49 protein-coding genes (2 of these 49 running past the window's edge) are annotated in these 57,671 nt (G+C 60.3%); 34 read left to right on the top strand and 15 right to left on the bottom strand.

Features of this window, described 5'->3' with window-relative positions; genetic code table 11:
* Nucleotides 1–2,035, top strand: the 3' portion of a protein-coding gene (gene ppdK, locus MAFF_RS30685) for a pyruvate, phosphate dikinase (protein ID WP_010914919.1). It extends 644 nt beyond the left edge of the window; only the last 2,035 of its 2,679 coding nucleotides appear in the window; the start codon falls outside the window, past its left edge; the stop codon is at nucleotides 2,033–2,035.
* Nucleotides 2,036–2,242: 207 nt separating this feature from the next.
* A complete protein-coding gene (locus MAFF_RS30690) occupies nucleotides 2,243–2,983 on the top strand; it encodes a polysaccharide deacetylase family protein (protein WP_032933198.1) in 741 nt (246 codons plus the stop codon).
* A 157-nt stretch (nucleotides 2,984–3,140) separates the two neighbouring features.
* Here MAFF_RS30690 and MAFF_RS30695 read toward each other — a convergent pair whose 3' ends face one another.
* Nucleotides 3,141–3,530, bottom strand: coding sequence for a DUF427 domain-containing protein (locus tag MAFF_RS30695; RefSeq protein WP_010914921.1), 390 nt, complete (start codon nucleotides 3,528–3,530; stop codon nucleotides 3,141–3,143).
* Between the two features lie 132 nt (nucleotides 3,531–3,662).
* Nucleotides 3,663–4,019 carry a hypothetical protein gene (locus MAFF_RS30700; protein ID WP_010914922.1) on the bottom strand — a complete coding sequence of 119 codons (357 nt, stop codon included), beginning with the start codon at nucleotides 4,017–4,019 and terminating at the stop codon, nucleotides 3,663–3,665.
* A gap of 317 nt (nucleotides 4,020–4,336) precedes the next feature.
* Here MAFF_RS30700 and MAFF_RS30705 point away from each other — a divergent pair, with 317 nt between their 5' ends.
* Both MAFF_RS30705 and MAFF_RS30710 read left to right on the top strand, forming a co-directional pair.
* Entirely contained in the window at nucleotides 4,337–5,965 is a 1,629-nt protein-coding gene (locus MAFF_RS30705; protein WP_010914923.1) for a fatty-acid--CoA ligase, read from the top strand.
* Between the two features lie 80 nt (nucleotides 5,966–6,045).
* Nucleotides 6,046–6,831 (top strand): DUF1499 domain-containing protein, encoded by a 786-nt coding sequence (locus MAFF_RS30710; RefSeq protein ID WP_010914924.1) that lies wholly within the window; start codon nucleotides 6,046–6,048, stop codon nucleotides 6,829–6,831.
* A gap of 71 nt (nucleotides 6,832–6,902) precedes the next feature.
* Here the strand turns inward: MAFF_RS30710 and MAFF_RS30715 are convergent, their stop codons facing one another.
* Entirely contained in the window at nucleotides 6,903–7,901 is a 999-nt protein-coding gene (locus tag MAFF_RS30715; protein WP_010914925.1) for a LacI family DNA-binding transcriptional regulator, read from the bottom strand.
* Between the two features lie 214 nt (nucleotides 7,902–8,115).
* Between MAFF_RS30715 and MAFF_RS30720 the strand changes: the two genes are divergently transcribed.
* The 5 genes from MAFF_RS30720 to MAFF_RS30740 are packed head-to-tail and all read left to right on the top strand — an operon-like array spanning nucleotide 8,116 to nucleotide 12,837.
* The gene (locus MAFF_RS30720; RefSeq protein ID WP_010914926.1) at nucleotides 8,116–9,159 is read left to right on the top strand and encodes an ABC transporter substrate-binding protein; all 1,044 of its coding nucleotides are present in this window, start codon (nucleotides 8,116–8,118) and stop codon (nucleotides 9,157–9,159) included.
* Between the two features lie 37 nt (nucleotides 9,160–9,196).
* Nucleotides 9,197–10,234 carry an ABC transporter ATP-binding protein gene (locus MAFF_RS30725; RefSeq protein WP_010914927.1) on the top strand — a complete coding sequence of 346 codons (1,038 nt, stop codon included), beginning with the start codon at nucleotides 9,197–9,199 and terminating at the stop codon, nucleotides 10,232–10,234.
* Nucleotides 10,231–11,118, top strand: a complete 888-nt coding sequence (locus MAFF_RS30730; protein ID WP_010914928.1) for an ABC transporter permease — start codon at nucleotides 10,231–10,233, stop codon at nucleotides 11,116–11,118. Before MAFF_RS30725 ends, MAFF_RS30730 begins: the two co-directional genes overlap by 4 nt.
* Nucleotides 11,111–11,902 carry an ABC transporter permease gene (locus tag MAFF_RS30735; RefSeq protein WP_010914929.1) on the top strand — a complete coding sequence of 264 codons (792 nt, stop codon included), beginning with the start codon at nucleotides 11,111–11,113 and terminating at the stop codon, nucleotides 11,900–11,902. Before MAFF_RS30730 ends, MAFF_RS30735 begins: the two co-directional genes overlap by 8 nt.
* 14 nt (nucleotides 11,903–11,916) lie before the next feature.
* On the top strand, nucleotides 11,917–12,837 hold the full coding sequence (locus MAFF_RS30740) for a 5'-methylthioadenosine phosphorylase (protein WP_010914930.1): 921 nt from the start codon (nucleotides 11,917–11,919) through the stop codon (nucleotides 12,835–12,837).
* A 36-nt stretch (nucleotides 12,838–12,873) separates the two neighbouring features.
* Here MAFF_RS30740 and MAFF_RS30745 read toward each other — a convergent pair whose 3' ends face one another.
* The gene (locus MAFF_RS30745; RefSeq protein ID WP_010914931.1) at nucleotides 12,874–13,782 is read right to left on the bottom strand and encodes an MBL fold metallo-hydrolase; all 909 of its coding nucleotides are present in this window, start codon (nucleotides 13,780–13,782) and stop codon (nucleotides 12,874–12,876) included.
* A 114-nt stretch (nucleotides 13,783–13,896) separates the two neighbouring features.
* On the opposite strand from MAFF_RS30745, the gene MAFF_RS30750 reads away from it, so the two are divergent.
* The 14 genes from MAFF_RS30750 to MAFF_RS30815 all read left to right on the top strand — a co-directional run bounded on the left by MAFF_RS30750 (nucleotide 13,897) and on the right by MAFF_RS30815 (nucleotide 31,287).
* The gene (locus tag MAFF_RS30750) at nucleotides 13,897–14,487 is read left to right on the top strand and encodes a biotin transporter BioY (RefSeq protein ID WP_044549767.1); all 591 of its coding nucleotides are present in this window, start codon (nucleotides 13,897–13,899) and stop codon (nucleotides 14,485–14,487) included.
* Between the two features lie 64 nt (nucleotides 14,488–14,551).
* The gene (locus MAFF_RS30755; RefSeq protein WP_010914933.1) at nucleotides 14,552–15,580 is read left to right on the top strand and encodes an NAD-dependent epimerase; all 1,029 of its coding nucleotides are present in this window, start codon (nucleotides 14,552–14,554) and stop codon (nucleotides 15,578–15,580) included.
* Between the two features lie 123 nt (nucleotides 15,581–15,703).
* A complete protein-coding gene (rfbA, locus tag MAFF_RS30760) occupies nucleotides 15,704–16,585 on the top strand; it encodes a glucose-1-phosphate thymidylyltransferase RfbA (RefSeq protein ID WP_010914934.1) in 882 nt (293 codons plus the stop codon).
* Nucleotides 16,586–16,588: 3 nt separating this feature from the next.
* On the top strand, nucleotides 16,589–17,140 hold the full coding sequence (gene rfbC / locus MAFF_RS30765) for a dTDP-4-dehydrorhamnose 3,5-epimerase (protein WP_010914935.1): 552 nt from the start codon (nucleotides 16,589–16,591) through the stop codon (nucleotides 17,138–17,140).
* Between the two features lie 19 nt (nucleotides 17,141–17,159).
* Nucleotides 17,160–18,230, top strand: a complete 1,071-nt coding sequence (gene rfbB, locus MAFF_RS30770; protein ID WP_010914936.1) for a dTDP-glucose 4,6-dehydratase — start codon at nucleotides 17,160–17,162, stop codon at nucleotides 18,228–18,230.
* Nucleotides 18,227–19,105, top strand: a complete 879-nt coding sequence (gene rfbD, locus MAFF_RS30775) for a dTDP-4-dehydrorhamnose reductase (protein WP_010914937.1) — start codon at nucleotides 18,227–18,229, stop codon at nucleotides 19,103–19,105. The genes rfbB and rfbD overlap by 4 nt, the downstream gene beginning before the upstream one ends.
* Nucleotides 19,106–19,579: 474 nt before the next feature.
* Nucleotides 19,580–21,307, top strand: a complete 1,728-nt coding sequence (locus tag MAFF_RS30780; protein ID WP_010914938.1) for a hypothetical protein — start codon at nucleotides 19,580–19,582, stop codon at nucleotides 21,305–21,307.
* A complete protein-coding gene (locus tag MAFF_RS30785) occupies nucleotides 21,304–22,002 on the top strand; it encodes a class I SAM-dependent methyltransferase (protein WP_106406537.1) in 699 nt (232 codons plus the stop codon). Before MAFF_RS30780 ends, MAFF_RS30785 begins: the two co-directional genes overlap by 4 nt.
* Nucleotide 22,003: 1 nt before the next feature.
* Nucleotides 22,004–22,984, top strand: coding sequence for a glycosyltransferase family 2 protein (locus MAFF_RS30790; protein WP_010914940.1), 981 nt, complete (start codon nucleotides 22,004–22,006; stop codon nucleotides 22,982–22,984).
* Nucleotides 22,965–23,891, top strand: a complete 927-nt coding sequence (locus tag MAFF_RS30795) for a lysylphosphatidylglycerol synthase transmembrane domain-containing protein (RefSeq protein ID WP_010914941.1) — start codon at nucleotides 22,965–22,967, stop codon at nucleotides 23,889–23,891. The genes MAFF_RS30790 and MAFF_RS30795 overlap by 20 nt, the downstream gene beginning before the upstream one ends.
* Nucleotides 23,892–24,061: 170 nt before the next feature.
* Complete coding sequence (locus MAFF_RS30800; protein ID WP_010914942.1) at nucleotides 24,062–25,120, top strand: NAD-dependent epimerase/dehydratase family protein; 1,059 nt, start codon at nucleotides 24,062–24,064, stop codon at nucleotides 25,118–25,120.
* A gap of 101 nt (nucleotides 25,121–25,221) precedes the next feature.
* The gene (locus MAFF_RS30805; protein WP_010914943.1) at nucleotides 25,222–27,156 is read left to right on the top strand and encodes a rhamnan synthesis F family protein; all 1,935 of its coding nucleotides are present in this window, start codon (nucleotides 25,222–25,224) and stop codon (nucleotides 27,154–27,156) included.
* A gap of 50 nt (nucleotides 27,157–27,206) precedes the next feature.
* Complete coding sequence (locus MAFF_RS30810) at nucleotides 27,207–29,120, top strand: rhamnan synthesis F family protein (protein ID WP_010914944.1); 1,914 nt, start codon at nucleotides 27,207–27,209, stop codon at nucleotides 29,118–29,120.
* A 337-nt stretch (nucleotides 29,121–29,457) separates the two neighbouring features.
* Nucleotides 29,458–31,287, top strand: coding sequence for a rhamnan synthesis F family protein (locus MAFF_RS30815; RefSeq protein WP_010914945.1), 1,830 nt, complete (start codon nucleotides 29,458–29,460; stop codon nucleotides 31,285–31,287).
* 98 nt (nucleotides 31,288–31,385) lie between these two features.
* Here the strand turns inward: MAFF_RS30815 and MAFF_RS30820 are convergent, their stop codons facing one another.
* The 3 genes from MAFF_RS30820 to MAFF_RS30830 form a co-directional block, all read right to left on the bottom strand.
* Nucleotides 31,386–32,612, bottom strand: coding sequence for a sulfotransferase family protein (locus MAFF_RS30820; protein ID WP_010914946.1), 1,227 nt, complete (start codon nucleotides 32,610–32,612; stop codon nucleotides 31,386–31,388).
* Between the two features lie 251 nt (nucleotides 32,613–32,863).
* On the bottom strand, nucleotides 32,864–33,511 hold the full coding sequence (locus MAFF_RS30825; RefSeq protein ID WP_244420655.1) for an ABC transporter ATP-binding protein: 648 nt from the start codon (nucleotides 33,509–33,511) through the stop codon (nucleotides 32,864–32,866).
* A gap of 59 nt (nucleotides 33,512–33,570) precedes the next feature.
* Nucleotides 33,571–34,458 (bottom strand): ABC transporter permease, encoded by an 888-nt coding sequence (locus MAFF_RS30830; protein ID WP_244420656.1) that lies wholly within the window; start codon nucleotides 34,456–34,458, stop codon nucleotides 33,571–33,573.
* 402 nt (nucleotides 34,459–34,860) lie between these two features.
* Between MAFF_RS30830 and MAFF_RS30835 the strand changes: the two genes are divergently transcribed.
* Nucleotides 34,861–35,793, top strand: a complete 933-nt coding sequence (locus MAFF_RS30835) for a glycosyltransferase family 2 protein (protein ID WP_010914949.1) — start codon at nucleotides 34,861–34,863, stop codon at nucleotides 35,791–35,793.
* 89 nt (nucleotides 35,794–35,882) lie between these two features.
* Here the strand turns inward: MAFF_RS30835 and MAFF_RS30840 are convergent, their stop codons facing one another.
* Entirely contained in the window at nucleotides 35,883–37,334 is a 1,452-nt protein-coding gene (locus tag MAFF_RS30840) for a phosphomannomutase (RefSeq protein ID WP_010914950.1), read from the bottom strand.
* A gap of 394 nt (nucleotides 37,335–37,728) precedes the next feature.
* Here MAFF_RS30840 and MAFF_RS30845 point away from each other — a divergent pair, with 394 nt between their 5' ends.
* Nucleotides 37,729–39,717: a UDP-N-acetylglucosamine 4,6-dehydratase gene (locus MAFF_RS30845; protein ID WP_010914951.1), complete on the top strand. Its 1,989-nt coding sequence runs from the start codon at nucleotides 37,729–37,731 to the stop codon at nucleotides 39,715–39,717.
* 154 nt (nucleotides 39,718–39,871) lie between these two features.
* Entirely contained in the window at nucleotides 39,872–40,426 is a 555-nt protein-coding gene (locus MAFF_RS30850; protein WP_010914952.1) for a sugar transferase, read from the top strand.
* Here the strand turns inward: MAFF_RS30850 and MAFF_RS30855 are convergent.
* The 3 genes from MAFF_RS30855 to MAFF_RS39490 form a co-directional block, all read right to left on the bottom strand.
* Nucleotides 40,405–41,358 (bottom strand): UDP-glucose 4-epimerase family protein, encoded by a 954-nt coding sequence (locus tag MAFF_RS30855; RefSeq protein ID WP_010914953.1) that lies wholly within the window; start codon nucleotides 41,356–41,358, stop codon nucleotides 40,405–40,407. The two genes, MAFF_RS30850 and MAFF_RS30855, sit on opposite strands and share 22 nt — an antisense overlap.
* An 18-nt stretch (nucleotides 41,359–41,376) precedes the next feature.
* A complete protein-coding gene (locus MAFF_RS30860; RefSeq protein ID WP_010914954.1) occupies nucleotides 41,377–42,630 on the bottom strand; it encodes an O-antigen ligase family protein in 1,254 nt (417 codons plus the stop codon).
* Between the two features lie 307 nt (nucleotides 42,631–42,937).
* Complete coding sequence (locus MAFF_RS39490) at nucleotides 42,938–43,084, bottom strand: hypothetical protein (RefSeq protein ID WP_157866107.1); 147 nt, start codon at nucleotides 43,082–43,084, stop codon at nucleotides 42,938–42,940.
* 137 nt (nucleotides 43,085–43,221) lie between these two features.
* On the opposite strand from MAFF_RS39490, the gene cysD reads away from it, so the two are divergent.
* Genes cysD through cysQ form a run of 3 tightly spaced genes read left to right on the top strand, consistent with a single transcriptional unit; the run spans nucleotide 43,222 to nucleotide 46,869 of the window.
* Nucleotides 43,222–44,127, top strand: a complete 906-nt coding sequence (cysD, locus tag MAFF_RS30865) for a sulfate adenylyltransferase subunit CysD (protein ID WP_010914955.1) — start codon at nucleotides 43,222–43,224, stop codon at nucleotides 44,125–44,127.
* Nucleotides 44,128–44,129: 2 nt separating this feature from the next.
* Nucleotides 44,130–46,067, top strand: coding sequence for a sulfate adenylyltransferase subunit CysN (gene cysN / locus MAFF_RS30870; RefSeq protein ID WP_010914956.1), 1,938 nt, complete (start codon nucleotides 44,130–44,132; stop codon nucleotides 46,065–46,067).
* A 10-nt stretch (nucleotides 46,068–46,077) separates the two neighbouring features.
* Nucleotides 46,078–46,869 carry a 3'(2'),5'-bisphosphate nucleotidase CysQ gene (gene cysQ / locus MAFF_RS30875; RefSeq protein ID WP_044551549.1) on the top strand — a complete coding sequence of 264 codons (792 nt, stop codon included), beginning with the start codon at nucleotides 46,078–46,080 and terminating at the stop codon, nucleotides 46,867–46,869.
* A gap of 13 nt (nucleotides 46,870–46,882) precedes the next feature.
* Here the strand turns inward: cysQ and MAFF_RS30880 are convergent, their stop codons facing one another.
* From MAFF_RS30880 to MAFF_RS30895, 4 genes are all read right to left on the bottom strand, one after another.
* Nucleotides 46,883–48,025 (bottom strand): DegT/DnrJ/EryC1/StrS family aminotransferase, encoded by a 1,143-nt coding sequence (locus MAFF_RS30880; RefSeq protein WP_010914958.1) that lies wholly within the window; start codon nucleotides 48,023–48,025, stop codon nucleotides 46,883–46,885.
* Nucleotides 48,026–48,288: 263 nt separating this feature from the next.
* On the bottom strand, nucleotides 48,289–49,212 hold the full coding sequence (locus tag MAFF_RS30885; RefSeq protein ID WP_010914959.1) for a carbohydrate kinase family protein: 924 nt from the start codon (nucleotides 49,210–49,212) through the stop codon (nucleotides 48,289–48,291).
* Nucleotides 49,209–49,655: an RbsD/FucU family protein gene (locus tag MAFF_RS30890; RefSeq protein WP_010914960.1), complete on the bottom strand. Its 447-nt coding sequence runs from the start codon at nucleotides 49,653–49,655 to the stop codon at nucleotides 49,209–49,211. Before MAFF_RS30890 ends, MAFF_RS30885 begins: the two co-directional genes overlap by 4 nt.
* Nucleotides 49,656–50,882, bottom strand: coding sequence for an ROK family transcriptional regulator (locus tag MAFF_RS30895; RefSeq protein ID WP_044549779.1), 1,227 nt, complete (start codon nucleotides 50,880–50,882; stop codon nucleotides 49,656–49,658).
* A 267-nt stretch (nucleotides 50,883–51,149) separates the two neighbouring features.
* Between MAFF_RS30895 and MAFF_RS30900 the strand changes: the two genes are divergently transcribed.
* From MAFF_RS30900 to glgB, 5 genes are all read left to right on the top strand, one after another.
* Nucleotides 51,150–52,127, top strand: coding sequence for a sugar ABC transporter substrate-binding protein (locus MAFF_RS30900; RefSeq protein ID WP_156315062.1), 978 nt, complete (start codon nucleotides 51,150–51,152; stop codon nucleotides 52,125–52,127).
* A gap of 160 nt (nucleotides 52,128–52,287) precedes the next feature.
* A complete protein-coding gene (locus MAFF_RS30905; protein WP_010914963.1) occupies nucleotides 52,288–53,349 on the top strand; it encodes an ABC transporter permease in 1,062 nt (353 codons plus the stop codon).
* A complete protein-coding gene (locus tag MAFF_RS30910) occupies nucleotides 53,325–54,128 on the top strand; it encodes an ATP-binding cassette domain-containing protein (RefSeq protein ID WP_020628808.1) in 804 nt (267 codons plus the stop codon). The genes MAFF_RS30905 and MAFF_RS30910 overlap by 25 nt, the downstream gene beginning before the upstream one ends.
* Nucleotides 54,129–54,260: 132 nt before the next feature.
* Nucleotides 54,261–56,729 (top strand): glycogen/starch/alpha-glucan phosphorylase, encoded by a 2,469-nt coding sequence (locus MAFF_RS30915; protein WP_044551553.1) that lies wholly within the window; start codon nucleotides 54,261–54,263, stop codon nucleotides 56,727–56,729.
* Nucleotides 56,730–56,835: 106 nt separating this feature from the next.
* Nucleotides 56,836–57,671: the beginning of a 1,4-alpha-glucan branching protein GlgB gene (glgB, locus tag MAFF_RS30920; RefSeq protein ID WP_010914966.1), read on the top strand. The gene runs 1,378 nt beyond the window's last position; the window shows 836 of its 2,214 coding nt (coding positions 1–836); the start codon lies at nucleotides 56,836–56,838; its stop codon lies off the right edge, out of view.

The raw sequence follows: 57,671 nt of genomic DNA on the forward strand, positions 1-57,671 counted from the left end.
CTCGAGCTGGATGAACAACCGCGCCATCACCTACCGGCGCCTGCACGACATCCCCGAAAGCTGGGGCACGGCGGTCAACGTCCAGGCCATGGTGTTCGGCAATATGGGCGAGACCTCGGCCACCGGCGTTGCCTTCACCCGCAACCCATCGACCGGCGAAAAGCAGCTCTATGGCGAGTTCCTGGTGAACGCACAGGGCGAGGATGTCGTCGCCGGCATCCGCACGCCGCAGAACATCACCGAGGCCGCCCGCATCGCCGCCGGCTCCGACAAGCCGTCGCTGCAGAAGCTGATGCCCGATGCCTTCCAATCCTTCGTCAGCATCTCCGACAGCCTGGAAAAGCACTATCGCGACATGCAGGACCTCGAATTCACCATCGAGCGCGGCAAGTTGTGGATGTTGCAGACCCGCTCGGGCAAGCGCACCGCCAAGGCGGCGCTCAAGATTGCCGTGGAAATGGCAAGGGACGGCCTGATCACGAAGGAGGAAGCCGTCGCTCGCATCGACCCGGCCTCGCTCGACCAATTGCTGCACCCGACCATCGACCCGAAGGCCGCGCGCGACGTCATCGGCGTCGGCCTGCCGGCATCGCCTGGCGCTGCCACTGGCGAGATCGTCTTTTCCTCCGGCGATGCCGAGGATCTCAAGGCCCAGGGCCGCAAGGCGATCCTGGTGCGCATCGAGACCAGCCCGGAGGATATCCACGGCATGCATGCGGCCGAGGGCATCCTGACCACGCGCGGCGGGATGACCAGCCATGCCGCCGTCGTCGCGCGCGGCATGGGCAAGCCTTGCGTGTCCGGCGCCGGCTCACTGCGCGTCGACTACAAGGCCGGCACGCTGCTCTCGATGGGGCAGACCTTCCGCAAGGGCGACATCATCACCATCGACGGCGGCAACGGCCAGGTGCTGAAGGGCGCCGTGGCGATGCTGCAGCCTGAACTTTCCGGCGATTTTGCCGCTATCATGGAATGGGCGGACGCGGTGCGGCGCATGAAGGTGCGCACAAACGCCGAAACCCCGCTCGATGCCCGCATGGCACGCTCTTTCGGCGCCGAGGGCATCGGTCTTTGCCGCACCGAGCACATGTTCTTCGACGGCGCCCGCATCGTCGCCATGCGCGAGATGATCCTGGCCGATACCGAAAAGGATCGGCGCATCGCCCTTGCCAAGCTTCTGCCCATGCAGCGCTCGGATTTCCTGGAATTGTTCGAGATCATGGCAGGCCTGCCGGTGACGATCCGCCTGCTCGATCCGCCGTTGCATGAATTCCTGCCCAAGACCGAGGCCGAAATCGCCGAGGTCGCGGCCGTCATGGATGTATCGCCCGACAAGCTCAGGCAGCGCACCGAGGCCTTGCACGAATTCAATCCGATGCTTGGCCATCGCGGCTGCCGGCTGGCCGTCTCCTATCCCGAAATCGCCGAGATGCAGGCACGCGCCATTTTCGAGGCCGCCGTCGAGGCAGGCCAGAAGGCTGGCGCGCTGGTCGTCCCCGAAATCATGGTGCCGCTGGTCGGCCTGGTGAAGGAGCTCGACTATGTGAAGGCGCGCATCGATGCGGTCGCCAAGAGCGTCATGGAAGAGAGCGGCGTCAAGATCGATTATCTCACCGGTACGATGATCGAACTGCCGCGCGCGGCGATCCGTGCCCATGTCATCGCCGCAACAGCCGAGTTCTTCTCCTTCGGTACCAACGACCTCACCCAGACCACGTTCGGCATCTCGCGCGACGATGCGGCCTCGTTCCTGGAGACCTACCGCCAGAAAGGCATCATCGAGCAGGATCCATTCGTCTCGCTCGACGTCGATGGCGTCGGCGAACTGGTGCGCATGGCCGCGCAAAAGGGCAGGGCGACACGCCCCGACATCAAGCTCGGCATCTGCGGCGAACATGGCGGCGACCCGGCATCGATCCGCTTCTGCGAGGAGGTCGGGCTCGACTATGTCTCGTGCTCACCCTATCGCGTGCCGATCGCCAGGCTGGCGGCCGCGCAGGCCGCGGTACAAGTGTCAAAAGCGGGGCGCGGGTAGGGAGATCAAGGCATTGCGCAATCGCACCGCGGTGAAACGGGAACGCGCTGTCTGAAGGGCGACTGATCGTCAGGCTGGCGAATGGTGCGTGCGCCAGGGCAGTCAAATTGCCGCGCCAGGCATTTTTCTGCTATCCATCGTCCGATTTCCGCCTTCATGCGGGTCTTTGGATGCCGGCTTGAAATCGCCAGTCAGGAATTCGGTTTGATGCGTCTGCTGCAAAGACATCTCTGCATGATCGCCATGTCGTTGGTGGCTGTGCCCAGCGCCCATGCCGCCACGCTGGTCGAACCCACGCTGCACATCAAGCCCGCGGCAAGCGGAGCGGGCCGCGTTGCGCTTACGCTCGACGCCTGCGACGGACAGACCGACACGCGCATTCTCTCGGCGCTGGTGGAAAACAAGATCCCCGCCACCATTTTCGTCACCGGAATCTGGCTGAAGCGCAATGCCGCGGCCGTCGAGATCATGCGGGCGCATCCGGACCTTTTCGAATTGGAAAATCACGGTGGTCGCCACATTCCGGCGGTCGACACGCCGCAAAAGATCTACGGCATAAAGAGCGCCGGCAGCCCGGATGCCGTGCTGGCAGAAGTCGAGTCGGGGGCCGCGGCGCTTGCCAGGACCGGCGAGCCGGCGCCGAAATGGTTCCGCGGCGCCACCGCCGAATACAGCCCCTCGGCGATCGCGATGATCCGCAAGCTCGGTTTCAAGATTGCCGGCTTCTCGATCAATGGCGATGGCGGCTCGCTGCTTGGCGCCAAGGAAACCACCAGGCGCATCGCCGCGGCCAAGGACGGCGACGTCATCATCTCACACATCAACCAGCCGACCCACGCCGCCGGCGAGGGCGTCGTGCAGGGCCTGTTGGCGCTGAAAGCCAAAGGCATGACCTTCGTGCGCCTCGACGATGCCGACGGCACGGGCAATCACGGCACCACAGACTGAGGGTATTCAGGTGATGCCGGCCTGCAAATGACTGACACCTGCGCTTTCGGTGCTCACGTACGAAAAGTACGCTCCGCTCCGGTTCTCGGTATCAGCCATTTTCGACTCGGCCTGACCTGAATCTCAATGCACCCTGAATGCATTCAAGTCGAAGGGCTCAACCCGGCTTGGCTTCGATCGTAACCTTGCTGGCGTAGAACGCACCGTGGTCGCGGATTTCGGTCATTTCGTCGAAAGGCCGCTCGTAAGCCCACATCGCGTTCTGACCGGCCTCACCGGCAGGCAGCACGCTCCAATAGCTGGCGTCGCCCTTGTAGGGGCAATGGGTCGAGTGCTGCGTGCTGCTGAGCTTGTCGAAATCGATGTCGGCGAACGGAATGTAGAAGGCAGGGGGATAGGGCGCTTCGCCCAGCACCTTGGCCTTGGTGGACGATGCGATGACCGTATCGCCAGCGCGCACCGTGACGGTGCCGGCATAGGGTTCGATGGTGATGATCTTGTCGGGGTTGCGCTGGAAGCCGGGTGCCGGGTTGGCGATCTTGTCCATGCTGGTTCTCCTTGCGTGGCCCCTTAAAGTGTGGCGGGCACAGCTGTTGCGCAAGGTGGGTTCGCATCACGAAAACAGGCGCGCCAAATCCCCAAGGCGTGGCGCTGCAGCGCTTCGAGTGGCAACCGTGGCTCAGGCGGCGGTCTTGAATGCGTCCATCAGTCCGGCATAGGCGGCCGCGATGCCCGCAACCGGGTTGCTGCTCCTGGAAACGGTCTCGACTTTCAGCGAGCCGCCGCCGGTCGGCAAGGTGAGCAGCAGGAACTGGCGATTGCCTCCAGCGCCGACGGATGCGGCCGCGACGTGCTGGCCTTCCCCCTCGTTCTGGACGCACATCTTGAACAGGAGCGTGCCGCCGACCGCTTCGAGCGCGCCGCCGACAACTTCAACAAATTCGTCTTCGGAAACAGTCTTTTCGTCCGGCACCAGATCGGCCAGGCTTTCGGCAAGTGTGCTCTCAAGGGCTTTGTCGTCGAGCTGCGTGTCCATGCGAACCTCTTTCAGTCGCCAATCGCCCCCTTTACCCGTTAACGAAGCTTAACGCCGACGATGGCCGGATTGTGGCGGATTTCCCAGTCACGGGATAGGACACCGTCGCGCCTTTAGTGTTTTTGACCCTCCTGCCATCGCGGTGGCACGAATGCCCAGCAGTCCAAAATCCAAAACATGCCAAAATTCAAGCGCTTGCCGTTGCGGCACGGACCCTGAAATTCGCATCCCGCGCGAGCGGGCGACTGGACAATCCGCCGGTTCGCTTCACAATGCGCCAAAGCTACGACGCAAAATGCGCGAGGGAGGAGGAACCGATGCTGGGGCTGATGCAGGAATGGCCGCTGCTGTGCCACAAGCTTATCGACAACGCCGAACGGCAGCATGGGGTGCGCGAGATCGTGTCGCGCTCGATCGAGGGGCCGATCGTGCGGACCACCTATGCCGACATCCATCGTCGTTCTCTCAAGGTCGCCCAGCGGCTGGAGCGGGACGGCTATGGGTTGGGCGACCGCATCGCCACGCTGGCCTGGAACACGGCGCGCCACCTCGAGGCCTGGTACGGCATCATGGGCGTCGGCGCCATCTATCACACGCTCAATCCGCGCCTGTTTCCCGAGCAGATCGTCTGGATCATGAACCATGCCGAGGACAAGGCGGTCTTCGTCGACCTCACGTTCATTCCGCTGCTGGAGAAGATCGCCGGTGCCGTCAAATCGCTGAAAAAGGTGATCGTGCTGACCGACAAGGCGCACATGCCGCAGACGACCTTGCCCAATGCCGTCGCCTATGAGGAGTGGCTTGACGAGGTCGATGGCGACTTCGCCTGGAAGACTTTCGACGAAGGCACCGCAGCCGGCATGTGCTATACATCGGGCACCACGGGCGATCCCAAGGGCGTCGTCTACAGCCACCGCTCGAACGTGCTGCACGCCATGATCGCCGCCATGCCCGACGCGATGGGCCTGTCGTCGCGCGACACGGTCCTGCCGGTTGTGCCGATGTTCCATGCCAATGCCTGGGGCCTCGGCCAGAGCGGTCCGATGGTCGGCGCCAACCTGGTCATGCCCGGCTGCAAGATGGACGGCGCCTCGATCTATGAATTGCTCGACACCGAGAAGGTAACCTTCAGCGCCGCCGTGCCGACCGTCTGGATGATGCTGCTGCAATATCTGGAGGAGACCGGCAAGAAGCTTCCCTATCTCAACAAGGTCGTCATCGGCGGCTCGTCCTGCCCGCGCGCGATCATGACGAAATTCCAGGACAATTACGACGTCCAGGTCATCCATGCCTGGGGCATGACCGAAATGTCGCCGCTCGGCACGTTGTGCACCCTGAAGCCGGAATATGCCGGTCTCCAGGGCGAGGCCCGGCTCGATGTCAAGCAGAAGCAGGGCTACCCGCCCTTCGGCGTTGAAATGAAGGTGACCGATGACGAGAACAATGCGCAACCCTGGGATGGCAAGACCTTTGGCCGCCTGAAAGTGCGTGGTCCGGCCGTCGCACGCGCTTATTACGGCGGCGCCGGGGCGGAGCAATTCGATGCGGACGGCTGGTTCGATACCGGCGATGTCGCTCACATCGACGCCGGCGGCTACATGCAGATCACAGATCGGGCCAAGGACGTCATCAAGTCCGGCGGCGAATGGATTTCGACCATCGACCTCGAGAATCTGGCCGTCGGCCACCCGGACGTGGCGGAAGCGGCGGCCATCGGCGTCCATCATTCGAAATGGGGCGAGCGGCCCTTGCTGGTTGTCGTTGCCAAGCCAGGTAAGGAGCCGACCAAGGCGGATATTCTCGGTTTCATGGATGGCAAGGTGGCCAAGTGGTGGATGCCCGACGATGTCGCTTTCGTCGGCGAAATACCGCACACCGCCACCGGCAAGATCCAGAAGACAACCTTGCGCCAGCAGTTCAGGGACTACCGCTTGCCGACGGATTGAGGGGATGTTGCGTGTTTCGGCTTCAAGCCGCCGCGAAAAGGCACTAAACCTCCGTCCGGGTTGGGGCAACGCAGAGAACCATGGTTAGCATTCCCGAACGGCGAACGTCGAAGGCAGCCGGCTGGTCGCGGCGCACGGCCGCATTTTCAGCGGTGCTTTTGCTGACCGACTTCGTCGGCCACCGCTTCGATCTCGTCGAAACGCCGGTGTTCCTGTGGGTGCTCGGCATCGTTGCGCTGCTCGCGGCGCTGGCGCTGCTGTTCGCCGCCTTTGCCTTTTCGAGACTATGGAAATTCGGTGACCGTGGCGGCCGCGACCTGACCGTCGGCGCCTTGCTGGCACTGCTGGTGCTGGTTCCCTATGGCGTTGCCGCCTACTGGGCGACGATCTATCCGCCGCTCAGGGACATTTCGACCGATTTCGACGAGCCGCCCGCGCTCGACGTCAGCGAGCGGACAAAGGACATGAATGTGCTGTCCCCATCGACGCCAGGCGAACAACGGCTGCAGGCCGACAGCTATCCGCTGGTCACCGCGCGCAGCTACGATCTGCCATTCGAGACCATAGTCAATGCCGTCGAAACCGTTCTCGACCGGCGCAGTTGGGATCTCTCCGAACCCTATCCCGACCTTACCGGGCAAAGCGACGTAACCATTACCGCAGTCGCCAAGGGCTTCGTGCTCGGACTTCCTGCCGATGTGGCGATCCGCGTGACGGACGATGGCGATAGCGTGATCGTCGACATGCGGTCGGCTTCGCGTTACGGCCGCTACGACCTTGGCGACAATGCCGCGCGCATCACCGATTTCCTGGCGGAACTGGATCAGGAAGTCGCCGGCCAGGTCGGGGCGGCGCCCGCCGAGTGAAGTCCAGAACATCCTGCGGCCAGGTGGATTTGCGCCGTGCCGCACAAACGTGGCTTCAGTCTGCGAACGGACTATTCGGCCGGCTCGAACCTGCCTTGCAGCAAGATCGTCGCGACCGGACCAAGCGGATTGGCGATCCGGCTCTCGAGGACCTCGATAAGTTTGTGCCCGACATCTGCCATGTCCACGGAATGAACGCCAATGTTCGCCGGCAGGAAACGCGCCAGACGAGTATTGTCACGGGTGACGATGTGAACGTCACGGCCCGGCACCAGACCCCGTCTGCCGAGAGCGTGCAACGCGCCAAGAAGGCCCAGTTCGTTGGCGCATGCCAGGCCCGTTGGACGATCTGACGACGCCAGCAGGCGATCGAACCAGGCCGCGCTCGATTCCATTGTGAACGTGCCGTCACCGATCAGGGACTGGTCGATCGGGATGCCGGCCTCGGCCATCGCCCTTCGATAGCCGGCGAGACGTGTGGCGCTCGCCTGATCCTTCTGCACGAGAAGTTGTAGAGCAATGCGTCGACAGCCCTTGTCCATGAGCCGCCGGGTCGCCTCATAGGCGATCTGTTCATTGTCGATATCGACATAGGGATAGGCGATGCCCAGGTCGGTTCTTCCAAACGCGACGAACGGTATGCCCTGATCCAACAGCAGCCTGACGCGCGGATCGCCCGAGACCATGCGCGTGATGATCAGACCGTCGGCGCTGTGCGCCTGAAGCAGCCGCTGCACGCTTTCGACGGGATCGTCGTCGGGCGTGGTGGAATAGATTGACAGACTATAGCCCGCTTGCCGCGCCGCTAGCGTCATGCCTTCGATCAAGGGAAGCTTCGCCAGATCCGACAGGTAGTCGCGTGTTTCCATCGGCAGCACGGCCGTCAGCGTCAGGGTCTGTCCGGTTTTCAGCGCCCGGCCGTGATGGTTCGGGACATAGCCGACCCGCTTGGCCACTTCCTTGACGCGCGCCACGGTAGAGGGATGCACCTCCGGCCCGTCCTTCAGAGCGCGCGATACCGTGGTCACCGAAAGGGAAAGTTCCGCCGCGATCTGTTTTAGATTGGCCATGTCGCCCGACTTGATTTGCGAAAGCGCCGGCTGATTTTGCTGAGCATCGTAACGTTACCGGATTCGACCCGAGGGTCAAATCCAGGCCCGCCGAAACTGAACGAGCTCGCCTGAAAGTCGCTTGACTCCGAAACGTTTCGCGGTAATCGTAACGTTACGATTGCAAAAAAAGCCCACATAAGGCGATATTCCGACGAATCCTGGAGGAGAACATATGTCCCGATTATTACGCATTTCGTTGGCGGCGATCGCAGTCTCGGCTGCCGTGCCCGTCTATGCCCAATCAGTCACCATCACGACCGCGGGCGGTGATTATGGCAACGCCATGAAGGAGGCGATGTGGGCTCCCGCCGCAAAGGAACTTGGCTATGATGTTCGCGAGGAGACGCAGAGCGATGGCCTGGCCGCTTTGAAGATGCAGGTCACCGCGGGTGCGGTCACCACCGACATCATCCACCTCGGCTCGCCGGAAGGCGCGCAGGCAGCGGCCCAGTCGCTGTTGGAGCCGCTTGACTACAAGATCATCGATCCCAACTCCGTGCCGGCCGGCGCAAAGTCCGATTACTGCTATCCGTTCGACTCCTATGGCACCGTCATGTCGTGGAACACCAAGACCTATGGTGAGAATCCGCCGAAGACCTGGGCGGAATTCTGGGACGTTGCCAAATTCCCGGGCCGTCGCGCGCTGCGCGCCAATGCGCAGGACTTGATCGAAATCGCCTTGCTCTCCGATGGCGTGGCGCCGGCGGACGTCTATCCCACGCTCAGCACGCCCGAGGGCCTGGCGCGCGCCATCAAGCGGCTTGAAGCGATCAAACCGAATGTCTCGGTCTGGTGGACCTCCGGAGCGCAGTCGGCGCAATTGCTGAAGGACGGCGAGGCGGATCTGGTCGTTACCTGGAATGGGCGAGCCCAGACGGTGAAGGCGGATGGCGGTTCGGTTGACTACACATTCAAAGGTTCCGTCATCGGCACGGACTGCCTTGGGGTGCCGAAGGGGGCGCCGAACAAGGAAGCGGCCATGAAGCTCATCGCGGCGATGACGCAGCCCGCACGGGTGGCGAAGCTGACCGACTTCATCGCCTATGGTCCGGTCAATCCTGCCGGCTATGAGGGTGGTCTTATCCCTGAAGATCGCCTGAAAACCCTGGCGACGGCACCTGAAAACGCCGGCACCTCGGTGTTTTCGAACGCTGACTGGTGGGTCAAGAACGGCGAGGCCGCTCAAAAAGCTTTCGATGAAATGATGAGTCGCTGAGTCTATGGTGCATCAGCTCTAGACGTTCGAGCCCATCATGAAGTCGCTCCCGATCACCATCGCCAGCGTGTCCAAGGCCTATGGGTCCTACGTCGCGCTGGATGATGTCTCGCTCGACATTCAGGCTGGCGAATTCCTCACTTTGCTGGGGCCGTCGGGGTCGGGCAAGACCACGCTGCTCATGGCTCTGGCCGGTTTTGTCCGGCCCGATTCCGGCAAGCTCCTGTTGGCGGATCGGGACATCACCCGTCTGGCCCCCAACAAGCGCGACATCGGCATCGTATTCCAGAGCTACGCGCTGTTTCCCCATATGAACGTCCTGGCGAATGTCGAGTATCCGTTGGCGCTACGCAAGACGCCGAAAGCGGAGGCCCGGCAGCGGGCGCTTGATGCTTTGGCTCGCGTGAAGCTGGAGGGTCTGGCGGAGCGCAACATTGCCGCACTGTCCGGCGGCCAGCGCCAGCGGGTGGCGCTGGCGCGAGCCATCGTCTTCGAACCACGCGTGATGTTGATGGACGAGCCGCTGTCGGCGCTCGACAGAAACCTGCGCGAAACCATGCAGTACGAGATCCGGCGTCTGCACGATGACCTGGGGATCACCACGATCTATGTGACGCATGACCAGCGCGAGGCGCTGACCATGTCCGACCGGGTTGCGGTGATGAATTCCGGCCGCATCCAGCAGATCGACACGCCACAGCAAATTTATGATCGTCCATCGACCCGCTTCGTCGCGCAATTCATGGGCGAGGCCAACATTCTGGCCCCGGGCTCGGTGCGCACAATCGACGGCGGCGATGCGTTTCGCGAGACCCTGATGATCCGCGCGGAAAGCTTCCACCTGGATGTCAAGCTCGTCGGGCGAGACGGAGCGGCGCTCGACGGAATGCTGCGCGCCAAGGCGTTTCGCGGCGAGAACTGGCTTTTGACGCTGGCGCTTGATGATGGGCAGGAGGTTCTTGTCTGCATTCCGTCAGCACTTGCCGGCGGCTGCGCCGAGCTTGCCGCCGGTCAGCGGCTGACCGTGTATGCATCGGCGGCCAAAGTTCACGCGATACCGGGAGCGACATCGTGACCGCCACTGTCGATCCCGCGCTCGCGGCCGATGCGCGAAGCGAGCGGCGGTTCTTTCTTGCGCTGTCGCTCCCGGCGCTTTTCATCGTTGGATTGGCGGCGATACTGCCCATCCTATGGATCATCCGGCAATCCTTCCTGACCACGGGCGGCGACTATAGCGTCGGCAATTACGAGAAGGTGCTTTCGAGCGGACTGACATGGTCGGCACTCGTAACAACCGTTGAGCTGTCCCTGGGGACGCTGGCGTTCTGTATTCTTCTCGGCACGCCCCTGGCGCTCGCCCTGGCCAGCGCCAGGCCAAGGGTGGCCAATATGCTGATGGCCTTCGTCATGCTGCCGCTGTGGACCTCCATTCTGGTGCGCACCTACGGCTGGCTGGTGCTGCTGCGGCGCGATGGCCTGATCAACGCGGCTTTGACGGGCTCGGGCCTGACAGGGGAGCCATTGCCGCTGGTCTACAACTTCACGGGAACGCTGATCGGCATGGTTCATTACATGCTGCCGCTCTTCCTGCTGCCCGTCTATGCCGCGATGCGCGATATCGACGCCAACCTTGTTCGCGCTTCGGCGAGCATGGGAGCCACACTCGGGCAAGTGATCCGCACCGTCATTCTGCCCCTTTCGGCCGGCGGCATCTTCTCGGGTTCGACGATCGTCTTCATCTACACGATAGGTTTTTTCATCACGCCGGCGGTGCTGGGCGGCGGCAAGGTAAATCCTCTCTCCATCCGGATCGAGCGCACGCTGTCGACCTTTCAGGACTGGGGTTCGGCGAGCGTCCTTGGCATTCTGCTCCTCGTTCTCATGGCGCTGATTGGTGTGATGTTCCTGGCGGCGCGTCGACTGATGGCGCGCGACAAAACCGGCACGGCCCATGCTTGAAGCCTATCCGGACAACAGGCTGGCCCGCATCCTCCTTTGGGGTTTCTCCGCGCTGGCCATGGCATTCTTGATGCTGCCGACGCTGGTGGTCGTGCCGCTCTCCTTTTCGGCGTCCGATTTTCTCGAGTTTCCGCCGCGCGCATACTCGTTGCGCTGGTACGAGAATTTCTTCGGTTCGGCGACATGGATGGCCGGCCTGAGGACGAGCCTGATCCTTGGGACGTTGACGGCGATGGTCGCGGTGCCCTTAGGGCTGCTGGCCTGCATCTCGATGAACCGGCTCGGCGGAAAGACCGCCTCAGCCATTCAAGGTGTTCTGCTCGCCCCCTCCATCGTGCCGGGAATCCTGCTTGCGATCGGCCTCTTCTTCGTGCTGGCGGCGCAAGGCCTGGTCGGAACGCTGTTCGGCGTGCTGGTCGGACATGTGGTGCTGGCCATTCCGGTGGCGTGCATTGTGCTGTTGCCTGCCGTGGCCCGCTTCGACTGGAACCAGGTCCAGGCGGCGCGCAGCCTTGGCGCGGACTGGGCGAGGGCCATCGGCGGAATAATCGTTCCGCAACTTCAGATCAGCCTGTTGTCGGCGACATTGATGGCCTTCCTGACCTCGCTCGACGAGTCCGTCATTTCGATCTTCGTCGCGAGCGGTCGCAACAGCACCCTGCCGAAGCTCATGTTCCTGTCGCTACGTGATCAGATCGATCCGACAATCGCGGCGATCTCGACATTGTGGACCGCCATCGTCGTGGTCGTCGTCCTGATCGTGACCCTTCGCCAAAAATCCTGACCGAGACTGGAAACATGCCTGCCAATCATCACGCAGCCGACGATCTGACGGATCAACCAACGGACATACCCCAGGTGGGGTTGGCGATCATCACCGGCTCGGCAAACTGGGGGCTTGCCTTCCCGGAAGATGTCGAAGTCAACGGCGTGCGTACCTTGCGGCGCGACATGAGTTTTGAAACGCCTTTCGGTCGCACCGACAACTGGAAGCTGCTCGAGTTCGATTCCTCGATTACCGCCGAAGGCAAACCGAAACGTGCCTTGTGCATGTATTCACACGGCAATCCCCGCGACCATATTGATCATTCCTGCCATCGCCGCGCGTTCTGGGTGTTGATGCAAGCGGGTGTCCGGCAAGTCTTGTCCTGCTCGACCATTGGTGCCGTCAACAAGGCGATCAAGCCCGGCGACATGGTGGTGAACGCCGATATCATCGAACTGACGCAGACGCCGTTTTCGCTGCTTCCCGGCCGCCAGAGCTTCGACTGCTCGGGCAAGCAGATCGTATGTCCACGATGCGCGGCGGTTCTGGTCGAAACCGCCCGACGTCATTGGCCAGCCGAATGCCGTATTCATGGCATCGAACAGCAGTTGGTCGCCGCTCACTGTTACGGGCCGCGGCTGACGACCCCGGCCGAGGCCCTGGCGTTCCGCAGCATGGGGGCGGATGTGCTCAACCATTCGATCGCCCCCGAAGCCACCTTGTCGCGAGAGATTAGCGCGTGTTTCGTGCCTTTGGCGTTCGTGACGGCGGGCTTCAACGACTATATGGACCGCAATCGTCAGAAATTGCTGCAGGAGGACGTGTTGCCGAGCCTGTCCATGACCGCCTCGCGGGTCGCGCTGGAAACCGCCGCACGACTCCCGGCCAATCCGGAATGCTCTTGCCAAGGTTTGAAGTCGCCTCAGCCAGAAGAACGGTCCAGCCGGTTCTGAGGCAGGGCAATTGCAAGGTCGTGGCGAGGGCTTGGATTAGCCAGCCGGCATGAAAATGCCGTCAATGGCAGGAGCGGCGTCTGTCGATACCATGCCGCGCGCCACCAGGTCCTCGAGATGGGCAAGCACCGAAAGCCCCGCGGCACCATGCAGCCGCGGATCGGTATCCCTGTAGATCGCCTTGACCATGTCGGGAACCGTCCGGTCGCCGGCCTTGAGCCGCTCCAATATGGCCCGCTCGCGCATCTTGCGATGCGTCTTCAATCCCCGCATGAAGGCGCGCGGCTTCGTCACTGGCCCGCCGTGCCCAGGCAGCAGCAGGCGGTCGTCGCGCTCGATCAGCCGGTCCAGCGATGCAATGTAATCGGCCATCGCCCCGTCCGGCGGCGCGACAATGGATGTCGCCCACGCCATGACATGATCGGCCGAAAACAGGATACCGGTTTCTTCCAGCGCGAACACCGCGTGATTGGCGGTATGGCCGGGGGTCAGAACCGTACGGATCGCCCAGCCGTCGCCGGTGACCAACGCGCCGTCCGGAAGTGCGATGTCGGGAATGAAAGCGGTGTCGGCGCTGGCGTCGAGCGCATTGGTCTCGCCGATATGCAGTGGCCTCGCCGGCCGGTGCTGCCCTTCCGCCATCACCAAAGCGCCGGTGCTCTCCTTCAGCCGGGCCGCCAGCGGGGAATGGTCGCGATGCGTGTGGCTGACGAAGATATGGCTGACCGGCCTGCCGGCGATCACGCCGAGCAAGGTCTGGAGATGCGCCTCGTCATCCGGCCCGGGATCGATCACCGCCAGCGTATCGCGCCCGACGACATAGCTGTTGGTGCCATGAAAGGTGAAAGGGCTGGGGTTCCGGACGGTGATGCGCTGCACGTCCGGTGCCACGTTCACGCCCTGGCCGTAGTGCGGATCGAAGCTGGTATCGAATTTGAGCGCCATGTCGGCACATTGCTCCCGGAACGGCAAAACCGATTGCCGCATAGCACGCAAGCCAATATAGGAAAACGCAGGACCGCGATTATCGGATCGCGCTAGATCGGATTGGGGAAGACCATGGCAACTGCAACGACGATGCGCCCGCTTGTTACTCTGGCTTTGCCGCAGGAAGGCGCGGCGCGACTGGCAACGCAGCTTTTCCTGGCGATCGCCGGAACGCTGCTTTTGACCCTGTCGGCCAAGACCAAGGTCGTGCTAGGCCCCGTCGACATCTCGATGCAGACGCTCGCCGTCTTGCTGATCGCCGCCGCCTTCGGCCTGCGCCTCGGCGTCGCCACGCTGCTGCTCTACATGGCGGAGGGCGCGATGGGCTTCCCGGTCTTCCAGGGCACGCCTGAGAAGGGCATTGGCCTTGCCTACATGGTCGGCCCGACGGGTGGCTATCTCGCGGGCTTTGTCGTCATGGCGGCAATTGTCGGCTGGGCCGCTGACCGCGGCTGGGATCGCCACCCGATCAAGCTTTTCAACGCCATGCTGGTTGCCGAAGTGGTGATGATGGCGATGGGGTTTGCCTGGCTGGCGCTGCTCATCGGCCCGGAAAAGTCCTGGCAGTTCGGCGTCGTGCCGTTCATCGTCGGCGACCTGATCAAGGTTGCGCTGGCGGCAAGCCTTGTGCCGGCCGTCTGGTCGCTGCTGAAGCGCTCCTGAGGTCTGTAGGAAGCGTGGCGTTCAATAGGCGTCAGGGGTCCATTCCTGAGGAAGGGCGCTTCCGATGAAGGTTCTGGTCACCGGCGCCGCCGGCTTCATAGGCTATCATGTCGCCAGGCGGCTCCTGGAGCGTGGCGACGAGGTTGTCGGCATCGACAGCGTCAACGACTATTATGACCCGCGGATCAAGCAGGCGCGGCTGCGGCTGCTGGCCGAAGCCAGCCGCGGCAGCAATGCCGGCTATCATTTCATCCACGGCAATCTTGCCGAGAGAGAAATCGTGGACGGCTGCTTTGCCGATCACGACTTCGACCGGGTGATCCATCTCGCCGCCCAGGCCGGGGTCCGCTACAGCCTGGAAAACCCGCGCGCCTATGTCGAAAGCAACATCGTCGCTTTCACCAACATGCTGGAGGCCTGCCGCAATGCCGGCATGGCGCACCTGACCTATGCCAGCACCTCGAGTGTTTACGGCGCCAACACCGACATGCCGTTTTCGGAGCACCGCCCGGCCGATCATCCGCTGCAGTTCTACGCCGCGACCAAGCGCGCCAACGAGCTGATGGCGCACAGCTACAGCCATCTGTTCGGGCTGCCGACCACCGGGCTGCGGTTCTTCACCGTATACGGCCCCTGGGGGCGTCCCGACATGGCGCTGTTCCTGTTTACAAGGAGCATCCTGGCCGGCGAGCCGATCAAGCTGTTCAACAATGGCAACCACACGCGCGACTTCACCTATATCGATGACATCGCCGAAGGTGTGATCCGGGCCAGCGACAGTCCTGCCGCCGGCAATCCCGCCTGGGATTCAGGCCATCCGGATCCGGCAACGAGCAGCGCGCCCTGGCGCATCTTCAACATCGGCAACAACAATCCGGTCAAGCTGACCGCCTATGTCGAGGCGCTGGAAAGCGCGCTTGGCCGCAAGGCCGTCATCGAGCTCTTGCCGCTGCAGGCCGGCGACGTGCCGGACACTTTCGCCGACACCACCGCGCTGCAGGAGGCTGTTGGCTACCGCCCCGGCACGTCCGTGTCGGACGGGGTAGGGCGGTTCGTCGAGTGGTACAAGGCGTATTTTGGGTGGGGTGGCTGAGGTCATGTCCCGGCGTGCGAAACAGACCCCTTCTGTGTCGCGTGCCGCATTGACAAGCCATTGAATGAAACCTAAGCACGGGCGGTCAGGGCCGGGGGGCTTCGGCATGTCAAGGAGAGCTTCTTGAAAGGAATTATCCTTGCTGGAGGCAGTGGAACGCGTCTTTATCCACTGACATTAGCGGTCTCTAAGCAAATCCTTCCGATATACGACAAGCCGATGATTTATTATCCGCTGAGCGTACTGATGCTCGCGGGAATCCGCGAGATTCTGATTGTCTCGACACCGCGTGATCTGCCGGCTTTTCGTGATTTACTCGGCGACGGATCGGAGTTCGGGCTGGCGTTCTCCTACGCCGAGCAACCGCATCCCAATGGTCTTGCGGAAGCTTTCATTATCGGCCGGGATTTCATCGGCAAAGATAGCGTCTCGATGATCCTTGGCGACAACATCTATTTCGGTGATGGCCTGTCGCAGCTTTGCCGCGCCGCCGCTGCGCGCGACGCGGGTGCTTCGGTGTTCGCCTATCATGTCGAGGATCCCGAGCGCTATGGCGTCGTGTCCTTCGACAAGGCAACCGGGACCGCGCTGACGATTGAGGAAAAACCGCAGAAACCGAAGTCGAACTGGGCTGTCACCGGTCTCTATTTCTACGACAATGAGGTGGTCGACATCGCCCCGACGATCCGCCCCTCGGCGCGTGGCGAGCTCGAGATCACGGCGGTCAACAATGTCTATCTCGAGCGCGGCAAGCTGCATGTGCACCGTTTGGGCCGTGGCTATGCCTGGCTCGACACCGGCACGCATGACAGTTTGCACGAAGCCTCTTCTTTCGTGCGCACGATCGAACATCGCCAGGGTATCAAGGTTGCCTGCCCTGAGGAGATCGCCTTCGAGCAGGGCTGGCTGACGGCGGAGCAAGTGCTGCAACGCGCAACCCGGTTGGGCAAAAATGAATATGCCGCCTATCTGCGGCGGCGCGTCGCCGATCTGTTGGAGGGCTAAGCTTTGGAGATCAGGTCCCTCGGCATCGATGGCGTGCTGGAAATCGTTCCCAAGCGACATGGCGATGCACGCGGCTTCTTCATGGAAACCTACAATGCCGAGCGGTTTTCGCAGGCAGGCATCGACTTGGTTTTCGTGCAGGACAACCATTCCTATTCCGCTACGGCAGGCGTCTTGCGAGGGCTTCACTACCAGCTCGAGCCGCGGGCCCAGGACAAGCTGCTGCGCGTCATTCGCGGCAGTATCCTCGACGTTGCGGTCGATATCCGCCGTGGTTCGAAAACCTTTGGGAAATGGGTCGCCTGCGAGATTTCGGCCGAAAAGGGCAATCAGATCCTGGTGCCAAAGGGTTTCGCGCATGGCTTTGTGACGCTCGTGCCCGACACCGAGGTTCTCTATAAGGTTACCGACACTTATTCGCCCGAGCACGATCGGTCCGTCCGCTTCGACGATCCCGTCATCGGCATCGAATGGCCTTCAGTGGCTGGCGGATTCCAGCTTTCGGACAAGGACCTCAAGGCGCCGGTGCTCGCCGAGGCCGAAGTGTTTGCCTGATGGGCATGAGGATAGCGGCATGAATTTTCTGGTGACAGGCGGGGCTGGCTTCATCGGTTCGGCGGTGTGTCGGCATCTGTGCGCCAATCCGGCCTATCGGGTGACCAATCTCGACAAGCTCACCTATGCCGGCAACCTGGCCTCGCTGCGGCAGATCGAGAACGCGCATAATTATCGTTTCGCCCATGCCGATATCTGCGACGAGAGGGCGGTGCTCGACATAATGCGCCGTGACGATATCGACATCGTCATGAACCTTGCCGCCGAAAGCCATGTCGACCGCTCGATCGATGGGCCCGGCGCCTTCATCGAGACCAACATCGTCGGCACCTACCGCATCCTCAATGCGGCGCTCGAATACTGGCGCGGCTTGCCCGACGACAGGAAAAGCCGCTTCCGCTTCCATCACGTGTCGACCGATGAAGTGTTCGGCGACCTGCCTTTCGACGGTGGCATGTTCGTCGAGGAGACGCCCTACGCGCCGTCCTCGCCCTATTCGGCCTCCAAGGCGGCCTCGGACCATCTGGTGCGGGCCTGGCACGAGACCTACGGCCTGCCGGTCGTGCTCTCCAACTGCTCGAACAATTACGGCCCCTATCATTTTCCCGAAAAACTGATCCCGCTCGTCATTCTCAACGCGCTCGACGAAAAACCGCTGCCAGTCTATGGCGCCGGCGCCAATGTGCGTGACTGGCTGTTCGTCGAGGATCATGCCCGAGCCCTGGAGCTGGTCGCCACCAAGGGCACGCCGGGCGAGAGCTATAATGTCGGCGGCAATTCGGAACGCACGAACCTCGCCGTCGTCGAGACGATCTGCGACCTGCTCGACATCAGGCGGCCCCGGGCCGGCGGCAGGTGTTATCGCGACCTGATCTCCTTCGTCACCGACCGCCCGGGCCACGACCGCCGCTACGCCATCGATGCCTCCAAGATCGGCCGCGAGCTCGGCTGGGCGCCGAGCGAGAATTTCGACAGCGGCCTGGCCAGAACCGTGGACTGGTTCCTCGACAACAAATGGTGGTGGGGGCCGATCCGCGAGCAGCGGTACGCCGGTGAAAGGCTGGGCGAGGCCCGCAAGGTGGGCGCGTGAGGCTCGCTGTCACCGGACGCGACGGCCAGGTTGTGTCGAGCCTTCTGGAGGCAGGCCAGTTTGCCGGTGTAGACGTCATCGCCATTGGCCGTCCGCAGCTCGACTTGGCAAACCCCGATACCGTGATCGAAGCCATTGCAGCGGCCAGGCCTGACATCGTCGTGTCAGCTGCCGCTTACACGGCCGTGGATCAGGCCGAGGATGAGCCCGATCTGGCATTCAGGGTGAATGCCGTCGGCGCCGGCAAGGTGGCGCAAGCCGCGGCGCGGCTTGGCGTTCCCGTCATCCACCTTTCGACCGACTACGTCTTCGACGGCAGCGCTTCCGGCGCTTACGTCGAAACCGATGCGACCGCGCCAGCCAGCGTTTACGGCGCCTCCAAGCTCGCCGGCGAACAGACGGTGGCCGCCGCCGGCCCGCGCCACCTGATCCTGCGCACCGCCTGGGTCTACAGCCCGTTCGGCAAGAATTTCGTCAAAACCATGCTGCGGCTGGCCGCCGACCGTGACGAGATTTCCGTGGTGGCCGATCAATGGGGAAATCCCAGCTCAGCGCTGGATATCGCCGATGCGATCCTGCATGCCGCGGCCACGCTGCACCGCAACAAGGACTTCGGCGCGTTCGGCACCTATCATCTGGCCGGCACGGGCGAGACCAACTGGAGCGGCTTTGCCCGCCATATCCTCGACACGAGCCGCGTGTCTGGCGGTCCTTCAGCGCGGGTCCACGACATTATGACGACGGACTACCCGACCAAGGCGCGACGCCCTGCCAATTCCCGGCTTTCGAGCGCGAAGTTCGCGTCAGCCTTTGGCTGGACCGCGCCGGACTGGCGGCAATCGACGGAAGCCGTGGTGCGTCGGGTCCTGTTCTGAGAGCCAGATGACCCGTGGGGCCGGACCACGGACGCTCGGCGAAGTACCGCCAAACGCCCGGACAAGGCATACGGCATGGAGCGCACGATCCTTGAGGCAAAACAAAGCAAAGTGAACACGCTGTTCAAGAGTTAAAAGACTCAAAGAGTCGGCGAATAACTCATCCCCTGCGAGCGCAATCTGTGCATGTCAGGTGGTTACTGACAAAGGTCGCCGCAGTTTCTGCCGAACGCGAGACTGAATTCGGGAAGGCGGATTTAGTCTGGGTCTCTTCATCAGATATCCGTTTCTCCAGAAGGCTTTCATTTCGCGCGACGGCTGATCGGCGCATTCGGGCGGAATTGTGGCGTTTGGGACGCACAACTGACCTATCAAGTATTCCGTCTGTAAAGCCCTCGAATTTCTGGTTGCGCGGTCTGGCAGTGTGTGCGAGGTGCGACCTAACAAAAAGCACAATCAGCACACGCAGGACTGATGCCGGCCACCGTTCGCACCCTCTCTATCAGCCGTTCAACCTCCGCTTTCGCGATTGCATCCGTTGGTCCGATCGCGCTGTTCCTGATTGCGCTCATCCTGACGGTGCAGGCGAGAGGTGTTCCGGACAACGACTATTGGACCATTTTCACTTCAATGGCCGGGTCGCTGGACGGGCTGCCGACGTTGTCGGACCTGTATGTAAGGGGAAACGAACATATCATTGCTGGCGCAAAACTGTTTTATCTGCTGAATTTTCATCTTACCGGCGGGGACAATGTTGGTCTGTCCGTCATCGTTGTTGCTTTCTCCCTTGTCATAGCTTTGACTCTTTCGTGTGCATTCTCCCTCTTTGCACGATCCAGGTTAGAAGCACTTGTCATCGGGATAGCTGTTTCGCTATTTGTGTTCAGCCCACTCGCCGCTCACAATTTCTTTCTGGGCATGAGTGGGATAGCCTGGATCGGGGCAAATCTCTTCACCGTGCTGGCTGCATTGGCTTTTTGGCGGTCGGCCGAAGAAGACAGGCCGATGGGCTATGTCGTCGCGATAGTATTGGCTGCCATTGCCTCGCAATTTTACAGCACGGGCCTGACTGCATTGTGTGCGATCGGTATCCAAGGATTTTGTGCCGACAAGACACGGCGGCTCGGTATTTTGCTCTTCGCGGTCGGCTTGGCCTATGTGATTTTGATCGCAGTATTTCAGAAAGTCCCCGAATATCACGCAGCACGTAATTTCGATCCGACAGAGATTGCCCTGTTCTGCCTGACATTCATTGGTGGCGGCATCGTAACAACCGAAGCAAATGCAATTCCGCTGGGCGCAATCGGCATTGGAGCAGCGGTTCTGATCGTTGGGTTTTGCCTTTTCCGGCCCGGCGAAAGCAGGTATCGAGCGGCCTTTTGGATTGCGATCATGGCCTACGCGGTCATGTCGAGTGGGTTGGCGGCTATCGGTCGAGGGAATATGGGGGGAGACCAGGCAGCCTTGTCCAGCCGGTATGCAACCCTTCCAGCGCTTTTTTGGATCGGACTGTTCGGGGCAGCTGCTTGTCTGATCTGGCGCGTTGATTTCAATCGTCGTCTGTCGATCGCCATATTCGCGCTAGCAGTCGCGCTGCTCGTAATGAACGGCACGCCACGGGTGATGGACGCTCTTGCCAGGGCTGAAGGAAAAGATTTTGCAACATTGGAACTATCGCTCGGCGTCAAAGACCCCGACTTGATGCAATACGTTACATCGACTGGGTTTCAGTACTACGCTGTCGAGGACGATCTGAGGAAAGCCAAACATGTCCCGTTCAACGGGAGAGATTTTGGCTGCCCCGCGCTCGGTGCGCAAGTGGCGGTCTCCGACAAGCCGGTGAGTTTGACGGGCTACATTGATATCGTGTCCCAAACACAGGATCCGCGGTGGGCGCGCGTCTTCGGTTGGGCCGCAGACCAGTTGGGCGAACACCCCCCGCTCTTGAACAACGGTCTTCTCAGCACTTATCGTTGTATTGCTTTCCTTGACGGCAACGGAACTGTCGTGGGATTGGGTTTGGGGGGGTTCCATAGGGCCGACGTGGCAAAAGCGCTTGGCCGGACACGTGACGATTACGGCTGGAGCGGGTATATCGACCTTCAGCGTCTGAACTCCGCTCCGCGACGGATATATGCAGTTTTGCTTACGTCGTCTGGGTGGACAAGATTGCCGGAGCCTGAAATTGGATTTCAGTTTTGAAAAATATCTATGTAGGTGTTGTAAGATTAGCGAGGAAGGTGGCTGATCGCGGCGGATTACTTGCCGTGTTGGAGCGATCGAACAACCGCTTCGTCCTCTGGATCAGAAGTCTGTTTGGCATATACGATAGTGCGGACCTGGTTCGGCTAGACATGCCATGGTGGACATTCTCCGCGATTGACGACGTGAACACATTTCTGGCCTCGCGCAATCGCAAGGCTCGCGTTTTTGAATTTGGCGCTGGCGCCAGTACTGTTTGGTTGGCGAAACGAAGCGCCTCCGTCAATTCCGTCGAGCATGACGCTCCGTTCGCGCAAACCATGGGCGGCATTTTTGACGCCTATCCCAACATCGCTGTGCAAGTTGTGGAGCCGGCAACCGCTTCCGCTTCCAGCAAGGCCAGGTCCAATCGAAAGGGGTACACGCAATGCTCGTTCGACCAATACGTGTCATCGATTGATCGGGTCGACGGCACGTTCGACCTTATTGTGATCGACGGCCGGGCCAGGGTTTCCTGTCTGGCGAGATCGGTTCGCCGCCTGGCTCCAGGCGGTATGATCCTGTTCGACAACAGCAACAGGCTCGAATATCGCGAGGCCATCAACTCTTGCGGTCTGCAGGAGCGGGTGACACGGGGACTTGCGCCTGCACTGCCATTCCCCAGCCAGACCTCCATTTTGACGAAGAGGGCGTGACGTGCAGACCGTATCGATACTGGTGCCTGTAAAGGATGAGCAAGACACTGTTCAGGCTCTGATTGGCCAGATCGAGGCGGCCTTCGAGCAGATCGATTCCGCCTCGCTCAAGGAGGTCATCTTTGTTGACGACGGAAGTCGGGACAATACCTGGAAGGAGATTCTGGGCGCCACCAGGACTTACCCTCATGTAAAAGGCGTCCGGCTACGGCGGAATTTCGGCAAGGCCGCCGCGCTCCAAGCTGGGATCGCCAATGCGTCGGGCAACGTCATCGTCACGATGGACGGAGATCTGCAAGACGACCCGAAGGAAATTTCACGTTTTCTGGACGAAATCCGGGCGGGCTCCGATGTTGTATCGGGATGGAAGCAGGTGCGCCACGATCCGCTCGGCAAGACGCTGCCTTCAAAGCTGTTCAATCGCGTGACGGCGAAGGTCACCGGCGTCGGCTTGCACGACTTCAACTGCGGCTTCAAGGCCTACCGCTCCGAGGTCTTCGACAATATTCGCCTCTACGGTGAACTGCATCGCTTCGTTCCAGCCTTGGCCCATGCGACTGGTTTCAAGGTCAGTGAGATCGTCGTCCAGCACCACCCACGCCGATTTGGAAAATCCAAATATGGGGTTGGTCGGCTCCTGAAGGGTTTCCTGGACCTGCTTACAATCGTGACCATCACCAAGTTCAATTCTCGCCCCGGCCATCTTTTTGGCGGTCTGGGCGTGGCCGTCATTTCGATAGGCCTTCTGATTTTCCTGTACCTCTGCGCGCGGTGGTTTGGCGGTGAAGCCATTGGCCGCCGGCCTTTGCTGCTTTTTTCGACGCTCTTGATGATCGTTGGAGTGCAGTTCACGCTGTTCGGCATGGTCGCCGAGTTGATAGTCGCGACCCGTGGCGATCGTGACCCTGGCATTGTCGCCGAAATCGCAAGTTCCGACGGCAGGCTGCCTGTGAAGCCGATCGGTGCTCGTGCCAAACTCTAGGATCATTCGTGCTGGCGGTGCTGTCATTGCCGTTGCGGCAATGTATTTTGTCATACGCTCCGTCTACGGATACGCTGATCAGCTCGCCGAGATTCTGCAGCGCCCTCAGTTCATTGTCGTCGTCGTGGCAAGCGCGCTTCTCTATGCACTCGCTCTGCAACTTGTCGGGCTCGGCTGGTTCACCCTCCTGGTTTCGGTCGGAGAAAAGGCAATCTCGCCAGCCTGTGCTCTGCGCGTTTTTGCGCGTACCCAAGTCTACAAATATCTGCCAACCAATGTAATTCACCTTGTCGGTCGCTTTGTCCTGGCTGCTCGATATGGTGCCGCAAAGGATGCGCTTTCCTATGCGCAGGTGATGGAGATCATTTTGATGGTGCTGGCTTCCGCAAGCGTGGCACTCCTTTTCTCGTTCTCTTTCTTACTCAAGATCGGCGAGGACTATGGAGTAGGCCGCTATCTTGCTTCTGCAGCCTATATCGGCGCCGCCATCGCGGCACTCATGCTCGCTCCCGTTGTTGCCGGCCGATATTTCAAACAGAGCCGGAAACACCTCGCATTTTCAATGGCTGCAGTCAGTGTCGCGTGCTACGGCATTTTTTTCCTTGCCAATGGCTCGATCGTCGTCCTCCTCGTCCATTTTCTGTACGGACCCACAATTGAATGGAAGATAGTGATCGGAGTTTCGGCCGCCGGTTGGTTGCTTGGATTCGTTGTCCCGGGGGCTCCAGGCGGTTTGGGTGTCAGAGAGGCTGTTTTCATCGCTGGCCTTTCATCGATCGGCATACCCGCCGCCGCCGCCACCGCAGTTGCAATTACCCATCGGGTTGTCACCCTTCTGGGCGATGTGCTGTTGTGGGCTGTGGAGTTTGGGTATCGAAGATGGATCGCGGAACCAGATGATGCGTAGCGTGGGTATGATCGTAGCGCGATGAATTCGGCTGCTTCAGCAAGGCGGCGCCGATGCCGAACTTGACGCCTGAAATCCGATTCGATCGGAGCTGAACCTCCTGTGTCTATTCAAATGAGATCGAGGCTGATAACGAACGGCCAAGTCAATGAAACGGGAATGCTGCTTGAATGTCTAAAACATGCGTGGTGACCGGCGGAGCTGGATTCATTGGATGCGCGTTGTCCACCAAATTGGCAAACCGCTTCGATCGCGTAGTTGTCATCGACAGTTTGCATCCGCAGATTCACGCAGAGCGAAAGCGTCCCGCCGACCTTGATCCTCGCGTTGAACTCGTGGTTGCCGATGTGACCGAGGCCTCGACCTGGGTGCCGGCACTGGAAACCATCCGACCTGAAGTTGTGGTGCATCTGGCTGCCGAAACGGGCACGGGTCAGTCGCTCACGGAGGCCTCTCGCCACGCGATAGCAAATGTTCTTGGCACCACGCGCATGTTGGATGCCTTTGCCACGGCATCGCACGTTCCTGAGCGTTTTGTCCTGGCTTCGAGTCGCGCCGTCTATGGAGAAGGAGCATGGCGGTCCAGGAAAGCAGGCGAGATAACATATCCCGGTCAGAGATCGAAACAGCAGCTCGAACGCGCGGAGTGGGATTTTCCCGGGCTCGAACCTCTACCGATGGACGCGGAAAAAACGATACCGAATCCAACCAGCATCTACGGAGCGACGAAACTAACCCAGGAACAGATATTGCGGGCTTGGGCTCTTTCGTTCGGAACAGCTGTCAACGTGCTTCGCCTTCAGAACGTATATGGTCCTGGCCAATCGCTGACCAACAGCTACACGGGAATCGTGTCGTTGTTCATTAGGATGGCGAAGGAAGGCAAGAGCATCCCGATCTATGAGGACGGGGACATCGGACGCGACTTCGTCTTCATCGATGATGTGGCGTCGGCTCTCGACAAGGCTACGGCCACTGATCTGTCACAGTCGCTCGCCTATGATGTCGGCACTGGCTCCAAGACCACGGTTCTTGACCTGGCAAGGATCGTTGCAAAAAGATACGAGGCCCCGGAACCGCACGTCAACGGCATGTTCCGCAACGGCGACGTTCGCTGCGCTGTCGCCAACATCGACAGGACGGTGCGCGAACTGGAATGGCGACCTTTGAAAAGTGTAGACGAGGGGATCGGCCAGCTTTCCGAGTGGGTCGATTCACAACTTGGCTAGAATTATGACATCGTGACAACGGAAGCGTTCTGCCGTCGAGATGCCTCCATGGGAGACGTGGTCCCTATATCACGTGGATCTGATTTTGCAGGGAATTGGCAATGCGGCGTGCAGCGATATTTTTCTTCTATGACGAACGCGGCCAGGTTGATGACTATATATTCTACCTTCTAGAAAAATTGCGGCCATTCGTGGAGACGATTATTTTTGTCTCAAACGGAGAAATTTCACAATCATCGGAGGCTTCACTGCGATCCACCGTTGACGAGACTATTATCCGTGAGAATACAGGATTTGACGTTGGGGCGTATCGCGACGGGCTCGAGTTCATCGGTTACGACAAGCTCGGCGATTATGATGAAATCCTTTTGCTTAACCACACATTCTACGGACCTGTTTTCCCGTTCTCGGAAATGTTTTCGGAAATGGAACGCCGGGCCTGCGATTTTTGGGGCATATCCGATCACAAGGAGGTAAGCCCCAATCCTTTCACTGGAGCAGGGGTTTTGCCCCGCCATCTGAACTCTCATTTTATCGCCGTGAGAAAGGCGATGCTTGAGTCGATCGCTTTTCGAAACTATTGGGAGAGAATGCCGAAAATCACAGACTATGCGGAGTCTGTTCTCTTGCATGAGTCGCGTTTTACAGGTTTTTTCGAGAACCTGGGATACAAATCTGAAACGTATCTTGACTCGGATAAATACAATTCCGCGTATCCTGTGATGATCGATGTCGATCAGATTTACAATGATAGAAGCCCAATTTTAAAGCGTCGTCTTTTTTTCAATGATCCAACATTTTTGGATAAGAACGCCGTCGATTTGCCGCGTGCTTTGCGGGTGCTGAAAGAGACATCCGACTACGACCTCAATCTGATTTGGCGCAATGTCCTGCGCTCTTCGGATTTGAGAACCCTCAACACCAATGCGGCGCTGATGAGTGTCTTGCCGGACAAGCGGATTAAAGGCGACGGTGCTGCTGCCGACTATGGCAAGATCGCTGTCTGCGCGCATATCTACTACACCGATATGCTCGACGAGATACTGGGCCTGACTGGCAATATCCCGGTACCCTATGATTTCATTGCCACCACGAATACGCCGGAGAAAAAGGCCGAAATCGAAACCGCCCTGGCGAACCGCCCTGGTGTGAAGAACGTCATCGTCCGGGTTGTCGAGCAGAACCGCGGCCGTGACATGTCCTCACTTTTCATCTCCTTGCGCGATCTGCTGGTCGACGATCGCTATGACCTTGTCTGTCGCCTGCATACAAAAAAATCGCCTCAAGTGCAGTCGTCGATGGGCAACCTGTTCAAGCGGCATATGGTTGACAATCTGCTGAATAGCCGTGGCTACGTGCACAATGTGTTGGATATGTTTCACGACAACCCGTCAGTCGGACTGGCCATTCCGCCTATCTTTCATATCTCATATCCGACCATGGGGTTCTCGTGGTTTGCCAACAAGCCAAAGGTTGAGGAAACCGCGCGGCTTTTGAACATCAACGTCAAGTTCGACGAGAACACTCCGGTGGCTGCGTATGGTACCATGTTCTGGTTCCGGCCACGCGCCCTGCGCAAAATGTTCGAACACAAGTGGAAATGGGAGGAGTTCAATGCCGAGCCGGATCATGTCGACGGCGGCTTCGCTCATGCGCTGGAGCGGCTGATCGCCTACGCGGTTCAGAATGCTGGATATACGACGCAGCACATCATGTGCGCGCATCAGGCAGAGCACAACTACACCATGCTGGAGTTCAAGCTGCAAAAGCTCGCCAGCTTCATGCCGTCAGGGGACTTCCCTTTGCAGTGTCATATGGTGTCTGAGTGGAGAAAGGGCGGCTATCCCTTGGGAAGCCATGTATCGGCTACTCCCGCACCAATGCCGACGTCGGTGAAGCATTCTCTGGCAGAACTCAATTTGGCTGTTAAAAGCTCTCTGAGGTTCAGAGCGCCTATCCTGTTCAGAGCACTACGGCCGATCTATCGCGGCACGAGGGCGATCCTGAAACCGAACTCTCGGCGTAGTGGCGGATGATGGCGAGCATCAGACACGTAAGGTTCACGGTCTAGTCAGGAGCATCAAGGGTGCGTCGTATTGCCGTATTTTCTCTCTACAACGAGCATGGAATTGCCGATGACTATGTCATCTTCCTGCTCGAAAAGCTGCGCGAGTTTGTCGAGAGGATTGTTGTCGTATCCAACGGAAATCTTTCCAAGCTTTCGGAAATAGCAATCAAAGCCAGTTGTGATCAGCTTCTGGTCCGGGAGAACGTGGGATTTGACGTATGGGGATACAAGACCGGTATCGACGCTGTCGGCTTTGACGCTCTTTCCGAGTATGATGAACTTATCCTGCTGAATGACACTTGCTACGGGCCTCTTTTCCCGTTTTCGGAAATGTTTTCTGAAATGGAGCGCCGGGATTGTGATTTCTGGGGCAGCGCTGCCCATTCGAAAATGACGCCAAATCCGTTTACCGGAACGGGCCATCTGCCTCGCCACCTCACAGCAAACTTCATTGCTGTCCGCGAGAAGATGTTGAAATCACGCGCCTTCAAAACATACTGGGAAAATCTGCCGGCGATCAAAACTTACATCGACGCTATCATGCTTCACGAGTCGCAGTTTACCAAGCATTTTACAGATCTTGGCTACTCGGCGGAAGCGTATGTTGATCCGGATAAGTATGGCTCGCACTATCCGGCGTTTATTAACGTGGATGAGACAATCATCAACCGCTTCCCCTTGCTAAAGCGACGTCCGTTTTTTCATGATCCGACGTTTTTGAATGCTCAAGGCATTGATTTGCCGCGCGCTTTGCGAGTTCTTGAGGAGACATCCGACTACGACCTCAATCTGATTTGGCGCAATGTCCTGCGCACTTCGGAATTGAGGAATCTAAACACGAATGCCGCGCTGATGAGCGTCTTGCCCGATGAGCGAGCCAAAGACGATGACGCTCCTTCCGACTACGGCAAGATCGCTGTCTGCGCGCATATCTACTACACCGATATGCTGGAAGAGATACTGGCGCTGACCGGCAACATCCCGGTTCCCTATGATTTCATTGCCACGACGGATACGCCGGATAAAAAGGCCGAGATTGAAGCCACACTGGCAAAACGCCCTGGCGTGAAGAACGTCATCGTCCGCGTGGTCGAGAAAAATCGCGGTCGTGACATGTCCTCGCTTTTCATTTCCTTGCGCGATCTGCTCGTCGACGACCGTTATGACCTTGTGTGTCGCCTGCATACAAAAAAGTCGCCTCAAGTGCAGGCGTCGAGAAGCAACCTGTTCAAGCGGCATATGCTTGAGAACTTGCTGAATACGCGTGGCTATGTCCACAATGTTTTGGATATGTTTCACGACAATCCGTCAGTCGGACTAGCCGTTCCGCCTGTCGTTCATATTTCCTATCCGACGATGGGGCACGCATGGTTCTTCAACAGACCAAAGGTTGAGGAAACCGCGCGGCTTTTGAACATCAAGGTCAAGTTCGATCATGACACCCCGGTGGCTGCCTATGGCACCATGTTCTGGTTTCGGCCACGCGCCCTGCGCAAGATGTTCGAACACAAGTGGAAATGGGAAGACTTCAATGCCGAGCCAAATCATGTTGACGGCGGCTTGGCTCATGTGCTGGAGCGGCTGATCGCCTATGCGGCTCAGGACGCTGGATATACCACGCGGCACATCATGTGCGCGCATCAGGCGGCGCACAATTACACCATGCTGGAGTTCAAGCTGCAAAAACTTGCCAGCCTGATGCCGTCAGGCGACTTTCCGTGGCAGTGCCATTTGTTGTCTGAGTGGAAGAAGGCCGGTTATCCCGTGGCAAACCATCTACCGTCCGCTCTGTCATCGTCGCAGACGTCGGTAACGTCAGTGAAGCGCTCTCTGGGTAAACTCAATTTGGCCATTAAAAACTCTCTGTGGTTCAGAGCGCCTACCCTGTTCAAAATACTGAGACCGATCTATCGAGCTGTGGCCAAGCCCTAAAATCAAACTCTAGCCATGGCGAAAACGCCGTGCGCTTTTTCCTGGAAGGCGGGCCTCATATGGCAAGCCGCCGCGTAGAAGATCGCATGTGGCCGGTCTTCTTTATCGGCGCCGAATGGTTTAATGGGTGCGGCCGAGGTCCTGCCAGACGGTACCATTCCAACCAGCGGTCTTGGAGTACCTGTTTTTCAGCGCTATCACGGGCATCGATGACACAACCTGGAAACGCCACTTCTCAATGATGTTTGCGTGGCAGGATGTGGTTCGGCGCCGCCGGCGATCCCATTTCGGAGCGTTCTAGTTCTAAGTGCCATTTGCACCAGAGAGAGATAGGTCGATGAGGCGTCTGGCAATCGCATTTTATTACGATCAAGAAGGCAAGATAGATGAGTATTATTTTCACCTGATTGCATCGATAAGGCCCTTTGTTGAACAACTGCTGGTCGTTTGCAACGGTCCGATAGACGACGAGGCTCGATCTCGCCTTCCTGACGCTACCGACAGCTTTCTGATCAGGGAAAACAAGGGGTTCGATGTTTGGGCCTATCGGACTGCCCTCGAACATATCGGGTGGGATGAGCTTTCACAGTTCGACGAGATATTGTTTTTCAACCACACTTTCTACGGGCCGATTTTTCCCTTCTCCGAAATGTTCTCGGAGATGGACCAACGTCACTGTGACTTTTGGGGAATCTCCGCCCACAAGGCGATAAGGCCCAATCCGATCGACGTCAGAAAATCGGAACTGCCCTTCCATCTCAATTCCCATTTCATAGCAGTGCGGCGGTCCTTGCATCAGTCGAAGGCGTTTCGTGACTATTGGACCCGGATGGTGTCCATCAACTCCTATATAGAGTCAGTTGCGAAGCACGAGACGGTGTTCACAGCGCATTTTCAGGCTTTGGGTTACACCTGTTCGGTATTGCTCGATCCCGAACGATACAGGACGCCATACCCGGTTTTCATGGAGCCGGACAAAACGCTGGAGGACCGGAGCCCGATCCTGAAGCGGCGCCTCTTCTTTCATGACACGCTGTCCCTTGAGCGCGCGGCCATCAACCTGCCGCGTGCTTTGGAGATCATAGAGAACCAATCTGACTATGATTTGTCGCTGATATGGAAAAGCGTTGGCCGCTTGGGCTCGCCTCGTACGCTAAACGGTAACGCCGCATTGCTCTCCGTCCTGCCGGATGTCCAGGTCGGTCCGCAAAGGAATTGGGACGATTGTCGGATAGCTGTTCTCGCGCATGTCTATCACCTCGACATGATCGACGAGATTCTCGGCTATGCCGAAAACGTGCCGAAGGGCTATGACCTGATCGTCACGACCGACAATGCCGATAAGCAGGCCTTGATTCAGCAAGCGATCGCGAAGGCGACGAACGCCAGCAATGCGGTCGTCCTGGTCGTCCGCAACGACGGCAGGGATACGTCCGCCCTTCTTGTCGGTTGCCGGGACTATGTACTTGAAGACCGGTACGACTTGATCTGCCGGGTCCATTCCAAGCGATCTCCCCAAGACGGCCCGAGGGGAGAGTTGTTTAAACTCCACACTTTTGAAAACCTTCTTCACACGCCTGGCTATGTCTCGAATTTGCTTGAACTCTTTGCCAACAATCCAGCGCTTGGTCTCGTCATGCCACCGTTGGTTCATATTGGCTATCCGACCATTGGAAATTCATGGGCTGGCAACAAAGCCAACGTGGCAAAGCTTGCCCGACAGTTGGGCCTGATCGTGCATTTGGATGATAGTACACCTGTCGCGCCTTACGGCGGGATGTATTGGTTTCGTCCTGCAGCTCTAAGGAAGCTTTTCGAAGAAAGGTGGAACTGGAACGATTTTGCCAATATGGATTATCGGGATGGGAGTTTGGTCCATGCCATAGAGCGGATCATAGCCTATGTTGCAATCGACGCCGGCTATACCTTTCGGCACGTGATGACTGCCGGGCATGCTGCTCACAACTACGTAATGCTGGAGGCTAAATTGCAAGCCCTATGCGAGAACGGGGCTCCAGCGGAATTCGGAAACTATGGAGTAGTAAGGGCCTTTCGTGGCCTCATCTTCGCGATCAAGAGGTCAATTGTAGCCAGATCGCCGATAGCGTTCAGGATTCTCAGGCCACTCTATCGCGGGCTACGAAGGATAATCGCGTTTGGGGATTAGCCAGATCGCAGTGCAACAAACTGAGCTATCTCACGTGGCAAGTCGCTCGTGAGGGGCTCCAAGTGCCTCTCGCCGCGCGTTTACTGTCCGCGTGGGCGTCAGCCACGGGGGAACAGACCACCTATCAGTCGCAAAGGTGCGGTCAGCCGCCAACTGCGCGACCTGAGTAGAGCGTCGCGCTCATTGGCGATGCAACTCATGTCCCGTAGGAGCGCGTCGCGTTCGGCGATTAAGCTTGCTTGGGCATTTACAAGGGCATCCCGTTCAGCGATCAGAGTGCCGCGGGTTCCGACGAGGGCATCACGTTCGGCCGCCAGGCCGCGGACTTCAAGGGATTGCTGTTCCAAAAAGCTTGCAAGCTTCGAATTCTCTTGACGGGCCCGCTCTGTCTCGGTGCTGCGCGTGCTAAGTTCACCACGCAGTTGCACAACCGCCAGTTCCTCCGTCGCCATGGCAGCCGAAAATGTTTCGCAGGCGTCGTCAAATCTCGTCCGCATAATATCCAGCTGATCAAGCAAGCCATTGTCTTCATCGCCGGCAGCGATCGTGCTCAGAATTTGATAGGTCTCACGGACCAGCGACGCAACTTCGGGATGATGACGCATATCTTCGGGCGTGGACCTTTCATGATAAAGGTCTGTCGTCAAAAACTGCTCGACCTTGACGTCCGAGCGGTCGGGGTGAGCAGGCCAGACGACACCGGTTTTCTCAGCTGCGCGGTCCATATGCTTTCGCCAGTCGACCAGAAACCCCTCATATGACAGAATATATCGCGGCATGTGTCGTGAATGATATTCAGCTTCGAGGACATGCCTGAGCCACAACAGCAGTGACTTTGGCAGCGCCATTTTATCTCTCCGGTGCAGCGAATATGCGACCTCAAGAGGATTGCGTATCGGCAGAAGAGCGACGGGGCTGACATTCATTTCGTCCAAGATCGACGACATGAACGGAACAAATCTGCATGTCCGCGGGTCTTTGATAACGATCAGCGGTTCGTAACCGAACTCGTCGATGAGCAGCTGTTTTATTCTCCGACGATACGGCTCTGTTGCCTCTGAGTTAATCCTCTGCGGCTTGAGTTGACGCCAGTCGAGCCAGGATGAGCCCACCGATGCGAGCAGTTCGTCGTGCGCAAGGGAAAGGGGCGCGCTCTCGAAGAATCCACGCGGATTGGCCGCGTGCGACGGCAGCGGGGTCTTCGGCCCGGCTGCTCCCAATGCATTGATGACGCCCCCAAGCGCCGAGGTTCCGCTCCTGTGCATTCCCAGGATTAAGATGGCTTGACGCGTCGGTGCCCGTGGCAATCCGGCTATTGGGGTCATCAATTGAAGGTGCTTTTCATTCCGGTTGGCTAATGTTCAGTACGCTTAGACCAAGCTCTACTAAAACGTCAATTCCATGAAGGTCGCGACGAACGCAGCTCCCTGGTCGGATTGCGTGGCTGACCGGGTGCCCCCGATCTCTGTTGTTCGGCCTTGACCTCGAGAGTGGGTTTGGACCGTTGAGGGCGTGCGGAAGAGGATGATGCTACGATCTATCGAGCCCTGGCTCGACCTCGATATCGCGAAACGCTTTAAGCCAGCGACTCCACCCGCCCAGCTCGAAGTGTGAGTTTTTTCGTGCAGACGCGTCGGATGAGCGCATCGTCGTGGCTGGCCAACACGATGATGCCGGCCTTTTCCGCCAGTTCGTCCATGCGTCGTTTGGCTTTCTCCTGGAACGACGCGTCGCCGGCCCCAATCCATTCATCCATCAGAAGAATTTCAGGCTCGAGAGTGGTCGCTGCAGCAAATGCCAAACGTGCCGCCATGCCTTGGCTGTACGCCTTGAACGGCAGGTCGATGAAGTCGCCCAGTTCGCTGAAATCGATTATTTCTTCCATCTTCTCTTCGATCTCGGCTGCCGTCCAACCGCTGATCAACCCCCTCAGCACGATGTTCCTGCGCCCGGTGGCCTCGGGACGAAACCCTATGTGGATGTTGAACAGGGCATCGACCTTGCCGGTGATCGATATCGTGCCACCCGATGGCTGGTAGATTCCGTATAGAACCTTGAGCAGGGTGGTCTTGCCGGCGCCATTCGGGCCGACAAGCCCTAACCGGTCGCCCGCCTTGAGCTCGAAGCTGACACCGTCGAGCGCCTGCACGACCTGTTTGGTGCCCGACTTGGCTATATTGCCGCCGAGAGCGCTCCGACGCCGGCCGGGCGCCGAAAGCGTCAACTTTTCAAACAGGCGATAGACCAGGCTGACATTGTTCAGTGTGATGGAGGTCATGGAACTCAGATCAGGAAAACGATGCGCTTGCGATAAAGGCCCAGCAGCAGCAGCGCAAGTGCCCAGAGGCCGAGGCAGAAATAGCCTGTCACCGCCAAAGCATGCCCCGGAAATATGCCCGTTGTGATCGGGTCTCGCACGCTCTCCAGGAAATAGGTGAACGGGTTCCAATGATAGGCGTATGCTTGAATGCCCTCTTGCCCGCTATAGACCCAGAAGACCGGCGTGAAGAACATGCCCACCCGCATCAGGTTGCCAACGATGAATTCGCTGTCGGGAAAGAATGCGCCCAGGAACGCAAAAACCACCACAAATGCAGGGGTTGCCAGGATCAGGAGCAACAAGCCCAGCGCGGACAGCAGCCAGTTTGTGTTGATTCCGTAACCGCTCAAAAGCAAAATAAGAACGCAACCCGCTAGCGAATAACCAGCCCGAATGATGCATTGCATCGTCAATCGCATCACATATACGAACAACGGCAGCGTCGTGCCTTGAATGAAGCTCGCTTCGCGCTGGAAGAGAGACACGCTCATGGTGATGGTCTCGGTGAGGTAGAACCACACCAGCATGCCGATGGCCACATAGGCTATATAGCTTGGGTTGCTTGCGTCCTTGGTCACGAAAACAAAGGCAAATGTGCCGACGAAAGCGAAATAGTTGACCAGCATCCAAAGCGGGCCGAGCGTCGTGCGTCTGTGCTGGTCGCCGATGTCCTCATGGGCAAGCGCGATCCAGACCCGGTGTAATCTCATGGCTTTTGAGATGTCGTCAAAAGCGCCGTTTAGTGCCGCAATCATAGTTGGGAGTATCGCAATCCGTTGTTCTGGCGCATTGTCTTTCGCTGGCCATGGCGAACCACCAAACCCATCTCTAATAGCCATTTCGACAGGCATATGGCAACGCATTGCGTCGTAACGACGTCAAGAGCAGAGTCAACTGCGGCAAAACTGGACACATGCTGGCGCCGTGCGACTTTTTTCGTTAGCTGAGACTAATGTTAAGCTCGCGGCAATCGTCAGAGAATGATGCACCACGCTTCCCCATTGACCGTCCGCTCATCCCGAAAAAACCTCTGGCTATGACGTCGAGCCCACAGTATGCGATACAACGCGACAGGCCGGAAATGGCACTTTGAAAAAAGTGAACGGCCATGAGCGATTTTCGTGTTCGCACTGGTGTTCACGTCCACGAGCCTGGAGCCTAGCGCCATCCGATGAAGCTGGAATCTGTATTCGGACTTCGGCCACTGATGCGCCTCGCCTCCATGAAGAACTCAGGCAGGGTGTTCGACATTCGTGGATAGGGCAGATCTGCGCATAGCGGTGCTGATGGGCACGAAAGACGGCGCCCCGTTCATAGATGAGCAGTTGCAATCCCTGCTCGCCCAGTCGCATCCGCTCATCGACCTCTGGATCTCCGATGATGGCTCCGTCGACGGCACGGTTCCCATCATTGAAGCCTGGAAATCCCGCTGGACAAAGGGTCGAGTAACGTTGGTGCAGGGGCCGCGCGAAGGCTTCGCTGCCAATTTTCGTTCGATGATACTCGACCGGCGTATCGATGCCGACTTCTACGCCTTCAGCGATCAGGACGATGTCTGGGAGCCGGACAGGCTGGAAAGTGCCGTCCAATGGATGCAGGCTTTCGGCGCGGAACCCCCGTTGATGTTCTGCTCGCGAACCGCGACCATGACCGAAACGGGTAGCCTTGCCGGCCACTCGCCATTGTTTCGGCGGCCGCCATCCTTCCGCAACGCGCTCGTGCAAAGCATCGCCGGCGGCAACACTATCCTGCTCAATCGCGCGGCACGGGACCTGTTGGCAAGGGCTTCGGCACGCACGGGCTTCGTCAGCCACGACTGGTGGGCCTATCTGGTTGTAACCGGGGCCGGCGGCGTCGTCCACTACGACCCGCGGCCCCTGGTGCGCTACCGGCAGCACGCGGCGAACCTTGTCGGCGCCAACGTGTCGTGGGCGGCAAGGGTCTCGCGGCTTGGGCGTCTGTTCAAGGGCGAGTTTGCCGACTGGACCGATCTCAACCTTGCCGGTTTGGCGGTCAATCGCGACCTGCTCACGCCGGATGCCGCGACGTGCCTCGACCTGTTCGCAAGTGGTCGGCAGGGCAGTCTTTTCCAGCGTTTGCGCACTCTGCTCGTAAGCGGTGTCTATCGGCAGACCCTTGCCGGGACGCTGGGGCTTTATCTCGCATTCGTCCTGGGTCGCATCTGAAATCGAATCGCTTCAAGGCGCGTGGTCTAGCGGTGACCTCGTGCTCCATTGGCCAGTGCGAGAACCACTTTCCGTAAGACGGCCGCTGTTTAGTCCGTGGAGGTGATCGCCCGCGCCCTTTCAAGCGTCAATGCCACGATCGCTGCAGCTCTGTCAGGGGTAGCAGCCTCCGAATAGCAGCGAAGTTCAGGTGCGTTGCCGGAGGGCCGCAAATGGATGATCTCACCGGTCTGCATTCGCATCCTGAAGCCGTCGGTCTCGTCGACTTCGGCAACGGTCCCGAAAGGCGCCAGGAATTGCTGCAGTGCATCCCGATCCGCCAGGCGGCGCATCAAGCTGTGCGAGCTTTCCACCGGGAAGTTTTCAAGTCGCTCGCTTGCGCAAACCGGAAGCTTCCAGACCGTGCGCAGCTGCGACAGCGTATTTCCTGTCGATGCAACCAGACCCAGCACGGCGAGGATCGGGAGCAGGGAATCCCGTGTCGGCAATGCCGTCAGTGTCATTCCGCGCAGGGAACAATCCGATCCCAGGAGAACGCCGCCATTGGCCTCGAAGCCGACGACGATGCGGCCGGCCTGGTGTGATGCTTCCATCCCTTCGATAACAAAGGGAGATCCGACCTTCGTCCTCACGACCTTGAAACCGAAGGCTTTCGAAATGCCCGAATTGGAGGTCACCGGCGTCACGACGACGTCTGCCCGCAAGAACAAGGCCGTGGCGAGACCGATCAGGTCGCCGCGAAAAAGATCGCCATTCTCGTCGGCAATGAGCGGCCGATCGGCATCGGCATCTGTCGACACGATGGCATCGAGGTTGAATTCCCGAGCCCAACGCTTGAAGTTTGCTAGTGTGGTCGGGCTGACAGCTTCAGTATCAACGGGCACGAAGGTACCGGATTTCCCGACAGGCGTCACATTAGCGCCAAGGGATTGGAGAATCTCGACCAGCAGATCCGCCGCCACCGAGCTGTGCTGATAAACGCCGACCCTCATGCCGGAAAGGGAGCCGGGCTCCAATATGATCTCGGCGCGCGTGCGATAGGCGGCGATCGCTTGATCATGGCGTGTTGGTGGAGCCGTTCCTGGCGGCGGCGGAGGGCGATAGGCGCCCGATCTCTCGGCGGCGTATCGTGCCATGGCGGCTTCATCCGCCTTGCTGATCTCGCCGTGCGGGCTGTAAAATTTGATACCGTTGCGATCAGCGGGAATATGCGAACCCGTCACCATAAGGGCCGCTGCGCCTTGCTGCTGGCCGTACAGCGCCAAAGCCGGCGTTGGAATGGCTCCGCAATCGATCGGTTGAAGCCCGCTTGCCGCCAGGGCTGCCATGCAGTTGGCGGCAATGGCGGGACTGCTGTCGCGCAAGTCACGACCCACCAGCACCATGGAGTTCGGCTGAATCCCGCCGGCAGTCAGGCGCCAGGCGAAAGCCTCAGTATAAAGTCCACTCGGGTTGCCGACCAGTTCCGAAGCCAGGCCTCTAAGGCCACTCGATCCAAATTTCATCACTTCACTTTGGCTGATGAGAGGCAAGGCCGCCATGTTGCGGTAGGTCTCCTGTTAACCGAAAAGCGCTTTGCCGCCCACCCGGGGTTTTCCTCGAGAGTTTGAAAAATAGTGCGTCGATGGACGAAACGGCAACGGCAGCGCTGTGGAAATGCGTCAAACGGCAGCCAATTGCATCGCCTGAGCAGCCCGTGGCAACAGGGTGTGCCTTAAACCTTTCCGCCGGTTGCGCGGTATCTTGGTCGACACGTGATCCCAATCAAACCGTCTGTGAAAAAATCTCTGGCGATGGCCTCAAGTCCACGCTATGCGGTAGCGACGGCGGGGGCCGAGGATTTGACGCTGAGAACAGGTGGTCGGTGACGGATGGTATTCGATCTGACGCCGCATTAGTGTTGAAGTTCTCACGCCTGGAGTTCAATACTCGCCAATGACTTCCTATGCAGAAGCCGTGTTCGGATTTCGACCGAAAATGCGGCGCGTCATCATCATGATCCAGGATCTGCTCATGGTCCTGGTCGCGGTGGCGCTTAGTCTCGTCCTCTCCAGGTCAGACCTTTCGTTCGATGCATTCTCCTATGAAGGCCTGGTCACCTGGGTCGGGATCGTTCTCGTCAGCCACTTGCTGTTCAGATATTGTGGTCTCTACACCACGATCTGGCGCTTTGCCTCGACCCCGGACTTTTTCAACATTCTGAAAAGCTGTGCGATTCTGACGGTCGTGCTCTATACTCTTTCGCTGGTGTTTCGTTTCTTCCAGCCCGTGGCTGGCCTCAACGAGCGCCAATTCATCGTCTTCTTCCTCGTTTCCTTCACCATCATATCGGCGCCGAGGCTGTTCTACCGATTTCTTCGCGACGGCGCGAGCTGGGGCATCCTCACCCACAAGGCCAATAAAGTGCAGGCCAAGCGGGCGCTGTTCGTCGGCCGGCTTGGCGAGGCCGACCTGATCATTCGCTTCACGCGCACGGCAGAGCCGGCCGACTATTCCATTGCCGGCATCATGGCGACCGAGCGCGGCGCACCCGTGGGCACGCGGATTCAAGGTGTTGCCGTGGTGGCGTCCAGGCCACGCCTGATCGATGTCCTGGAGGACTACGCGGCGGGCACCAAGAGCATCGACCTGCTTATTTTCGGCAGCGGCGTCGAGCATGAGATCGAGGAGTATTCCGAGCTTGTGCGTGTCGCCCGGCACGGCGGCATAGCCGTCGCGCAGTTCTCGAGGCTTTCGCAACTGGGGCAGGAGGGAAAGATCGTTCTCGACGAAGTCGAGATGGAAACGATCCTGCGCCGCCCGACCGTGCCGTCCGATATCGCGCGTATCGGTGCCTTCGTCGGCGGCAAGCGCGTCCTGGTGACGGGAGGCGCCGGATCTATCGGCCGGACCCTGGTCAAGCGGTCGCTGGAGCTGGGGGCAGGGGCGGTGCTGGTCGCCGACAATTCCGAATTCGGCATCTTCCAGTTGAGCCAGTATATCGACGAAAAAGACCATGATCGCCTGAAGGTCCGCATTGTCGATGTCGCGGACCGGCGCCAGATGACGCGAGTCGTCACGGAATTCAAACCGGACATCATCTTCCATGCCGCGGCGCTGAAGCACGTTCCGCTGCTCGAGGAGAACTGGGAATCGGCCATCCAGACCAATGTTTTCGGCACGCTTGTCTGCGCCGAGGTTGCCGCAAAATGTGGGGTTCCACAGTTCCTGCTGATATCGAGCGACAAGGCCGTCGATCCGACCTCGGTGCTTGGCATCACAAAGAGGGCCGCCGAGCAGCTCGTCAGCGCCCTGCACGAAAGCCACGCAATCGCGCCGGACGGGCGCCGTTCCGGCACCAAGTTCATAGCCGTGCGGTTCGGCAATGTGTTTGGCTCCAACGGCTCGGTGGCGACCATCTTCCAGGCACAGATCGAAGCCGGCGGTCCGGTCACGATTACCGATCGGCGCATGACCCGCTATTTCATGACGGTTGCGGAAGCCGTCGACCTCGTCATCATGGCGGCCGCCGACGCACAGTCGCGCAACGGCAAGGACGACTATGCCATCTACATGCTGGACATGGGCAAACCCGTGCCGATTCTCGAAGTCGCCGAAACCATGATCCGCATGGCCGGCAAGACGCCCTATGCGGATATCCCGATCCGCTTCACCGGCATCAGGCCCGGTGAAAAGCTCCATGAGACGCTCCAGGGCGCCAATGAGGAGATCGTCACGCTCGACATCGCCAAGATCTTTGGTCTCAGGACCGATGTGGTGGCGTGGCCGACGGTTCAGGCAGCGCTGGCCGCGCTGCAGGTGGCCATGAAGAACCAGGACAAGGCTTCCGCCCTTGCGGTGTTGGCGCAACTCCCTCGGCCGGAGACGCCAGCGCCCGACACGCTGCAGGAAACCGGCCCGAGAACGGTTGGGCAAGCAGGTTAGATACGTTGCAGCTGACGGTTGAATGGCGGGATTTTGCCCGGATATCGATCCCGCGGCCGGCGCCGTCGGAGCAATTCCCAAGGGGAAAGCGCTACCGGCTTTTGCCGCGAAAGCCGTTTCACACTTTTCCTGGAATGGCTCTAGTGATCGGGGGATGGCCGTGAAGGGACTGAAGCGTGCCTTCGATCTCGTCGCGACAGCCATGCTGTTGTTGGTGACATCCCCTGTCTTGTTGCTCTGCATGCTTGCGGTGCGGACATCGTCGCCCGGTCCAGTGATTTTTTCGCAAACGCGGGTCGGTCGCGATGGTGCGTTGTTTCGCTGCCACAAATTGCGGACGATGTATCAGGGAACGCCGTCCTTGCCCTCCCACCAAGCGCCAGCGAATGCCGTGACCGCGGTCGGGAGGACCTTGCGGAAGTTCAAGCTCGATGAACTGCCGCAATTCTGGAATGTTCTTCGGGGCGAGATGAGCCTGGTCGGGCCGCGCCCTTGCCTGCCGACACAGACGGAACTGATCGAGCGTCGCAGGCAACTGGGCGTGTTGGCGGCGCGCCCGGGCATTACCGGCATGGCCCAGATCAGGGGCATCGACATGTCCAACCCTGAGCTTCTGGCCGAAACCGATGCCGCCTATCTCAGGACCGCATCGTTCTGGCTCGACCTTCGCATCCTGTTTGGAACGCTCTATCGCAAGGGGGGCGATTGAGCGTCTCCGAGCCGAGCTATCTCGGCCAGCCGCTCCAGCGTCCCGGTTTCCGGCAGCCAACCTTCGGATACGAGCAGGGAAGGGTCGCATATCTGTGAAGCGGTCAGACTGTCCCAGGACGTCCGCTTGCCCAAGAGGATCGCGGCTATCCGCAACGGCCCGGCCGGCACGGCCATAAGGCGCGTCGGTCGTCCGAAACCGTCGCGAAAGGCGTCGACAATGTCGGCGATCGAAACCGGTGGCACATCGCTGGCAACATGGATCGGCCGCAGCCGCCCCGAAAGACTGAGCAGATGCCATATCGCTCCTGCCGTCGATTGCGCCGACAGCAGCGAGCGGGTTCCCGTCAGGGCGCCTGTCGGCAGCGGCAGGCCCGTATCGGCCATGCGCATCAGCGTCGCCAGGTTTCCTTGCATGCCGGTTCCGTAGACTGGGGGCAGCCGCAATACGGTGGCGTCGGACCGGCCATGCGAAGCATAGGCGTCCAGCACCCTGATCTCTGCTTCGCGCTTCGAGCGCCCATAGGCGCATTGCGGATCGGGAATCGTGTCCTCGTCGATCGTTGCGCTGACGCGCGCACCGATCACAGCCCGGATCGAGGAGAGCTGGATGAACCGTCCGCTTGCCTGTTCGGCTGCCGCTTGCGCCAGCCTTGCGCTCAATTCCGCATTGGCCGCCCGAAAATCGGCTTCGGTGGCATTGCCTTCATCATTGTTCAGACCCGCGCAATGAACGACATCGGTAACACCCCTGGCGAGCGCCAGGAAGGCAGCCGTCGGCGCATCGACATCGGGCATCCGCATGGCATCCTGTCCCGGACCAAGCCTCTCCGGGTGGCGGGACGCGAGGCGAAGCTCGGCGCCCGCCTCGCGAAGCCGATGCACCACCTGACGGCCGATGAAGCCTGTCGCGCCTGTGACCAGGACTTTCATTGGTCTTGCCCTGAACGGCTATTGAGTCAATCGAAGCGCCCGATTTTCCATCCCTGGAAGAAGGGCGTCTTCCGCGACTGGAGCAGGCGCTCGCTCTTCCGTCTCGGGCGGAAGCGCCTGGTCTTGCGGCAACGGAGCCTGACGACCCGAGGCAAGATACGTTCCCGACACCAGGAAGACCATCAGCACCGAATCCAGAATGTCGTGACCAATCAGGATGCCTGTCATCCCGGATGTGAGATAGGTGATCACCATGATGACAATCATTGTGGCGCCAAAACGCTCGATCGGATCGGTGCTATTTCGTAAAACCACGGCTGCATTCCTGGCGGCAACGACGAACATCGCCGCCAGCGTCACGGCGCCCAGGAGTCCTGCCTGCACGAGGGCGGTCAGGAAGCCGTTATGGAAATGATTGAAGCCTGCATCCATCCCGAACTGATCGTGGAAGCCCTGTTTTATCAAGGCCTGGGTGGCACCCACTCCATGTCCGAACAATGGCATCTCACGAAACGCCTTCAGACCAATATCCCAAACGGCCAATCGCAATCCTATAGCCGTCGTGTGGTCACCGTTGACGGCGAGCGCGTCCAAGTCGGAACGCAGAAAGTCGACACGCCCGGATATTGTCTGGAAGCCGACAGCCGCAATGACGGCGCCGGCCGCCAGCAACAGCACCAGCAGGCGAATGGCGTTCCTTCCCTTCAGCCTGTGCTGGTTGATTAGCAGAACGGCGATACCGGCAATCAGCAGTGCCAGCCAGACAATACGGGTGCCGGAGTAGATGATGGCGATCGTCCCGCCAAGTGCCGCGCAAAGGAGGGCGATCCTGTGTCTCTCGATATCCGACAGGGCGCCGGCCACGCAGACCAACACGGCAAGGCAGAGGACCTCCGCGAACACAATTGCATTCCCAGCCCCGCCCTCGGCGCGCATACCAAGCCAGTGCTGTTGGAAGACCGCCAGAAGCAGCGCGACAAAACAGGCCGCCATACTGCTCAGCACGATGATACGGACAAGCGTTGTCTTCTGGGTAATGCTCCAGGTCGAATAGGAGATGGGGAAAAACAGGAAGGTGACGAGCGGGATCAGGTGCAATGCATCCCTGGCGATCGCGCTGTTGACGATGGACGCCACCAGATTGGCCGCGCAATAGGCATAGATGGCGATCGTCATCGCCATCATCGCCGGGTCGACATTGAAGCGCCTTTTCCTGAGGGCGAGCAACAGGACGGACCACAGAGCGCCACCATTGAATACGAAGCTGACCACCGATCCCAAAACCGGTGGAAAAAAGAAGCAAAGAGTGGAGAAGTAGATATTGATCCGCGAAGGCGTGAGTTGCTGTCTTGCAGACGAAAGACCGGTCAAGTTTCGGGCCCGCTATTCTCGAGTAGCTCTATGCGGCACGTCCTTTTCGGCGGAACCGAATGTGCTCGCGTTGAAATTTGCCCATGCCTGATGACGCATCTTGCCCGCTTCCGGAGGTGGTATAGCGGCTGGGCTGCCTTTTCGATAGTGCTGCGGAGCTTGCAGTCACCTAAAATCGGCGGCCGGTGCCCGACGATTGGGAATGGGCTCAAGCAGCGTTTGCCGTCATGGTCTGCCGAGCAATTTTTTCCCAGCCTTTTGCCGGTTGCAGGCCTTGCGAACAGAAATTTCCGGGTTTTGGCGAAAGCATGGAAAAATCATTCCCGAACTGACCGCCGCCGGGCTCGTCTTGCATTGTTCTGCCGTGCACCGATCTGCTAGAACGCCCGCACGAAACACTTTGTCCAGAAGCGAAGCTTGAACCGGGCACAAAAGCTCGATGATTTGACGCAAGGTCTTCTGTCGCAAGGCACGAGAGAACGCTCACAGTCTATGACAATCGCGCTTACGCATCTGCAGCGGCTTGAAGCCGAGTCCATCCACATTTTCCGCGAGGTTGCGGCCGCCTTTGCCAAGCCGGTCATGCTCTATTCGGTCGGCAAGGATTCATCCGTGCTGATGCATCTGGCAATGAAGGCGTTCTATCCCGCCAAGCCGCCGTTCCCGTTTCTTCATGTCGACACCACCTGGAAGTTCCGCGAGATGATCGCTTTCCGCGATCAGATGGCGCAAAAACTCGGCTTCGACCTTTTGGTGCATGTCAATGAAGACGGCGTGCGCGACAACATCAATCCCTTCGATCACGGCTCGAACACCCATACCCATGTGATGAAGACGGTGGCGCTGCGCCAGGCGCTGGACAAATACGGTTTCGATGCCGCCTTTGGCGGCGCCCGGCGCGACGAGGAAAAGTCGCGCGCCAAGGAGCGCATATTCTCGTTCCGCAATGCCCAGCATGTCTGGGATCCGAAGAACCAGCGCCCCGAAATGTGGAAGATCTTCAACACCCGCATCGCGTCGGGCGAATCGATTCGCGTCTTCCCGCTGTCGAACTGGACCGAGCTCGATATCTGGCAGTACATCCTGCAGGAAAACATCCCGATCGTGCCGCTCTATTTCGCCAAGGAACGGCCGGTGGTGGAGCGCGACGGGATGTTGATCCTCAAGGACGACGACCGCATGAAACTGCGCCCCGGCGAGACAGTGGAGAACCGCCTGGTGCGGTTCCGCACTTTGGGCTGCTATCCGCTTACCGGCGCCATCGAATCCGATGCCGACACGCTCGAAGCCATCGTCGGCGAGATGCTGACCGCGCGCACATCCGAGCGGCAGGGCCGGCTGATCGACCGTGACGAAGCCGGCTCGATGGAAAAGAAGAAGCGCGAGGGGTATTTCTGACCATGCGTCACATCATGGCAAAAAGCCTCGCCCCCACCGACAGCGTCCGCGACTACCTGGCCGCGCAGGAGAAGAAGTCGCTGCTGCGCTTCCTGACCTGCGGTTCGGTCGATGACGGCAAGTCGACCTTGATCGGCCGCCTCTTGTCCGACACCAAGCAGATTTTCGAGGATCAGCTTGCCGCGCTCGAACGCGATTCGCGCAAGCATGGCACCACCGGCGATGACATCGATTTCGCGTTGCTGGTCGATGGTCTCGAGGCCGAGCGCGAGCAAGGTATCACCATCGACGTCGCCTACCGCTTCTTCGCCACGCCGAAGCGCAAGTTTATCGTCGCCGACACGCCCGGCCACGAGCAATACACCCGCAACATGGCGACAGGCGCCTCGACCGCCGATCTGGCGATCGTGCTGATCGACGCAAGGCAAGGGGTGCTGCGCCAGACAAGGCGCCATTCGATCATCGCCTCGCTGCTCGGCATCCGGCACATCGTGCTGGCCGTCAACAAGATCGATCTCGTCGATTTCGACCAGGCGGTCTTCGACCGGATCGTCGAAGACTACGGCCAATTCTCGCGCGATCTCGGCTTCCAGACCATCGTGCCGATCCCGATGTCGGCCCGTTACGGCGACAATGTCAGCGGCCGCTCCGACAACATGCAATGGTATTCCGGCCCGACGCTGATCGAGCACCTCGAGACCGTTTCGGTTGAAGAGGCTGCCGTCGAGCAGCCGTTCCGTTTTCCGGTGCAGTACGTCAATCGCCCCAATCTCGATTTCCGCGGCTTTGCCGGTACGATCGCGTCGGGCGCCATCGCGCAAGGCGACGAGGTCGTTGTCGCCAAATCCGGCAAGTCGTCGCATGTCAAACGCATCGTCGCTCATGGCGGCGATCTCAAACAGGCGGTGGCCGGCCAGGCCATAACGCTCGTTCTTGACGACGAGGTCGAGGTCTCCAGAGGCAATATGCTGGTGTCGCCGGCCGCTCGACCGCAAGTCGCCGATCAATTCGCCGCCAACATCGTCTGGTTTGACGAGCATGCGCTGCTGCCGGGCCGCTCCTATATCCTGCGCACCGAAACCGACCAGACCAGCGCCACCGTCACCGACCTGAAATACCGCATCAACGTCAACGACTTCGCCCATGAGGCGGCCAAGTCGCTTGAAATGAATGAAGTCGGCATCTGCAACGTCTCGACGCGGGCGCCGATCGCTTTCGATCCCTTCGCCGAGAACCGCACCACCGGCGCCTTCATCCTGATCGACCGCATCTCGAACGCCACCGTCGGCGCGGGCATGATCGTGCACTCGCTGCGTCGTGCCGAGAACATCCACTGGCAATCGCTCGATGTCGGCAAGCGCGTGCGCGCCGACATGAAGAACCAGCGGCCCGCCGTGTTCTGGTTCACCGGGCTTTCAGGCTCCGGCAAGTCGACCATCGCCAACTTGTTCGAGAAGAAGCTGTTCGCCACCGGCCGCCACACCTATATTCTGGACGGCGACAATGTCCGTCACGGTCTCAACCGCGATCTCGGCTTCACCGATGCTGACCGCGTCGAGAACATCCGCCGGGTCGCCGAAGTGGCAAAGCTGATGGCCGATGCCGGGTTGATCGTCATTGTCTCGTTCATTTCGCCGTTCAGCGCCGAACGGCGCATGGCGCGCGAATTGATGGCCGATGGCGAGTTCATCGAGGTGTTTGTCGACACGCCCTTCGAGGAGTGCGCCAGGCGTGATCCAAAAGGTCTCTACGCGCGCGCGCTGAATGGCGAGATCAAGAACTTCACCGGTGTCGATTCGCCTTACCAAGCGCCGGAACACCCGGAGATCCATCTGAAGACGCTCGGCAAATCGGCGGAAGAGATGGTAGATGCCCTGGAACATTGGCTGAATGAGCGCGACATTGCCGAAGACCAATATGAAAGCGGCGGCGGCATCTGACGACAGGTCGATGCTCGACATCTTGGAGCGGCTGGCCCTGGCGGCCGGACGCGAGGTGATGCGCGTTTTCCACGCCGGCTGCGCCGTCGACCGGAAATCAGACGCCTCGCCGGTGACCGAGGCGGACCGTGAGAGCGAGAAGATCATTCTCTCCGGCCTGCGCGCCGCATTTCCCGAGATTCCCTGCGTGGCCGAAGAGGAAGCGGCGGCTGGAATCATGCCGACCGATCTCGGCGAGGCCTTCTTCCTCATCGACCCGCTCGACGGCACCAAGGAATTCGTCAATCGCCGTACCGACTTCACCGTCAACATCGCGCTTGTCCGCCATGGCGTGCCAGAAGTCGGCGTCGTCTTCGCGCCGTGCACCGGCCGCTTCTTTTCGGGACGGCCGGGCAGCGCGGAAGCCCTGGAAATCGATGACGACTATCAGATCGTCGGCCGCCGGCCGATTTCGGTGAGAGCGGCCGCATCACCGCTGGCCGTGGTTGCCAGCCGCTCCCACAACACACCGGAAACCGAAGCCTATATTCGCGACCTAGGCGCCGCCGAGATCGTTTCCGTTGGCTCGTCCTTGAAATTCTGTCTTCTCGCCAGCGCCGAGGCGGATGTCTATCCGCGGTTCGGCCGCACCATGGAATGGGACACCGCGGCGGGCGACGCGGTGCTGCGCGCGGCGGGCGGCACGACACGTACGCTGGACGGCAAGCCCTTGGCCTACGGCAAACGCGACCAGGCCGACGACGAGGATTTCGCCAACCCGCATTTCATCGCCAGCGGCAGGGCAGGGGCAATCCCCGCCTGAGAGCGGGTGCCGATTACTCGGCTGCTGCCTGCGCCGAGTTCGAGCCGATATAGTTGCGGATCGTCTCGATGATCCGGTCCTGGTCGGCTTCGCTGAGATAGGGATGCATCGGCAGGCACAGGATGCGCTTCGGCAGCTCCTCCGAGACGGCAAGACCGGTCGGCGTGCGTGGGTAGTCGCTGTAGGCGACCTGCGCGTGCAGCGGCTTGACGTAGTAGATGACGGACGGAATGCCCTTTTCGCTCAGATGCGCCTTCAGGCCATCGCGCTTGGGCGTCTCGATGGCGTACTGCGCCCAGGCCGAACGGCTGCCGTCGAGGTTACGGGCCGCTGTCACGACATCGCCAAGTCCCTCGGCATAGCGGTTTGCCACCACCTGGCGTGCCACCATCTCGTCTTCGAGAATGGCGAGTTTTTCGATGAGGATCGCCGCCTGCAGCGTGTCGAGCCGCGAATTGATGCCGACGCGGATGTTGTCGTATTGCGTCTCGCCCTTGCCGTGGAAGGCAAAGGAACGCAGCTTGTCGGCCATCTCGTCGTCGTTGGTGAACATCGCGCCACCGTCGCCATAGCAGCCAAGCGGCTTGGCGGGATAGAAGCTGGTCGAGCCGACATGGCCGAACGCACCGCACATCTTGCCGTCAAGCGACCCACCCATGGACTGGGCGGCGTCCTCGATCACCAACAGCCCTTCGCGGTTGGCGATCGCCATGATCGCATCGTAATCGGCGGCGAGACCGAACAGGTCGACCGGGATGATCGCCTTCGGCTTCAGCCGGCCTTCCTTCTTGATCATGGCGATGGCCGCCTCGAGGCTGGCGATGTCGACGTTGTAGGTCACCGGATCGACATCGACGAAGACAGGTTCCGCCTTGGCCAGCGCCACCACTTCTGCGGTGGCGGCGAAAGTGAAGCTCGGCACGAACACCGCGTCGCCCGGGCCGATCCCGGCGGCAAACAGCGGCAGCAGCAGCGCATCGGTGCCGTTGGCGCAGGCCACCACATGTTTGGTGCCGACATAGGCCGCAAGCTTGTTTTCGAATTCGGCGACCTGCGGTCCCAGGATATAGCGGCCTTCGTCGACGACACGGTCGATCGCGGCCTTCAGTCGGTCGCGGATGCGTTCGCGCTGTGCGCCAAGATCGATGAACTGCATGTCAGCCTCAAAAACGATTTTTAACCGGGCGGTTTAGCCAAATAACGGCCCGCTGGTACCAGAGTTGTGCTTGCCGAGAAAGCCGGACAGCCAGAGCCGCCAATTGCCCAGGTGTCGCAGCCTGTTACCTCGGATTTCCGGCGCATCTTCACAAGATGCCGGAAATCCGGGCTTCGTCGGGCGCGTTTGCCCCCTTCTAGTCCCGCCGGGCAGCCCGGCGAAACATAAAGTGATCGGCTGGCTCAACTTAAATTGAGCGTTACTCAGGCGATTTCATGCCGCCACGGCGGATTGGCGCCCGCGCGCGACACGGTCACCGCCGCTGCCTTGGCACCAAGCGCCAATGCCTTGCGAATGGCGTCTTGCGGAAGGCCGCCGATGGCCGCCTTCGTCAACAGGCCCTGTTCATGCAGCGAGGCGAGGATGCCGGCGTTGAATGTATCGCCTGCGCCGACCGTGTCGACCACCTCGACCTTTTCCGGCATCACGGTGACGGTGTGGTCCTTGGTGTAGCCGACGGCGCCTTCGCTGCCATGGGTGACCACGATCAGCTTGGGGCCGCGGTCGAGCCAGTTGCGGATGACATCCTCATGCGAGCCGGCTTCGCCGAACCAATGGAGGTCTTCGTCCGACAGTTTCACGATGTCGGCCATCGCCATCATCTCGCGGATGCGCCTGAGGTGCTTGGCCTTGTCCGGGATGAAGTTCGGCCTGATGTTGGGGTCGAGCATCATGACGCGGCTTGCGTGCTCACGCCGCATGAACTCTTCATAGGCGCCGCCGGCCGGCTCCGAGATCAGGCTGATGGCGCCGAACAGCATGGCCTCGATCTCATTGCCGAGCGACGGCAGGTCGTCGATGGTCAGCATGCGTCCCGCGGTATTCTCGTCGTAGAAGGTGTAGGTCGCCTGGCCGTTGGTGAGCCGTACGAAGGCGAGCGTGGTCGGCCTGGGCGAGGTGTGCGCATAGGTGGAGCTGACCTTGCTCGCTCCGAGCGCGTCCCTGAACTGGCCGCCGAAGAGATCCGACGACAGGCCCGAAAAGAAGCCGGCCGGCGCGCCCAATCGGCCCAGCGCGATCGCCGTGTTGAACACCGCGCCGCCGACATAGGGGGCAAAGGCCGGCTCACCCTGCGTCGTGATGCGCGGCAGCATGTCGATCAGGGCTTCGCCGCAGCAGAGGATCATGGCGTCTTGGTCTCCGGCGGATAGATCACGCCCTTGCGGATGATGATGTTGGCGTAAAGCCTGGGCTCGCTTGTCGCGACGATGGCATGCGCCGATTTGACCCGTGCATAGAAGTCGGCGCCGGCCAGTGCAACCACCTTGCGGCCCGGTGCGCGCCTGGCGCAGATCGCCTCGATCTCGTGATGGACTGGATCGGCAATCGAGGGATTGCCTTTGACCGAGGCACGAAACAGGGCTTCTGGAACGGCGTCGTCGACCGGCAGCACGCTCAGGATCGCATCGAGCACCGGAATGAGATGATGGCCATCGGCCCGGATCAGGCGCTTTGCCTGCTCCTCGGCCGGATAGTTTCCGTCGACCAGGGCGATCTCATCGCCGTGGCCCATGGCGCGCAGTGTCGCCAGAAGGTCCGGACCGAGCAGCGCCGGGATTCCGATCAGCATTCAGGCGCTCCTGGAAATCGTCGTCGAGCCGATCAGGAAGCGCTCGGAAAGCGGCAGGCTGGCGCCCCCGAGCGCCCGGGCATGAATGCCGACGGTTCCCTCGCGAACGGCGGGAAGTTTCAGGCCTTCGCCGTCGATTGTCGCAATGGCCGCGATGATGGCATCGACCAGCCGACGGCGCACCGCCTGCGGCATCCAGCCGTCGACCACCGCCGCCTCGAAATCGATGACCGAGGATGCCGCGACGATGGCATAGGCGAGCGCCTGTGAGGCGCTGGCGATCCAGTCATCGAGTTCGGAACCGATCTCGCCCCAGTCCTCCGGCGAGGTCCATAGATGCGAGGCCTCGACGCCGCGCGCATTGAGGGCTTTTTCCAGCATGGCGATCGACGCCACGTCGATCAGCTGGGTCGGCTTGCCGTCCGGTCCGGGCACCGGCATGGAGCCGAGGGCGCCTGCATTGCCGGTTGGCCCGCCGAACAGCCGGCCGTTGAGCACGATGCCGCCGCCGGCGAAGGCGCCGATATAGAAATAGACGAAGTCACGCGCGCCGCCCGCCTGGCCGAAGACGAGCTCGGCGCCGCATGCCGAGGTGGCGTCGTTCTGCAGATAGACCGGAAAATCGCATTGCGCCTGGATGTCGGACCTGATGTCGCGGTGGCGCCATTCGTCCATGACATCGCGCGGCGCACCGGCGGTGTCGGCCCAGTTCCACAGTTCGAACGGCATGGCGATGCCGAGTCCGGCGATGCGCTTGTCCTGTGCCGGTGTCAGTTCGCCGCGCATCTTTTTCATGCCTGAAGTGACGAATTCAACCGTCTCGCGCGGTGCCGGATAGCGATAGGAGTGCTGCAGCATCGAGCGCACTTGCCCAAGAAAATCGATCAGCACCAGTTCCGCGCTGCGGCGGCCGATCTTGAGGCCGATGAAGAAGGCACCCTCCGGATTGAGCGCCATAGGTATGGAGGGCTGGCCGATCTTGCCGCGCAGCGGCGCCTGGCGCACGAGCAGGCCTTCTTCCTCGAGTTCGCGCATGATGACCGAAACCGTCTGCGCCGAAAGTCCGGTCATGCGGGCGATGTCGGATTTCGCCAGGCTGCCGTGCTGGCGCACCAGCGAGAGCACCAGCCGCTCGTTGTGATCGCGCATGCCGCTCTGGTTGGTGCCGCGGTGAATCAGGCTGTCATTCGCTTCGGGCGAACCGTGCCTCGCAGTGGCGGTCTCCACCCTGTTCCTCCCATCGTTTCCCCTCAATGCTTTTGGGCCAGAATGAGTGAACGGCGCAAGGCTGTCAATAATAAATAAGAGTGATTTAATTATTGACAGCAGCCGCGGTCTGGTGTCTGTTGAGGGGGCGTCCACGCTGGGAGAATTTCGTAGGATGCGCCGTAGATGCCGGTGGCCGGCATCCGGAATGGTTCCACTGGGAGGAAGATCGTGACCAATACAAAATTGTTGAAATCGACCGTGTTTGCCGCGGCTGCCCTGGGTCTGATGGCGTTTTCGTCGTCCGCCTCCGCAGCCGGCGTCGGTGCTTGCCTGATCACCAAGACCGACACCAATCCCTTCTTCGTCAAGATGAAGGAAGGCGCGACCGCAAAGGCCAAGGAACTCGGCGTCGACCTCAAAACCTATGCCGGCAAGATCGACGGCGACAGCGAGAGCCAGGTGGCGGCGATCGAAAGCTGCATTGCCGACGGCGCCAAGGGTATCCTGATCACCGCATCCGACACCAAAGGCATCGTGCCGACCGTGAAGAAGGCGCGTGACGCCGGCCTGCTGGTGATCGCGCTCGACACGCCGCTCGACCCGATCGATGCTGCCGATGCGACCTTCGCCACCGACAATCTCGAGGCCGGCAAGCTGATCGGCGCCTGGGCCGCCGCGACGCTCGGCGACAAGGCCAAGGACGCCAAGATCGGCTTCCTCGACCTGACGCCGTCGCAGCCGACCGTGGACGTGCTGCGCGACCAGGGCTTCATGATGGGCTACGGTATTGACGTGAAGGATCCCAACAAGATCGGCGACGAAACCGATCCGCGCATCGTCGGCCACGACGTCACCAACGGCAACGAGGAGGGCGGCCGCAAGGCGATGGAGAACCTTCTGCAGAAGGACAACACCATCAACGTCATCCACACCATCAACGAGCCCGCCGCGGTCGGCGCCTACCAGGCGCTCAAGGCTGTCGGACTTGAAAAGCAGGTGCTGATCGTCTCCGTCGACGGCGGCTGCCCCGGCGTGAAGTCGGTGACGGAAGGTGTCATCGGCGCGACGTCGCAGCAGTACCCGCTGCAGATGGCGGCGCTCGGTATCCAGGCGATCGCCGCCTTCGCCAAGGATGGAACCAAGCCGAAGCCGACCGAAGGCAAGAATTTCTTCGACACCGGCGTCAATTTGGTGACCGACAAGCCAGCCAAGGGCGTAAAGTCCATCGACACCAAGGAAGGCCTCGCCAAGTGCTGGGGCTGATGCTGGTCTGACCGGCAATTACCGAACTCGAGCGGTCGGGGCTTGATCCCCGGCCGCTTCGGGTGGACGATGGGTCGCGTGACCGCGAACAATCCCGGCGACAGACCGGAAAGGCGTGGACGGGCGTCGGCGCTAGGCTGACACCTCACGGGGAGGAAACATGACTCAAGCTCAGGAATTCGAGAAGGTTCTCTCGGCCAGCGACACCAGCGTTGCCGCGTTCGACGAACACAAATCGGCAGTCAGGCGCGTGCAGCACTTCCTGCATTCGACGCCGGCGGCAGTGCCGCTCATCGTGCTGGTCCTGTCGATCATCATCTTCGGCATCACCATTGGCGGGCGCTTCTTCTCGTCCTACACGCTGACGCTGATCCTGCAACAGATAGCCATCGTCGGTATTCTGGGTGCTGCGCAGACACTGGTCATCCTGACCGCCGGCATCGACCTGTCGATCGGCGTCATCATGGTGATCTCAGCCGTGATCATGGGCAATTGCGCCGTCAGCTACGGCTTGCCGAGCGTGGTGGCCGTGGCGCTCGGGCTTGCCACGGGTGCCGCCTGCGGGCTGCTCAATGGGTTGCTGGTCGCCTACATGAAGCTGCCGCCTTTCATCGTGACGCTGGGCACGTGGAACATCGTCATGGCCACGAACTTTATCTATTCGGCCAATGAAACGATCCGTGACACCGACGTCGACACCCAGGCGCCGCTGCTGCATCTGTTCGCCCTGAGCTTCAAGGTGGGTACCGCGGTGCTGACGCTCGGTGTCATCGCCATGGTCGCGCTGGTGTTGCTCCTCTGGTACGTCCTCAACCACACCGCCTGGGGCCGACATGTCTACGCCGTTGGCGACGACCAGGAGGCGGCCAAGCTGTCGGGCATCCAGACCAAGAAGGTGCTGGTGACGGTCTACACCCTTGCCGGGCTGATCGCCGCCTTCGCCGCCTGGGTCTCCATCGGCCGCAACGGTTCGATCTCACCGTCGGCGGCCGTCACCGACTACAATCTGCAAGCGATCACCGCGACGGTGATCGGTGGTATTTCCCTCTTCGGCGGGCGCGGCTCGATCCTGGGCACGCTGTTCGGCGCGATGATCGTCGGCGTCGTCTCCATGGGCCTCAACATGCTGGGCGCCGACCCGCAGTGGAAAGTGCTGCTCACCGGTGTGTTGATCATCGGCGCCGTGGCGGTCGACCAATGGATCAGAAAGGTTTCGGCATGACCCAGGACCCCATTCTCACCGCGCGTGGCCTGGTCAAGCGCTATGGCCGCGTCACTGCCCTCGACAATGCCGACTTCGACCTCTATCCCGGCGAAATCCTCGCCGTCATCGGCGACAACGGCGCCGGCAAGTCGTCGCTCATCAAGGCGATTTCAGGCGCTGTCGTGCCCGACGAAGGCGAAATCCAGCTTGAAGGCAAAACCGTTGCCTTCAAGTCGCCGATGGAGGCCCGCGAAGCCGGTATCGAGACCGTCTACCAGAACCTCGCTCTGTCGCCGGCTCTGTCGATCGCCGACAACATGTTCCTCGGCCGCGAGATCCGCAAACCCGGCTTCCTCGGGCAATGGCTGCGTATGCTCGACCGTCCGGCGATGGAAAAGCGCGCCCGCGACAAGCTCACCGAACTCGGCCTGATGACCATCCAGAACATCGGCCAGGCGGTGGAAACGCTCTCGGGCGGCCAGCGCCAGGGTGTCGCGGTGGCGCGCGCCGCTGCCTTCGGCAGCCGCGTGGTGATCATGGACGAGCCGACGGCGGCCCTTGGCGTCAAGGAGAGCCGCCGTGTGCTCGAACTGATCCTCGACGTGAAAAAACGCGGCCTGCCGATCGTGCTGATCTCGCACAACATGCCGCATGTCTTCGAGGTGGCCGACCGCGTCCACATTCATCGCCTCGGCCGTCGCCTCGCCGTCATCGATCCCAAGCAATATACGATGTCCGACGCCGTCGCCTTCATGACCGGCGCCAAGGCGCCTCCAGAGGCTGCGCTCGCCGCCTGATTGTCAAATTGCCGCAGGGTAAGCTCGCGGGCGTTTCATCTAAATCGATTGAATATATGTTGCGATGCGGTAACATGGGCTGGGATGAATGGTGAAAGCCGGTATGATCGTGGCAACCGCACGAGAGGCAGCATGACGCGAGCGATGACATCCGAAACCCTTCCGCCCCTGCTCGAAAATCCTGATCCGAAGACGCTCGCAAGGGAAGTCTTGGTGGTCCTCAAATACCGGGTCGGCAAGGACACCACCGTTGCGACCCAGTACGACTGGCTGACGGCCTCGATCAAGGTCGTGCGTGACCGCATCGTCGATCGCTGGATGCAGGCAACCAAAGAGGCTTATGATCAGCAGGAAAAGCGCGTCTACTATCTGTCGCTGGAGTTCCTCATCGGCCGCCTGATGCGCGACGCCTTCTCCAATCTTGGCCTGATGGACAATATGCGCGAGGCGCTGTCGTCGCTCGGCGTCGACCTCGATCTCATCGCGGCGCTGGAACCCGACGCCGCGCTTGGCAATGGCGGCCTTGGCCGGCTTGCCGCCTGCTTCATGGAAAGCATGGCGACCGTCGACATCCCCGCGCATGGCTATGGCATCCGCTACGCTAACGGCATGTTCCGCCAGGAAATCCACGACGGCTGGCAGGTCGAACTGCCCGAGACCTGGCTCGATCACGGCAACCCCTGGGAGTTTGAACGGCGCGAACGCTCCTTCGAAGTCGGCTTCGGCGGTTCGGTGGAGTCCATCACGTCAAAGGACGGCCGGCTCGAGCGCCACGTCTGGAAGCCGACCGAACACGTCCTGGCTGTCGCCTACGACACGCCTGTCGTCGGCTGGCGGGGCAACCGCGTCAACACGCTGCGGCTGTGGTCGGGCATGCCGGTCGACCCGATCCTGCTCGACAAGTTCAATGCCGGCGACCACATCGGCGCGCTCGCCGAAAGCAACAAGGCGGACGCGCTGTCACGCGTGCTTTACCCCGCCGATTCCCACATGGCCGGGCAGGAACTCAGGCTGCGACAGGAATATTTCTTCTCAACCGCCTCGCTGCAGGACATCGTGCAGCGCCATCTCAGCCAGTATGGCGACCTGAAGTCGCTGCCCGACAAGGCGGCGATCCACTTGAACGACACCCACCCGGCGATCGCCGTGCCGGAGCTGATGCGGCTGTTGATGGATGTCCACGGCATGGACTTCGACCTCGCCTGGGACATCACCAAGCGCACCTTCGGCTACACCAACCACACGCTTCTTCCCGAAGCGCTGGAAAGCTGGCCGGTGCCGCTGTTCGAGCGGCTTTTGCCGCGCCATATGCAGATCGTCTACGCCATCAACGCGCAGGTGCTTCTGGAGGCACGCGCCACCGACCAGTTCTCGGGCGAGCAGATCAGCCATATTTCGCTGATCCAGGAAAATGGCGACCGCCGCGTGCGCATGGGCAATCTGGCCTTTGTCGGCTCGCACTCGATCAATGGTGTGTCGGCGCTGCATACCGAGCTGATGAAGGAAACGGTGTTCGCCGACCTGCACAAGCTCTATCCCGATCGCATCAACAACAAGACCAACGGCATCACGCCGCGGCGCTGGCTGATCCAGTGCAACCCCGGCCTGACCTCGCTCGCCCGCGAGGCGATCGGTGACCGTTTTCTCGATGACATCGACGCCATCAAAGGGCTCGACAGCTTTGCCGACGACAGCGCGTTCCGGGAGAAGTTCGCGGGCGTCAAGCGCCAGAACAAGGCGCGGCTGGCCAATCTCGTCGCCGACCGGCTTGGCATCAAGGTCGACCCGTCGGCGCTGTTCGACATCCAGGTCAAGCGCATCCACGAATACAAGCGCCAGCTTCTGAACATCCTCGAGGCGATCGCGCTCTACGACCAGATCCGCTCGCATCCCGAGCGCGACTGGATGCCGCGCGTGAAATTCTTTGGCGGCAAGGCGGCGCCCAGCTACCACAACGCCAAGCTGATCATCAAACTCGCCAATGATGTCGCCAGGGTCATCAACCGTGACCCGGCGGTGCGCGGCTTGCTGAAGGTGGTGTTCGTGCCGAACTACAATGTCAGCCTGGCTGAGGTCATGATGCCGGCCGCCGACCTGTCGGAGCAGATATCGACCGCCGGCATGGAAGCGTCGGGCACCGGCAACATGAAGTTCGCGCTCAACGGCGCGCTGACCATCGGCACGCTCGACGGCGCCAATGTCGAGATCAAGGAGTGCGTCGGCGACGACAACATCTTCATCTTCGGCCTGACCACGGCCGAGGTCGCCGAACGGCGCAACAATGGCTACAACCCGCGCGCCGTGATCGAGGGCTCGCCCGAACTGTCGCAGGCGGTCGCGGCCGTTTCCTCGGGCGTCTTTTCGCCAGACGACCCGGACCGTTACCGCGACCTCATCAACGGCCTCTACGACAGCGACTGGTTCATGGTCGCCGCTGATTTCGATGACTACTCCGCCGCCCAGCGTGATGTCGACGCTGTCTGGCGCAACAGCCCGGACTGGTATGCCAGGGCAATCCGCAATGTCGCGCGCGTCGGCTGGTTCTCGTCCGATCGCACCATCCGCCAATACGCGAAAGAAATCTGGAACGTGCCTGCCTGATGTGATTGCATGAGGCCACGAACAATGTGGTCCCGGTGACGTGGGTTGAATGCCAACGCGCATCACCTGAAATAGACACCTGGTGCCCTGGGAGGGACACTGCCTGATGAGGAAGCCGCGCGTGACCGCTGCGACAAGCGGGCCGGACGGACTGGCGCCAGCCAGCGATGTTGCGGCGATTGTCGCCGGTACGCACGGAGATCCGTTCGCGGTCCTCGGTGTCCATGAGGTCGGCAAAGGCCTGTTTGCCCGTTGTTTCGTTCCGCATGCCGAGACTGTCACTGCCTATACGCTGACGGGCATCGAGGCCGGTGCGTTGTCCAGGCGAGACGATGCTGGCTTCTTCGAAGGCAAGCTGTCGATCAAGAAGCGGCAGCCGCTGCGCTATCACGCGCACAATGCCGGCGGCGACTGGTGGCTGACCGATCCTTATTCGTTCGGCCCGGTGCTCGGGCCGATGGACGATTACTATATCGCCGAAGGTTCGCATCTCAGGCTGTTCGACAAGCTTGGCGCGCATGTCATCGAGCACGAAGGCGCCACCGGCGTGCATTTCGCCGTCTGGGCTCCCAACGCAAAACGCGTCTCGGTGGTTGGCGATTTCAACGACTGGGATGGCCGCCGCCACACGATGCGCGATCGCCGCGACACCGGCATCTGGGAGGTGTTCATCCCCGACATCGGTGCCGGGCGACCCTACAAATACGAGATCATCGGACCCGATGGCGTCAGGCTGCCGCTGAAGGCCGATCCGTTTGCGTTCAAATCCGAATTGCGTCCTGCCACGGCTTCAGTGGTCGCCGTGCCGCCGGCGCATGACTGGGGCGACGAGGCGCATCGCAACTACTGGCGCAATGCCGATCCCCGGCGCGAAGCCGTCTCGATCTACGAAGTCCATGCCGGGTCATGGCAACTTCACGACGACGGCACGTTCCTGTCATG

The organism is Mesorhizobium japonicum MAFF 303099 (assembly GCF_000009625.1).
GTDB lineage: Bacteria > Pseudomonadota > Alphaproteobacteria > Rhizobiales > Rhizobiaceae > Mesorhizobium > Mesorhizobium japonicum.

Bases quoted from the DNA above. Each gene is read 5' to 3' on its own strand.
- rfbB (WP_010914936.1), top strand. From the start codon at position 17,160: ATGAATTTTCTGGTGACAGGCGGGGCTGGCTTCATCGGTTCGGCGGTG.
- MAFF_RS30800 (WP_010914942.1), top strand. From the start codon at position 24,062: ATGTCTAAAACATGCGTGGTGACCGGCGGAGCTGGATTCATTGGATGC.
- MAFF_RS30735 (WP_010914929.1), top strand. From the start codon at position 11,111: ATGCTTGAAGCCTATCCGGACAACAGGCTGGCCCGCATCCTCCTTTGG.
- MAFF_RS30700 (WP_010914922.1), bottom strand. From the start codon at position 4,019: ATGGACACGCAGCTCGACGACAAAGCCCTTGAGAGCACACTTGCCGAA.
- MAFF_RS30750 (WP_044549767.1), top strand. From the start codon at position 13,897: ATGGCAACTGCAACGACGATGCGCCCGCTTGTTACTCTGGCTTTGCCG.
- cysQ (WP_044551549.1), top strand. From the start codon at position 46,078: ATGCTCGACATCTTGGAGCGGCTGGCCCTGGCGGCCGGACGCGAGGTG.
- MAFF_RS30855 (WP_010914953.1), bottom strand. From the start codon at position 41,358: ATGAAAGTCCTGGTCACAGGCGCGACAGGCTTCATCGGCCGTCAGGTG.
- MAFF_RS30690 (WP_032933198.1), top strand. From the start codon at position 2,243: ATGCGTCTGCTGCAAAGACATCTCTGCATGATCGCCATGTCGTTGGTG.
- MAFF_RS30740 (WP_010914930.1), top strand. From the start codon at position 11,917: ATGCCTGCCAATCATCACGCAGCCGACGATCTGACGGATCAACCAACG.
- MAFF_RS30905 (WP_010914963.1), top strand. From the start codon at position 52,288: ATGACTCAAGCTCAGGAATTCGAGAAGGTTCTCTCGGCCAGCGACACC.
- MAFF_RS30850 (WP_010914952.1), top strand. From the start codon at position 39,872: ATGGCCGTGAAGGGACTGAAGCGTGCCTTCGATCTCGTCGCGACAGCC.
- MAFF_RS30815 (WP_010914945.1), top strand. From the start codon at position 29,458: ATGAGGCGTCTGGCAATCGCATTTTATTACGATCAAGAAGGCAAGATA.
- MAFF_RS30820 (WP_010914946.1), bottom strand. From the start codon at position 32,612: ATGACCCCAATAGCCGGATTGCCACGGGCACCGACGCGTCAAGCCATC.
- MAFF_RS30830 (WP_244420656.1), bottom strand. From the start codon at position 34,458: ATGCCTGTCGAAATGGCTATTAGAGATGGGTTTGGTGGTTCGCCATGG.
- MAFF_RS30900 (WP_156315062.1), top strand. From the start codon at position 51,150: ATGGCGTTTTCGTCGTCCGCCTCCGCAGCCGGCGTCGGTGCTTGCCTG.
- MAFF_RS30745 (WP_010914931.1), bottom strand. From the start codon at position 13,782: ATGGCGCTCAAATTCGATACCAGCTTCGATCCGCACTACGGCCAGGGC.
- MAFF_RS30725 (WP_010914927.1), top strand. From the start codon at position 9,197: ATGAAGTCGCTCCCGATCACCATCGCCAGCGTGTCCAAGGCCTATGGG.
- MAFF_RS39490 (WP_157866107.1), bottom strand. From the start codon at position 43,084: ATGCAAGACGAGCCCGGCGGCGGTCAGTTCGGGAATGATTTTTCCATG.
- MAFF_RS30885 (WP_010914959.1), bottom strand. From the start codon at position 49,212: ATGATCCTCTGCTGCGGCGAAGCCCTGATCGACATGCTGCCGCGCATC.
- MAFF_RS30710 (WP_010914924.1), top strand. From the start codon at position 6,046: ATGGTTAGCATTCCCGAACGGCGAACGTCGAAGGCAGCCGGCTGGTCG.
- MAFF_RS30910 (WP_020628808.1), top strand. From the start codon at position 53,325: ATGGATCAGAAAGGTTTCGGCATGACCCAGGACCCCATTCTCACCGCG.
- MAFF_RS30755 (WP_010914933.1), top strand. From the start codon at position 14,552: ATGAAGGTTCTGGTCACCGGCGCCGCCGGCTTCATAGGCTATCATGTC.
- MAFF_RS30780 (WP_010914938.1), top strand. From the start codon at position 19,580: ATGCCGGCCACCGTTCGCACCCTCTCTATCAGCCGTTCAACCTCCGCT.
- MAFF_RS30880 (WP_010914958.1), bottom strand. From the start codon at position 48,025: ATGCAGTTCATCGATCTTGGCGCACAGCGCGAACGCATCCGCGACCGA.
- cysN (WP_010914956.1), top strand. From the start codon at position 44,130: ATGCGTCACATCATGGCAAAAAGCCTCGCCCCCACCGACAGCGTCCGC.
- MAFF_RS30720 (WP_010914926.1), top strand. From the start codon at position 8,116: ATGTCCCGATTATTACGCATTTCGTTGGCGGCGATCGCAGTCTCGGCT.
- MAFF_RS30915 (WP_044551553.1), top strand. From the start codon at position 54,261: ATGACGCGAGCGATGACATCCGAAACCCTTCCGCCCCTGCTCGAAAAT.
- MAFF_RS30695 (WP_010914921.1), bottom strand. From the start codon at position 3,530: ATGGACAAGATCGCCAACCCGGCACCCGGCTTCCAGCGCAACCCCGAC.
- MAFF_RS30715 (WP_010914925.1), bottom strand. From the start codon at position 7,901: ATGGCCAATCTAAAACAGATCGCGGCGGAACTTTCCCTTTCGGTGACC.
- MAFF_RS30845 (WP_010914951.1), top strand. From the start codon at position 37,729: ATGACTTCCTATGCAGAAGCCGTGTTCGGATTTCGACCGAAAATGCGG.
- MAFF_RS30890 (WP_010914960.1), bottom strand. From the start codon at position 49,655: ATGCTGATCGGAATCCCGGCGCTGCTCGGTCCGGACCTTCTGGCGACA.
- MAFF_RS30705 (WP_010914923.1), top strand. From the start codon at position 4,337: ATGCTGGGGCTGATGCAGGAATGGCCGCTGCTGTGCCACAAGCTTATC.
- cysD (WP_010914955.1), top strand. From the start codon at position 43,222: ATGACAATCGCGCTTACGCATCTGCAGCGGCTTGAAGCCGAGTCCATC.
- MAFF_RS30805 (WP_010914943.1), top strand. From the start codon at position 25,222: ATGCGGCGTGCAGCGATATTTTTCTTCTATGACGAACGCGGCCAGGTT.
- MAFF_RS30840 (WP_010914950.1), bottom strand. From the start codon at position 37,334: ATGGCGGCCTTGCCTCTCATCAGCCAAAGTGAAGTGATGAAATTTGGA.